The 57,671-nt window shown below is 41.9% G+C and carries 37 protein-coding genes (2 of these 37 cut by a window edge); 11 read left to right on the forward strand and 26 right to left on the reverse strand.

What is annotated here, in order from left to right; genetic code table 11:
* The 21 genes from BLS59_RS17525 to BLS59_RS17625 form a co-directional block, all read right to left on the reverse strand.
* Positions 1-1,258, reverse strand: the 5' portion of a protein-coding gene (locus tag BLS59_RS17525) for an alkaline phosphatase family protein (protein ID WP_091150989.1). 107 nt of this gene lie to the left of the window's left edge; the window shows 1,258 of its 1,365 coding nt (coding positions 1-1,258); it begins with the start codon at positions 1,256-1,258; its stop codon lies beyond the left edge, outside the window.
* Between the two features lie 145 nt (positions 1,259-1,403).
* Positions 1,404-1,853: a protein-disulfide reductase DsbD domain-containing protein gene (locus tag BLS59_RS17530; RefSeq protein ID WP_091150991.1), complete on the reverse strand. Its 450-nt coding sequence runs from the start codon at positions 1,851-1,853 to the stop codon at positions 1,404-1,406.
* Positions 1,850-3,187 carry a TlpA family protein disulfide reductase gene (locus BLS59_RS17535; protein WP_091150993.1) on the reverse strand — a complete coding sequence of 446 codons (1,338 nt, stop codon included), beginning with the start codon at positions 3,185-3,187 and terminating at the stop codon, positions 1,850-1,852. The genes BLS59_RS17530 and BLS59_RS17535 overlap by 4 nt, the downstream gene beginning before the upstream one ends.
* A 48-nt stretch (positions 3,188-3,235) precedes the next feature.
* Positions 3,236-4,663, reverse strand: a complete 1,428-nt coding sequence (locus BLS59_RS17540; RefSeq protein ID WP_091150995.1) for a RagB/SusD family nutrient uptake outer membrane protein — start codon at positions 4,661-4,663, stop codon at positions 3,236-3,238.
* Positions 4,664-4,673: 10 nt separating this feature from the next.
* Entirely contained in the window at positions 4,674-8,009 is a 3,336-nt protein-coding gene (locus BLS59_RS17545) for a SusC/RagA family TonB-linked outer membrane protein (RefSeq protein WP_091150997.1), read from the reverse strand.
* A gap of 199 nt (positions 8,010-8,208) precedes the next feature.
* The gene (locus tag BLS59_RS17550; RefSeq protein WP_091150999.1) at positions 8,209-9,354 is read right to left on the reverse strand and encodes a FecR family protein; all 1,146 of its coding nucleotides are present in this window, start codon (positions 9,352-9,354) and stop codon (positions 8,209-8,211) included.
* Between the two features lie 101 nt (positions 9,355-9,455).
* Positions 9,456-10,067 (reverse strand): RNA polymerase sigma-70 factor, encoded by a 612-nt coding sequence (locus BLS59_RS17555; protein WP_091151000.1) that lies wholly within the window; start codon positions 10,065-10,067, stop codon positions 9,456-9,458.
* A 104-nt stretch (positions 10,068-10,171) separates the two neighbouring features.
* Complete coding sequence (locus tag BLS59_RS17560; protein WP_143014156.1) at positions 10,172-10,483, reverse strand: hypothetical protein; 312 nt, start codon at positions 10,481-10,483, stop codon at positions 10,172-10,174.
* Positions 10,484-10,570: 87 nt separating this feature from the next.
* Positions 10,571-11,482 carry a response regulator transcription factor gene (locus BLS59_RS17565; RefSeq protein ID WP_162842676.1) on the reverse strand — a complete coding sequence of 304 codons (912 nt, stop codon included), beginning with the start codon at positions 11,480-11,482 and terminating at the stop codon, positions 10,571-10,573.
* A 95-nt stretch (positions 11,483-11,577) separates the two neighbouring features.
* Positions 11,578-12,051 (reverse strand): alkaline phosphatase family protein, encoded by a 474-nt coding sequence (locus BLS59_RS17570; RefSeq protein WP_091151006.1) that lies wholly within the window; start codon positions 12,049-12,051, stop codon positions 11,578-11,580.
* 7 nt (positions 12,052-12,058) lie between these two features.
* Positions 12,059-12,472 carry a protein-disulfide reductase DsbD N-terminal domain-containing protein gene (locus BLS59_RS17575; protein ID WP_240315262.1) on the reverse strand — a complete coding sequence of 138 codons (414 nt, stop codon included), beginning with the start codon at positions 12,470-12,472 and terminating at the stop codon, positions 12,059-12,061.
* Between the two features lie 89 nt (positions 12,473-12,561).
* The gene (locus BLS59_RS17580) at positions 12,562-13,863 is read right to left on the reverse strand and encodes a TlpA family protein disulfide reductase (protein WP_091151011.1); all 1,302 of its coding nucleotides are present in this window, start codon (positions 13,861-13,863) and stop codon (positions 12,562-12,564) included.
* A 123-nt stretch (positions 13,864-13,986) separates the two neighbouring features.
* Positions 13,987-15,378, reverse strand: a complete 1,392-nt coding sequence (locus BLS59_RS17585) for a RagB/SusD family nutrient uptake outer membrane protein (protein WP_091151013.1) — start codon at positions 15,376-15,378, stop codon at positions 13,987-13,989.
* Between the two features lie 9 nt (positions 15,379-15,387).
* Entirely contained in the window at positions 15,388-18,816 is a 3,429-nt protein-coding gene (locus tag BLS59_RS17590; protein WP_091151015.1) for a SusC/RagA family TonB-linked outer membrane protein, read from the reverse strand.
* Positions 18,817-18,884: 68 nt separating this feature from the next.
* Positions 18,885-20,027 (reverse strand): FecR family protein, encoded by a 1,143-nt coding sequence (locus BLS59_RS17595; protein ID WP_091151017.1) that lies wholly within the window; start codon positions 20,025-20,027, stop codon positions 18,885-18,887.
* 100 nt (positions 20,028-20,127) lie between these two features.
* The gene (locus tag BLS59_RS17600) at positions 20,128-20,733 is read right to left on the reverse strand and encodes an RNA polymerase sigma-70 factor (RefSeq protein WP_091151019.1); all 606 of its coding nucleotides are present in this window, start codon (positions 20,731-20,733) and stop codon (positions 20,128-20,130) included.
* Positions 20,734-20,837: 104 nt separating this feature from the next.
* Positions 20,838-22,793 (reverse strand): conjugal transfer protein MobC, encoded by a 1,956-nt coding sequence (gene mobC, locus BLS59_RS17605; RefSeq protein WP_091151021.1) that lies wholly within the window; start codon positions 22,791-22,793, stop codon positions 20,838-20,840.
* 11 nt (positions 22,794-22,804) lie between these two features.
* Positions 22,805-24,079 (reverse strand): relaxase/mobilization nuclease domain-containing protein, encoded by a 1,275-nt coding sequence (locus BLS59_RS17610; protein ID WP_091151023.1) that lies wholly within the window; start codon positions 24,077-24,079, stop codon positions 22,805-22,807.
* Complete coding sequence (mobC, locus tag BLS59_RS17615) at positions 24,064-24,471, reverse strand: plasmid mobilization relaxosome protein MobC (protein ID WP_091151026.1); 408 nt, start codon at positions 24,469-24,471, stop codon at positions 24,064-24,066. The genes BLS59_RS17610 and mobC (BLS59_RS17615) overlap by 16 nt, the downstream gene beginning before the upstream one ends.
* A gap of 173 nt (positions 24,472-24,644) precedes the next feature.
* A complete protein-coding gene (locus BLS59_RS17620; protein WP_091151028.1) occupies positions 24,645-24,959 on the reverse strand; it encodes a hypothetical protein in 315 nt (104 codons plus the stop codon).
* Positions 24,959-25,288 carry a helix-turn-helix domain-containing protein gene (locus BLS59_RS17625; protein WP_091151029.1) on the reverse strand — a complete coding sequence of 110 codons (330 nt, stop codon included), beginning with the start codon at positions 25,286-25,288 and terminating at the stop codon, positions 24,959-24,961. The genes BLS59_RS17620 and BLS59_RS17625 overlap by 1 nt, the downstream gene beginning before the upstream one ends.
* A 193-nt stretch (positions 25,289-25,481) precedes the next feature.
* On the opposite strand from BLS59_RS17625, the gene BLS59_RS17630 reads away from it, so the two are divergent.
* From BLS59_RS17630 to BLS59_RS17680, 11 genes are all read left to right on the forward strand, one after another.
* Positions 25,482-26,099, forward strand: a complete 618-nt coding sequence (locus BLS59_RS17630) for an RNA polymerase sigma-70 factor (RefSeq protein ID WP_091151031.1) — start codon at positions 25,482-25,484, stop codon at positions 26,097-26,099.
* A gap of 87 nt (positions 26,100-26,186) precedes the next feature.
* Positions 26,187-27,365, forward strand: a complete 1,179-nt coding sequence (locus tag BLS59_RS17635) for a FecR family protein (RefSeq protein ID WP_091151033.1) — start codon at positions 26,187-26,189, stop codon at positions 27,363-27,365.
* A 197-nt stretch (positions 27,366-27,562) separates the two neighbouring features.
* On the forward strand, positions 27,563-30,970 hold the full coding sequence (locus BLS59_RS17640; RefSeq protein ID WP_091151035.1) for a SusC/RagA family TonB-linked outer membrane protein: 3,408 nt from the start codon (positions 27,563-27,565) through the stop codon (positions 30,968-30,970).
* A 26-nt stretch (positions 30,971-30,996) separates the two neighbouring features.
* On the forward strand, positions 30,997-32,451 hold the full coding sequence (locus BLS59_RS17645) for a RagB/SusD family nutrient uptake outer membrane protein (RefSeq protein ID WP_091151037.1): 1,455 nt from the start codon (positions 30,997-30,999) through the stop codon (positions 32,449-32,451).
* A 59-nt stretch (positions 32,452-32,510) separates the two neighbouring features.
* Positions 32,511-33,311, forward strand: coding sequence for a hypothetical protein (locus BLS59_RS17650; protein ID WP_091151039.1), 801 nt, complete (start codon positions 32,511-32,513; stop codon positions 33,309-33,311).
* On the forward strand, positions 33,305-35,908 hold the full coding sequence (locus BLS59_RS17655; RefSeq protein ID WP_091151041.1) for an alpha/beta hydrolase family protein: 2,604 nt from the start codon (positions 33,305-33,307) through the stop codon (positions 35,906-35,908). The genes BLS59_RS17650 and BLS59_RS17655 overlap by 7 nt, the downstream gene beginning before the upstream one ends.
* Positions 35,909-35,930: 22 nt before the next feature.
* Positions 35,931-38,306, forward strand: coding sequence for a glycoside hydrolase family 2 protein (locus BLS59_RS17660; RefSeq protein WP_091151043.1), 2,376 nt, complete (start codon positions 35,931-35,933; stop codon positions 38,304-38,306).
* A 149-nt stretch (positions 38,307-38,455) separates the two neighbouring features.
* On the forward strand, positions 38,456-39,046 hold the full coding sequence (locus tag BLS59_RS17665) for a GNAT family N-acetyltransferase (RefSeq protein WP_091151046.1): 591 nt from the start codon (positions 38,456-38,458) through the stop codon (positions 39,044-39,046).
* Between the two features lie 39 nt (positions 39,047-39,085).
* Positions 39,086-40,039, forward strand: a complete 954-nt coding sequence (locus tag BLS59_RS17670; protein ID WP_091151048.1) for a helix-turn-helix transcriptional regulator — start codon at positions 39,086-39,088, stop codon at positions 40,037-40,039.
* Between the two features lie 523 nt (positions 40,040-40,562).
* The gene (locus BLS59_RS17675; protein ID WP_162842677.1) at positions 40,563-41,792 is read left to right on the forward strand and encodes a site-specific integrase; all 1,230 of its coding nucleotides are present in this window, start codon (positions 40,563-40,565) and stop codon (positions 41,790-41,792) included.
* A 221-nt stretch (positions 41,793-42,013) separates the two neighbouring features.
* Complete coding sequence (locus BLS59_RS17680; RefSeq protein WP_091151052.1) at positions 42,014-43,105, forward strand: acyltransferase family protein; 1,092 nt, start codon at positions 42,014-42,016, stop codon at positions 43,103-43,105.
* 424 nt (positions 43,106-43,529) lie between these two features.
* On the opposite strand, the gene BLS59_RS17685 is transcribed toward BLS59_RS17680, so the two are convergent.
* The 5 genes from BLS59_RS17685 to BLS59_RS17705 form a co-directional block, all read right to left on the reverse strand.
* On the reverse strand, positions 43,530-44,558 hold the full coding sequence (locus tag BLS59_RS17685) for an acyltransferase family protein (RefSeq protein ID WP_091151054.1): 1,029 nt from the start codon (positions 44,556-44,558) through the stop codon (positions 43,530-43,532).
* A gap of 106 nt (positions 44,559-44,664) precedes the next feature.
* Positions 44,665-47,373 (reverse strand): glycosyl hydrolase family 28-related protein, encoded by a 2,709-nt coding sequence (locus BLS59_RS17690; protein ID WP_091151056.1) that lies wholly within the window; start codon positions 47,371-47,373, stop codon positions 44,665-44,667.
* 86 nt (positions 47,374-47,459) lie between these two features.
* Positions 47,460-49,271 (reverse strand): SGNH/GDSL hydrolase family protein, encoded by a 1,812-nt coding sequence (locus tag BLS59_RS17695; RefSeq protein WP_091151058.1) that lies wholly within the window; start codon positions 49,269-49,271, stop codon positions 47,460-47,462.
* A gap of 47 nt (positions 49,272-49,318) precedes the next feature.
* The gene (locus BLS59_RS17700) at positions 49,319-54,280 is read right to left on the reverse strand and encodes a hypothetical protein (RefSeq protein WP_091151060.1); all 4,962 of its coding nucleotides are present in this window, start codon (positions 54,278-54,280) and stop codon (positions 49,319-49,321) included.
* A 38-nt stretch (positions 54,281-54,318) separates the two neighbouring features.
* Positions 54,319-57,671, reverse strand: partial view of a hypothetical protein gene (locus BLS59_RS17705; RefSeq protein ID WP_091151062.1) — the 3' portion only. The gene runs 2,929 nt beyond the window's last position; 3,353 of the gene's 6,282 nt are visible here — the last part of the coding sequence; its start codon lies off the right edge, out of view — the gene reads right to left on this strand; it ends in the stop codon at positions 54,319-54,321.

Consider the following 57,671-nt stretch of genomic DNA (forward strand, 5'->3'; position numbering starts at 1 on the left):
TTTCGTTGATCATCTTGCCTTTGTTTACTCCTGCGCCTGATGCGATAAATCCGGTGTGCATTTCTTTTATGTTCGGATCGTAGCCATGGTGTCCTCCGGTGGTTGGGAAAAAGACACCTTCCAGTGGATTATTTTGGATTAAGGTCCCTGGGCCGTGGTTGGTTACTTTGGCGGGGGCTAATGATCCGCTGAATACGGTGCCGGGTATGGCGGCGAGTGCCAGGATTGCGGAACTGTCTGCACCCATTTTATCGAGTTCTTTTCGGTCGATGATCCGGAAGAGTTTTCGTTTGTCTTTTGGAAGTTTATTTAAGGAGTCGGTTACGGCTTTTACTGTTGATGCGTCATTTGCTTTTGATGTTCCGGCACTTCTGTATAGAAAGCAGGAGCCGCCTGCGGCGATGAATTTGGCAGGCAGGGTTTTGATCAGCATGTTGGGACGGAATACGGTGTGGATGGTGCTGAAACCATGATCGCCAACGATGATGATGGTGGTGTTTTCGGCCATACCTGATCTGCGTACAGCTTCCATGATTACGCCGATGTTGTGATCAACGCCTGCAACGGCGAGTTTTACGCTGTCGGCATCTCTGCCGTGTTCGTGTTGCTGTCCGTCTGCCTGGGCAAAGTGAACCGCGAGAAAAGCGGGTTTTTTGGTTTTGAAGATGTAGGCTGCCATGCGTGCAGAATTGTCATCCATGCTGAATGCTTCTTCGTCCATGTTGAACTTGTCGAGCTTTCCGGTTGCGTTGAGTTCTATTTCTTCGATCAGGCCGGGGGTTGCATATTTCCTCGGTTCTGTAATTCGGTCCGGATAGGCATCTGACCAGATCTCGGGGATGTTATAAGTGATGTCTTTATCTACACTTACCGGCCACTCTACGGCAGAAGTGGTTAAGTTGCTTTTTTTGAGCACCTGCCAAAGGGTGGGTACTTTGATGGCAGAGGTAAACCAGTGCCAGTCGCCTTTGCTGCCCACTGGCTGGTTATAGTAGATTCCTGATCTTGCGGGGAATGCTCCGGTTACCATTGCGGTATGGGTTGGGTAGGTATAGCTGGGGAATACGCTGAGCATATGGTCTGCTGAGGTCCCGGTTTTTACCAGGGCTTGTAAGTTGACCGCGTTCCAGCTTGGGTCGTTGTAGAATTCTGGCCTGAATCCGTCGATGGATAGTAGGATGACGTGTTTGCTTTCCTGTGCCATTGTGGAAAACGAGAATAGCGTTACGAGCAAAAATTGGAGAAATGTTTTGTTCATCAGTTTGTATTTGGATTAATAAGTTAGTTTAGCTTGCCGAGATTAGTCAGCACAAGCAAAATGTTCCAAATATCCAACCATCCGGGAATTTAAGATGGTTGGATATTTAAAAAAGTGGTGGATTTCAAAAGGCAAGGTTGCATAACTATTTAATAGGAACTTCGAAATTGACAGTCTCGGGATTTAGACATTTTTTGTCTGTACAAGCCATGAACTCCACGCTGCATTTTATTACTAGATTTGACCGTTTAAATTTTATTTTTTGCAGAAAAGTTACCTCATCTTCAAAAGTGAAAACATTCATATCATAGACTTGTTCCCTTTTCGTTATTGGAGTAGGTTCAACGACATTTCCTTTCAATAAATAATTATCTGCAGGTGAAAAGTAGATTCTTGTATTGAAAGGACCTCCTTTCGCCTGTTTAGTTGAATAAATATGCCATCCTTTTTCAATAGTTCCTTTAATAAAAACAATAGCTTCCTTATCGCCTATAATTTTTGAAGCAAAAGACCATTTTACGGGTCTATCTATTTGGGCATTGATAACATTGAAAAAAAATACCAAAAGTATTGTAGTAAAGAACATCTTTTTCATAAGTTCTTGGTTAATAAAATAACTGGCAGCTCTCTTTTCTCTTTAAATACTATGATATTGTATTTTCTTAAAATAGAGTTTATGTATTTAAGATCATTCCACATGTTTGGAGGCGGAAGATCAGGTATTCCTGAAATCTCTCCTTTAAAACCTGTTTCATCAACTAGCGGGTGTACATATCGTGATGAATTTTTATTAGTAAATAGTATGCTTTTATCAGCGTTAAGATTTCGAATGAAAACTTGGAATGGTGTTTTGTTTGAATCGTTTTCTATAATTGGTAGAACCGGGCTTGAATTATTTATGCGTCTTATTACAAAACAATCGATATTCCTTTTGACAATGGAACTATTAAGATTAAAAAAACCATCCAAATCATTCTTCATATTGCTGTAGAATATGCTATATGAAGTATCTAATGATACCTTCTCATAACAGAATAGTCGTTCTTTGATATTTTGGTCTAGGTTTTCAAATTTCACAATATCATTAAGCCTATACTTTACAGTGTCACTATACTCTTCAATTAATTGAGATCTATGGAAAATTTCATTACCTAGATATTGATTCTTGACAAATAATGCTTCGTAAATTCCAGCGAGGCTTTGATTTTTAATAATAATCCTTAGTTTATTATTTTTCAGATATACCCCCTGATGATTTGGATAAGTAGATATAGAATCGAATTTTGAAAAGTAACTATATTGAATTAAGTTATTGCCCCTATTATAGTCTTCGTCAATTTTCATTAATGAAAAGTTATTAGAATTGACGAGCGGGCTCATAATTCCAGCGTATTGTTTTAGATTAATTCTACCTGTTAATAAAAACTGCTTAACATCTTCTCTATTGATTTCTTCCGAAATGGATTGTATTATACCCTCATTATCAATCCAAACTTGATATGGCTCTCCTGGAAAAAATTTAGCCATTTCATCATCCTCCGTAGTCGTTGGCAATGACACGTTTCTCACGAATTTGTTATCTTTAAAGAAGTCGCTTACCCTTTTTGTATAATCTGGATTTTTGAACTTATTAACTAATAAAATCGTCAATTGATCTTTGTTTTCTTTTTGAATTGAATCCAATAGGGGTAGTCGTTCAATACAGGATTTACAAACTGTATTCCAGAAATCGAGAATGATTGGTTTGCCTCCGAATTCAGACAGAAGCTTTGCTTGTGACTTTTTATATTTAATTATATTCTTCAAATAAATATCAGGAATCTTTTCTCCTACTCTTAATGGTGAAGTTGGAACCCTTTGTGCAAATACTGAAAGGGAGCATATTATTAGCAAAGTGAACATAAGTTTGCTTATTTTCTCAATTGTCATATTCGTATTTTTAAGACACTGGCCAGTATTACTAACCAGTGTCTGGATTTAATTATAACCGGGATTCTGCAACAATGCTGTATTTACCAAAATCTGATTGGCAGGAATTGGATATAAGCCATCAGTAGTTTCCCAAGTTGTTGGTTTAATTGATTTCATTACAACATCTATTCTGTTCGTTCTTTTCAAATCGATCCATCTAAAGCCTTGTTCAACAAAAAACTCTACAGCCCGCTCTTTCTCAATAGCATCTAATGTCTGAATGTTTGAAAGTGTAGTAGGAAGGTTTGGAAGAGCTCCTGTAATACTGCTATCACGAGATCTAGCACGGATAATATTTATGTCAGATATAGCTCCAGTTAAGTTACCCTGCTGCGCTCTTGCTTCGGCGCGAACTAAGTACTGCTCAGCCAGTCTAAAAATAATAAGATATTCAGTTAAAGAAGTAAAACTTGATCCTTGCTTATACTTGAAAGGATAAAAGTAGTCTGTATCGTTCACTTTTAAAGTTCCGATCCATTCGGCTTTTCTTTTATCGCCTAGTTCGAACTTATTCATCAGTGCGGTTGAAATCGTAAAATTGGGGATGACAGTCGATGTAACAGATGGAACAAATATTGCGCCCTCTTCAGTATTAGTGTTGTTCCTACTTGGTTTAAATTGAAAAATAGCTTCGCTACTTCCAGCAAGAAAAACATCGTTTAAATTAGCAAGGACAAGCGAGTACATAGTAGAATTAATTATGCTTGTAGATGCGGTTTCTGCAAGCAAATATTGCTTTTGATACAAATAAAATCTGGCCAAAAGAGCTGTTGCAGTCCATTTATTTGCCCTGACACGTTCATTTGTAGGGTAGTTTTCTTGCAATAGGCTTTGTGCAGCTAAAAGATCAGCGAGAATACTTTCTTCCACCTCCTTAGAATTTGTCCGCGAAAGCTTTGCATTAACCCTATAATCAGAAGTGAGTACAAGCGGTACATCACCGAAATAATTAATTAAATAGAAATAAGTGAATGCTCTCAAAAATTTACATTCTCCAAGTAATTGATTTCTTAACGATTCCTTAACTAAAGTATTGGAAGTCAACCCCTCAATCGCAGAATTTATTCTGTAGATTGACTCGTAAGATTTCTGCCAAAAACTAAATTCTACTATTGTATTATTCGAAGAAATGCTATTGCGATAAAACTGAAGATATGTTGCATCGCTTCCATTGTATGTAAGTTCATCTGTCATCAGACTGCTGTTAACAGTATTGTTAACTGTTAACATCCATTGGAATGAAGCTATTCCTGAATAGATTCCTAGAACTGCTGACGTAGCGGAAGCATCATTTGCAAAAGCATTTTCTGATGATACTTTACCTTCAGGAGCTGGAATATCAATTAACTTATTGCAAGAAGATGTAACAATTAATAAGATTAAGGAGAGAACTTTGCATCCTGTAAAATATGCTTTGTTTCTATAGTTTTTCATAATAATAATATTAAAGTTTAATTTGTAAACCTGCGGTCAATGTTCTTAATAGTGGCAGCTGATAAGCGTACTGCACTTCAGGATCAGCACCTTTATAATGGGTTATAGTTAACAGGTTTTGCCCCTGCAAATAAAATCTAAGCGAATTGATTTTCCATTTTTTCAAAAGACTTCCAGAAAAGTCATACGATAAAGAAACATTTTTTAATCGCAGGTAACTCGCATCTGAATATCCAATATTTGAATTTTGGTAGGCTATAATGGTTGGTAAAGGGTAATCAGCATTTATTCTCGGAGCTAGTGCCTGATCGCCTATTTTATGCCATCGATCTAAAAATAATGTTGATGGATTGAACATTATACCTGGATATTGACTAGATGTTGACGTCGTGAAATAGTAATTCTTTCCTATTTGCTTTTTGAATTCGGCAAATGCATATAGCGAGAAATTCTTGTAAGAAAGCGTGGTACTTATACCCCCAAAATATCTTGGATCTAAGTTCCCTAGATATTGTGCATCCTTATAATCGGCTTCTCCATCGCCGTTTATATCCTCAACCAACATTTCTCCTGTATTAGGATCAATGCCTTGATACTTTGCCTTATAAATGAGATTTGTCGATTTTCCAACCACATAAGTGGTTTTATATGGTGAAGTTTCCAGTCCCGGAAAGGCTACAAGTTCATTTTTTATAAAGCTAATATTGAACGATGTAGTCCATTGAAATTTATTATTTTTTATGATAATCGAACTCAATTCAAACTCATAACCATTATTTGCGATAATTGCATCTAAATTCTGAAGGATATTTTCAAATCCTGTCTGTTGAGGTAAAGTATAGCTTACCAATTGATTTCCGCTTCTATTATCGAAGTATGTTACATTCAAAGAAATTCTATCTTTTAAAAATCCCAACTCAAGGGATGTCTCGAATTTTTTGTTTTTTTCCCAACGATAATCCGGATTATTTAATGCTGTCGGATTGATAGAGGTCATCGACTGATAAGAAGTTACAGGTGAGTATGTACTTAAGTACCTATAATTCCCAATTTGATCACTTCCAGTTATGCCGTAACTAGCTCGTATTTTCCCAAAACTAAGGAAGGGCAATAGATCGTTCTTTATTAAATCATCTGAAAATATATATGCTCCAGCTATAGATCCAAAATTACTGAATCTTTGGTCTGGCCCAAATCGACTTGATCCGTCACGGCGACCAGACAAATTGATAATCAAACGATCATCAAAATTATAATTTAACCTAGCAAAAACTGCTGCATATTTATATTTACTGGAGACATTATCTCTGGAATTCACGTTAGGGCTGGCACCTGAATTAATAGAACCAAGCAAAGCATCATTTGTATAACCCGAAGTCCTAATGGTATTTGCAATCTGATATTGATACTGCCAAGAACCTCCGACTAAAGTGCTAATTTTATGTTTGCCAAACATTTTCTTATAGTCTAACTGGGGCTCCACGATCATACCTTTATAATTCTGATTAGAAAAACCTGCAGAACCTGTTGTAGCGCCAGAATTCGGATCTAAAGATGATATTGGATTCTGAGTTTTTTCATCAGTATAATATCCATTATACCCAAGTGATGTCTTAAAAGTGATATCTTTTGTAAAGCTATAACCTGAGTCAAAATTTATTAAGTAGTTATCTGTTTTCAACTGGTAATTCTTTAGGAATTGTGCCAATGGATTAACAAACCCAACTCCTTTGTAAGACCAATTCAAGCTGCCGTCTGAATTCTTAAGATCTGGAGTATTAGGAGGAAGTGAAATACCATCAAGTGTACCGACAAATAGTCCATTATCGTTTAATGAATAGTTGAAGGCTAAATTGGAAAAGAATTTCCCATCTGTTGAAACGTGATTCAGTCGAGAACTAAACGACGCTCGCTCATTCTTTTTCTCTGTAGGATAAACCGTTCCGTCATGGCGAAATCCTCCGGAGATTCTAAACTGTGTGTTGCCAGACCCACCGGCCAGCGTTAGTTGCAAATCTGTTGTTTTTGCTCTTCCGCCGATCAAGAGTTTTTGAAAATTAGTATATTTATCTTGGTCATAAACCACTAAATCCTGTCCGTCGGATTCACTTGGTATAAGGTTAGCATTGTTGTAAGCCTCTTTTCGAAATGCAAGATACTGCTGGGTATTAAGGTATGGTTGCATTTTATTGACTTCGCTAAATCCCGAGTTTAGATTAACATCGAAAGTAGTTTTGTCAGTTTTTCCTCGTTTAGTTGTGATAAGTATTACGCCATTTGCGCCCCTGCTTCCATATATAGCCGTTGCATCCGCATCTTTTAATACTTCAATACTTTCAATGTCTTGCGGATTAATACTACTAAATGCGCTTAAACTTCCCTTACCTTCTGTGCCCTGTGAAGCTATGTTTGTAAAACTATTGATTATACCGTTGTTTGGTCCGAATGGCATTCCGTCAATTATATACAAAGGATCTGAATTATTTGTTATGGAATTCCTTCCTCTTAACTGCAGTCTTACGGTAGCTCCAGAATTTCCACTTGTTTGATTTACAAGCAGTCCCGGAATTTTTCCCTCAAGAGCAATGAGTGGGTTATTTACTGGTTGGTTTCCGATTTCTGCTGCTGTAACTTTTGACACATTCCCTGTAGACAAACGCTTTTTCTCTGTGTAGTAACCTTTGTTTACTGTTACCTCCTGCAAATCAGTCGTATTTGAAATCAAAGTGATAGCCCCTAAATCGGCTTTTGCCTGAACTTCTTTTACCTGATAACCAACATAAGAAATCAGCAATGTCGCAGTCTCATCAACACCGATCAATCCAAATTCGCCATTAGCGTTAGTTGTCGTAGATTGATTTTTACCTTTAACTTTTACACTCGCCCCTGGCAATGCATTCCCAGCAGAATCCACTACCTTTCCTCGCACATTAATTGCCTGAAATCGGGCCATGACTTTTTCGATGAAGGTGGGTTCGGCTTTTTTGGAAACAACAACTATGTTATCTTCCAAAGCAAAACTTACCGGCTGGTCTTTAAAAATCTGTGCCAACACCTCACTCAGCTCCATGTTTTTAACCGAAATGGTTACAGGTTTTGCGCCTTTCAATGTCTCGCCAGAAACAAAAAAAGCATACCCACTTTGTGCAGTTATTTTTTTAAAGACCTTAGCAATAGGCGTATTTTTTTCGGACAGAGAAATCTTCTGCGCGAAGCTGGTTGCGCTTACCTGCATGATACTAATCAAAATAAGGAAGGTGGTCAGCTTCATCATTAACAGTATTTTAGTGGAGATGTACTTTCGTTTTCGCAGCACATCTGTTTTTTGTGTAAAATTCTTATTCATTCGTCGTATTGTTTGTGACAAATACTTAACAGGCCAACGACAGCCCCTCCGTATTGAATTCTCATCAATATTGCCTAAGTTTGTTTGTCTGGTTTAAAGTTTAAAAAGTTCAACAGCTTATATTGAACATGATCCAGTCATCGGCCAGTTGTGTTCTAGCACACCTGGCTTTTTTTATCAGAATCATGGAAAGAAATTTCTACCTAACCATAAGCCTCCTTCCCTGAACTGTAAGTTTTACTGATTTTGATAACTGCATTACCTTGACCGTTTTATTTAAATCAAACGACCTTGGTATCCGGCCTGTAAAGGTTTCCTTGCTTAGCGTTCCTTCAAACACGACATCTACATCATACCAGCGGGAAATCTGTTCCATGACCGTTTTTATATCTGCATCTGTGAAGTCAAAATAGCCATTTTTCCAGGCTACTGTTTCATCCACATCTACCGCACTTACTTTGATTTCCGAACCTGTTACATTGGCCTGCTCACCGGGTTTTATGATCTTGGTATTGTTTCCGGCAACTACACGCACAGAGCCCTGAAGCAATGTCGTGCTCACGCTGCCGTCATAAGTATTGATGTTAAAATGTGTTCCCAAAACTTCGACATACTGACCGGCACCTTTAACCCTGAAAGGCTTTGAAGGATTATGGGCGATTTCAAAATAAACTTCGCCTCGGATTTCTACCTCGCGCGTGTCTCCTTTAAATGCAGAAGGGTAGGTGATCGATGAAGCTGCATTCAGCCAAACATTTGTACCATCTGAAAGGGTAAGTTGATAAGTTCCGCCACGTGGCGTAGTCATGGTGTTTATCAAAACCGAATTATCTTCACCGGCTTTTCCGTAAACAATTTTTCCATCAGCAGACTTATTGATCACTGTGTTACCCTGTGTGGCCAGTTGCCCATTTTTGGCGCCAGTTAAGTTGATGAGCTGGCCATTGGCTAAAGTCAATGTAGCTTTATTACTTCCTGCCGGAAAATTCCCGATTTCTATTAAAGCAGTTTCAGTTACATCCGCCTTCTTCTTATTCAAGAAATACAGACCTGCTGAAATGAAGACCAGCAAGGAAGCTGCAACGATGATACGCGGCCATAGACTAACTTGGCGTTTGAGCTGTAGCGGTTTTGCAGCAGTAAGTTCTATTTCCAGCTTTGCCTCAACCTTTAAAAATTGCTGTTGCTTGATTTGCCTACGGGAATCTTCATTTAGGATGTCGGTATATCCCGGATCATTCTCGAATTTGTCATACCAACCGATCAATTCCTGTAGTTCATTTTCAGAAATTTTGCCTTTGGTGAATTTTTCCAGTAAAGTATTGATGTATTGCTGTTCGTCCATTTTTTGTGACCTTATATAAGGGTATTTCAAAAAAAGACAGGCAGGTACTAGTCTGAAAGGAAATTAATTTTTAAGCTGTTGATTATCAGGTGAATAATTTATTACAGTTTTGCGGTTAAGCTAACGAAAACGCAGAATGCGATCAGATCTACCTGATGACCCTGTACTTCGTTTTTCAGAATACTGAGCGCTTTGGTGATGTGACGTTTTACGGTGTTAACAGAAATATTAAGTTTATCTGCAATATCCTGATGGGATAATTGTTCATACCTGCTCATGATGAATACCTCCCGGCATTTCTCAGGCATTTTTTCTGCAATCAGGTAGATCTTTTCTTTAAGTTCTTTCGCTTCCAGCAGTTCATCAGGCATAAAAGGCTGGATATTTTCCCTTGTCATCAAACCCGCCAAATCTTTTTGGTGCGATTGCTGTATGTGAAAAGTTCTGAACACCTGATTTCTCAATGCGGTTTTAAGATAGGCTTCTAAGGTAGATTTCGGATTAATCTCCCGTCTTCGCATAAAAAAACTTACAAACAAGTCCTGGACCAGCTCTTCAGCGCTTTCTCTTGACTTAAGCCGCTTAAAAGCTGCGTCAATTAAGATGTCCCAATAACGGGTATACAACTCAGAAAAAGCAGCGCGGTCGTCTTCCAGCCGGATCAAATCCAGTAAAATATCATCTGTCCAGGAAGCTGCGCTGTATTTTCCCATTTTGCAATTGCAATATAGCAATTCGGCAGCAAAGTTGTGTAATTGCCAGGGAATTACACCTTTAATTACTGTTATCTAATTCTGGCATTTGCATTAAGATCATGTTAAGCAGCCTCTTTATCTATGTTGCTGTCACCGCCCAATTCTGCAATTAATATTTCCTGAATATCCTGTTTGATCTGCAAATAGTTTGCATAAATGGTTTCCTGATCCACTTCTCTAACCTGTGGCAATGACTGAAAACCTGCTTCCTCGGTTTTTATTGCGTCGTGGTCATTCACGATCTCTGCATGGAACATTTTTAAACCGATCTTTTGGTCAGGGTTATCGGCAACAATACCCACAAATTCACCCGAGGACAGCGAGGCAATCCTGCTGGCGGGAATCGCCGAATCCAGTTGAGAAGAAGTGCTCACAGAAGTGTCGGAACTATTGACACTCCTAGATTGTTTTCCTGCAAGATCCTGCCAAACATTTCCGACAACTTTTTTGCGCTCTTGCAGCTATTTTTGTGCGGTAAAAAGGATGTTTACCAGCTCGGTTCGGGTCTTAGCGCCCGTTTTCAGGTGCAGGTTCTGCAAGTTATTGCCTACTGTTTTTTCCGCAATAAAAAGCTTTTCGCCGATCTCTTTATTGGTCATTCCCAGCTTGATGTATTGCAGAATATCCCGCTCCCTTGGGGTAATGTCAAATTTCAGGCAATTTGCCTCAAAGATCTCAGCGGCCGAAAGTTTTAATAGGCTAATGGTCAGGTCTTTTTCCTCGCGCTGCTGCCGTCTTTCGCGCACCGAACGGGCGGCTAAAATGGCCGTAATGATCAAAAAACCGGTATTGGTGGTCAGTACTTCGGTTAACTGGCTTACCCTGAAATAACCAAAAGGGATCATGCAGATCCAGGGCAGTACCGCGATATAGGTCAGGTACATTTCCAGCCGTTCGGATTCCAGGTTCCCACGGTAGCGTTCACCAATGGCCTTAAAGGCATACCAGAAAAAAGCAACCCCATAAAGCGCCGAGGCGATCAGCCCCCAGCGTATCGAAAAATCAATGTCTTCTGATAAGTGGTATTCCACGACAAAAAAGATCAGGTAAGGCAAGGCTAAAAAGAAGAGCATGCCCTTAAAAGCAAAGAATTTCAACTTTTTGAGCTCAAAAGCCGCATAAAAGTAATACGGCAGGTAAGCCGCAACGGCAAAGCCGCTGCCCCAGGCCAGCATCATTTGCAGCTTGATGTGAATCCAGGTAAGCGTTGGGTCTGGAAAGAACCCGCCAAAGATGTTATAGAGGATCATCAGCACCAGCAGCCAGACATAGAGCAGACCGCGCCGTTCTTTGGGGAAATACAGCCAGCTCATGAGCTGCGCCCCAAGTAAAAACAATTCCATAGCAGCCAGTAACCCAGTTACCGGGTGCATTTCTGTTCCAAAAAGCCGCATGAGAGATCGGCGATTAGAACTGAGAAACAGAAGATGAAAATTCCTTTTTCAGGAAAAAGAGTTTATAACCCAGATCAAGGGTCGCATAGGTTTGGAAGCCGAAAGACTTTATCCGACCAAATCTCAGGCACGTTATAAGTAATGTCTTTATCCACACTCACCGGCCATTCTACCGCCGAAGTAGTTTTACCACTTTTCTTTAATACCTGCCAAAGCGTAGGAACCTTGATCGCACTCGTAAACCAATGCCAGTCGCCTTTACTACCCACCGGCTGGTTGTAATAAATCCCAGACCTTGCAGGAAAAGCACCTGTTACCATAGCCGTATGGGTAGGATAGGTATAACTTGGGAATACACTTAACATATGGTTTGCGTAAGTACCTTGATTCATCAGTGCTTTCAGGTTCGGCGTTTGCCAGCTGGTATTCTGATACATTTCGGGACGGAAACCGTCGATGCTCATTACTATAACATGACTGGTCTTTTGTGCCTTTACTATAGAAAAATAAAGTAATGCGGCTAAGACTAAAAAAGTTTTTTTAATCATATTCGATTTATTTTACCGGGATATTAAACTCAACGGTTTCAGGAGGTAAACATTGATGGTCATTACAAACCATAAATTCCAATTTACCTGCGACAGCAAATTCCTTCACATTCTTTGTCACGATCTTTTGCTGGAATATGACTGATTTATTAAAATAGCTTACATCGACTTCAAAGGTGTTATCAAATTTAGTCATAGGGGGCGGCTCAGACACTTTACCAACAAGACTATAACCAGATGTAGCCGTAAATTTGAATGATGTTTTTTTAGGTCCACCATCTTTTTGATTTACAGAATAAATATGCCAACCATCTTCAATGTCCGCTTTTAGCATTATAACATATTCCTTGACATTTATACGTTTCGCGGCATAACTCCATTTCACAGGATGAAGGATCTGCGAAAATGTTAGATTGTTCATTGCTCCTAACATTACTATTGTAAGAACACAGTAATAAATAAAATTTTTAAATCGTCTCATTTAGATTTTTCTTAGTGATTATTATAATTTCAATTATTCCTTTTATTGATAGTCAGAAAATTTTTTAAACGCTCTTCTACAACTATCTTTACATTGTATTTCAGAAGCTGCTCGTTAACTTCAGCAAGGTCATTCCAATTTGCTAAAATATTTAAATCTACTTTTGTGTTCCTCAGCAATTTTGTTTCATCAATCACTTCATATTTTGGATTAAAACTTCCACTTATAAAATTTTCAAAAATTGCCCACCACGGAATATTGACAAAATGTCGAACATTTCCTTCCATAAAGGAATCTCTATCGCTTCCTTTTGAGATTAAACTCTCACCGTTGTTTGTTGATTTAATAACATAACATTTCACCATTTTTTTGGTTATCAGGGACGTTAGATTGAAAGAGTTGTCTATATCCAACAGCATACGTCTCTTGAAATTTACTATATTTGTATCACGTGATATGAGTTCGTAACAAAAGATATCTTTCTTATTGCTCCAATCTCCAGTAAGCTTCGCGAGTATTGATTCGTCACATTGTATCTGATTGGGGTAGAATTGCTTTGAATTAATCCTGTCATAGAGAGCAGATAAATTTCCGTTCGACATAGACATCATCAAACACCCAGAAAATCCTCCTTGTTTAACAATTCCTGGAGAACCAATGACAGCTCCCAATCCTTCCATATAGCCTCCTAAAAAAGAATAAAATTCAGTCGATTTTCCAGCGTTAAATTTATTATCGATAAAAACCATTGGCTGATATCCCAATTTATCTATTTCAATTTGCCTGGTATCATCCTTTAAAGGAAGATTGAGTTCTGCACCACTTATTAAACGTTGTATATTTTCTTCTGTTATCTGCTCGCCATCGGTTATAGCCTTTACTATTCCATTCCGATCTATCCACACCTGATGTGGTGCAGTTGTATGAGGAAATATTTTTGTCAGAATTGTATCCGAGGTGAGAGACGGTAGGGTTACATTCTTTACCTTATGGGTCTTTACAAAAAACGATTCAATTTCATTTTTAGGTTCAAAAGTGGTTAGTAAAACATTTAGTTTGTCAGAATACCTAGCTCTCATCGAATCCAAATGCGGCATTTCTGCAACGCAAACCCCACAATAGGTAAACCAAAAATCAATAATCAGAGGTTTTCCTTTGAAATCTTTTAAGTCAAGTCGACCATTTTTATATCTTATCACATCTTTAAAAACGAGGTATGGAAGTTTATCGCCAATTTTTAGAGGGACAATTTTTTGGGTCAATGCTTGCGATAGAGCTACTATTCCGTATAGAAAAAGAAATACGCACGCAATAAGAAATTTTAATTTCATATTAGTTTAATTGTTAAGTGTTTGAAAAAAATCGTGTCCATCTTGAGATCATAAATAAAGTTCGAATTATTATGATCTAACTTTTTTGTTGTAAATCATCAAGATGCAATCTGTCGTCGTGGTTTATTGATATCCTGGATTTTGGCTTAACGCCTTATTTGTTCTAATTGCAGAGATTGGTAGTGGGAAAAGCGTGCTATTTATATCAAAATTTGGTTTGATAGGTTTCAAAACCTGTAACGCTTCGTTTTTTCTTTTCAAGTCAAACCAACGGTTTCCATTTTCAGCAAATAATTCGACTCGTCTTTCCCGCGCTATGGCCGTAAGTAAATCAGCCTTACTGATAGCAGGATTGGTATTGGCAATTAGCGATAAACCGGCTCGTTGACGTAAAACATCTAAATCAGCTATTGCTGATGTTAAATTTCCTTGTTGGGCTTTTGCTTCTGCGTTCATTAAATACACTTCTGCTAATCGAAAGTACACTTCACCCTCTGAATCACCCCTTCCTCTTGTCTTATACTTATACGGATATGTATATATCTGAATCGGGCTTAAGTTTTGCACGTTTGTCCAATTAATGTACCTTTTATCACCAGATTCAAAAGCGCCAATTAAATTGGATGTTAGAACGTAGGGTGGAACGACTTTTTTTGAAGATGGCAGCAGATTATAGGCCTGGGTGGTTGTATAGAACATGTTGTTTGGAGCGATTTGCCAAATCGCTTCTGCGCTGCCCGTTAAAAATACATTATTTAGATTTTGCAAAATTTGGTACTTACCAGATGAAATAATTTCGGAAGCCTGTTTTTGTGATCCTGGCCAGTCGTTCTTTAGTAGGTATACTTTTGCTAATAATGCTTGGGCTGCATACCTATTGGCCCTTCCAACGACAATGTCTGAAGTCATCAAAGAAGAGGCAGTGTTCAAGTCTGCAACAATTTGATCAAATATCTTTGTAGTCGGAGTTCTGGACATGCTTGCATTTAATTCATAAGAAGTTGTTGTCTCAAGCGGGACATCTCCAAAAAACTGGGTAAGATTGAAATATAAATATGACCTGATTAGTAGCGCTTCACCTAATAATTGATTTTTGGTAGACAGTGTAAGACTATTAGATTTATTAAACCCTTCTGCGCAAGAATTTGCCATATATATACAGAAGTATGCCTTATCCCAAAGCGTTGTCAAAATTCCGTTGCTGGATAGAATATTATTGCTTTCTACTTGAATTATTTCGTTGTCTGTATCAGTAAAATGTAATTCATCAGATGAAAGGCCATTGTATATAGTGGGCCCCGAAGAGATTACGATTGGGGAAAATATCCCAGATATATTTGCGTATAGACCGTTTAGAGCTGCCTCAGCGTTTGCATTAGAAGTAAAAACAGCATTGCCTGTTATTGTATCTTTTGGTGGATCAACGTCTACTATTTTTTTACAAGAAGTATAAAGCGCTCCTAATGTGCCTAGGTATAAAATAAGCAGCGTTTGAGATTTTATATATTTTTTCATGATCAATAATTAATATTGTAAGTGGATACCAAGAACAAGAGTCGTAAAAAGTGGAGGTACGTTATAATTATGAGTTTCTGGATCTCCACCTTTATAGGAACTGATGGTTAACAAATTTTGTCCCTCAAAATATATTTTGCAACTTTTAAAGTGAAACCTCTCCAAAATACTTGGGTTCAATGAATACGAAAAGGATACGTTTCTTAATTTAATGTAGGATGCGTCAGCGGTTAAAGCTAAATCGGACTCTTGTAAATCGTTAACATTTTGACTTGGCAATGTACTGTAACGCTGATAGGTCTTACCTACATCGCCAGGATTTTGCCACCTGTCAAACACGTAGCTCAATTGATTAGTTAGTGTACCGGGCTGGTAATTTCCTTGTATAGCCCCAATAAAACTATTCTGGATTTGCTTTTTAAAATCGAAGAGGAAGCTTAAATTAAATCTTTTATAAGTAATATTATTACTTAAACCACCGTAAAATTTGGGGTCAGTCGTTCCAAGCACCTGGTAATCATCGACACTTATTGAACCGTCCCCGTTTGCATCTTGTAATTTATAAAGTCCAGTCGTCGGGTCTATGCCTAAATTTTTATATCCCAATATTACATTCACAGGCTGACCTATTTTAAATAGGTTAGTGTAACCAGATGACTCAAAATCGGGAAAACTCTTTAGTTTGTTTTTAGGGATACTTACATTGGCTGATATTACCCACGAAAATGCTTTCGTTTTAAAAGGCACGCCACTAAGTTCAAGTTCCGTTCCTGTGTTTTCAATTGTCGCTGGGAAGTTTCGTAAAATAGTGCCGAATCCGGTTTGAGTAGGAAGATTGTAAGGAATCAGTTGGTTAGATGAGGTGTTTTGGTAATAAGTTATGGAGGATGTGAGTTTGTTGTCAAAAAAGCCTAATTCAAGAGCAACTTCCGTTTTTTTGTCGCGCTCCCAAACGAAGTCAGGGTTATATAATCCTGATGGAACTAACGAGGTAGAGTTGTTATAAGGAAAGGGATACGCCGCCCAATTCTCCAAGTAATTATAATTACCAATCTGATCGTTACCAGACACACCAAAACTGCCTCTCAATTTTCCGTAAGTAAGAAAAGCCAATTTATCCTTAAAGATATTTTCATTACTAAATATCCAGGCTGCGCCGACAGATCCAAAATTATTAAATCTGCGCTCCGGGCTGAAACGACTGCTGCCATCCCTTCTGCCAGTGAGGTTTATAATGTACTTTTCTCTGAAATTGAAATTCATTCTACCGTAAAATCCTGCATATTTATAGTCACTATAGTTAGACGTTGCGAGGCTAATATATGGTGCGGCGCTCAGTGAACCGAGAAGGGCATCACTTGTATACCCGCCTCCTTTTATATAATTTCCTTTATTAACAATATTGTTGTACGTTCCACCAACTATAACATCCACTTTACCCCAGCTAAAAGACTTACCATATTCTATTTGTGGCTCTATTATTATACTGGTATATTTGCTATTCGTCCACGTAGCTTCACCCGTTGCGGAGGGATTGGTTACTGGATTTTGCGCTGTAATAGGCGCAGCTTGAGCTTCGTCAGAGATTAAAGCATTATAACCGAAACTTGTTCGCATCTCTAATCCAGGAAGTATTTTATAACCAATTTGGAAATTGCTTATCAGATTATTAGTGGTAATCTGATATTTATTTAAAAAATTTGCCATTGGGTTATCAAAAGGAACCCCGTTTTGTTGCCACACTAATTGCCCTGAAGCATCTTCAAGTGCAGGTAAATTTGGCGGCAAGTTTAAAAAAACACCAAAAGATGGGCTAAATGAGTTATTAGCATCGATTGTATAATTCGTCGAAAGACTATAATTAAACTTGCCGTCAAGGGATCTATGAGTAATAGCCACGCTACCCCCGCCTTTTTTTTCGGCAACATCTGTAGGCAGAACTGTGTTTTGGTAATTATATATACCGCTGATCAGATATTGTGTCTGTTGATCACCACCCGTTAAACTTGCATTTACATTGGTATTTTTAGCAGTTCCTCCCAATAGCCATTTTTGCCAATTCGTATATCTATTCTGATCCCATACAGTAAGATCTGGCGCGTACCCTGGATCACCAGGGATATTACTAGGTGTTAATCCATCGTTTTTAAATGCCTCTTTTCGCATCTCCAAATATTGGCTTGTACTCATCATTGGCACAAAATGTGTTACGGAACTCATGCCTGAGTAAACATCAGCGCTAAATGTAGTTTTACCAGCCTTTCCTTTTTTGGTCGTGATAAGTACAACGCCGTTTGCACCACGACTACCGTAAATTGCAGTAGCATCAGCATCCTTTAAAATTTCTATACTTTCAATATCCTGTAAGTTGACATTATTAAAGGGGCTTATCCCTGCCCCTGAATTTACGACACCTGTCAGTGAAAACTTAGGCGACTGCCCGCCTTGAGCGGCAAATCCCCCCAACAAGCCAACTCGGTCATTACCGTTGGCAAATGGAACACCGTCAATTATAAATAATGGATCTGAGCCATTAAAAAGCGAACCTACCCCCCTCAACTGGAGTTTGACTGCAGCGCCGGGCAAACCATTAGAAGGAGTGACTATTAGTCCCGGAATCCTGCCCTGTAAAGCCAAAAGAGGATTACTAACTGGCTGTTTTTCAATATCACTAGCATTGAGTACGCCAACAGACCCGGTTGATAACTCTTTCTTTTCGGTATAATAACCTTTATTGATTACAACTTCTTTTAAATTACTAATATTGGCTTTTAGGGAAATAGTAAGATTTTTTTCAGCTTTCACTTCCTGGGTTTCGAAACCAATGTAGGATATAACTAAAATTGAACCGTCGGGAATATTAGTTAAAATGAAACTCCCATTTTTATTTGTACTAGTGGATTCGTTTGTGCCTTTTACTTGAATTGTGGCACCAATAAGGGGCTGGCTACTTTCGTCTAAAACCTTTCCATGAATATCCATCGGTAGCGTAAACACCGTTTTGATTTTGTCCAAAGTTGATGCCTCCTTTTTTGAAACAACAATCGACTTATCCTCAATCGAATATTCCAAAGGTTGCCCATCAAAAATCTTGTTTAAAACAGTTTTAAGATCAGCATCTTTAACCTGAATAGTGATCGGCTTGGCACCTTTGAGCATGTTTCCTGAAAATAAAAAGTCATACCCACTTTGCTCACTGATCTTTATAAAGACCTTTGATAACGTAGTATTTCGTTCAGACAGGGAAATCTTCTGCGCTATGGCAGTTGCGCTCACCTGCATGATACCGATCAGAATTAAGAAAGTGGTCAGCTTCATAATCAATAGTATTTTATGGACCTGCCTGTGAAGCACGCCCGTTTTATGCGTATAATTTTTATACATTTGTTTGATTGGATTAAATAGTTTAAAATTAAGTTCACTGCTTAGATTGAACATGATCCTGTTACCGGCCAGTTGTGTACCACCACATCTGGCCTTTTTTATCTGATCATGATTTAAATGCGTTACATACTCACCATGATCCTCCTTCCTTCGAAAGTTAACTGAACATCGGATGATTTAACTATTTTTAATACCTGACTTATATTTCTGAAACGGGAGATACGTCCTGTAAATGTATCTTTGGAAATCGGGCCTACAAATTCCACGTCCACATCATACCAGCGCGAAATTTGCCGCATTAAGGTTTGAATGTCCGTATCTACGAAGTGGAAATAACCGTTTTTCCAGGCAACTGCTTCTTTCACGTCAGCATCTGTAACCACGAATCGATTTTTATTGAAAACAGACTGCTCGCCAGGTTTAATTAAAATCCGTTGATCCGATGATGATAAGGCAACAGAACCCTCTAATAAAGTAGTTTTGGTACTTGCCTCATTTTCATATGCATTAATATTAAAATGGGTACCCAATACTTCCACCATTTGATCTTTAGATTTGACCCTAAACGGTTTTGCTGCATTATGAGCCACCTGAAAATACACTTCTCCGGTTATCTCCACTTCCCGATTCTTGCCCGTAAAGGCAGCCGGATAAGTAATAGATGATGCTGCATTTAACCAGACGTCAGTTCCATCAGCAAGCGTTAGATGATATTGCCCGCCTCTTGGTGTAGACATGGTGTTGATCGCGATTGAAGCTTCGCCAGCTCCTGAACCATACACCACCTTACCATCAGCTGTTTTATTGATAACCGTATTGCCCTGTTTGGCAAGCTGACCATTCTTTGCATCGGTCAAAATAATCCTTCGACCACCTGATAAGGTAAGTATTGCTTTGTTACTGCCAGGCGCAAAATCTTCTTTCATTGCAGCAACCGACTGAACTGCGGGCGACGGATTGTCAAAAGCAAAGTATAATCCGGCAGAAAGAAATACAAGTATTGAAGCAGCTACTGCAACCCGTCGCCATAGTACTATACGCGATCTGCTGGATTTGTTAAATCCAAGTTCTTGTTCGATATGCTGATAGATGGTATCTTTCAACGCGCGTTCACTGGTAGCTAAATTTTCCGGGACGTGAAAGGTTCTTTCTGCCTGACGGCTATACCAGGTATCAAAGTCAAGTCGCTCTGCTTCTGTGGCAGTGCCTTGTTTAATCTTGATTGTTAGTTCTTCGATCTGTTCCCTGGTCAATTCTTTTTTCATTAAGGTATCTTTTACCCTAATAGTCAAGAAAATTTGATCTTATACCTAGTCGATCCCCAGAAATAATTAAGAAAAATGTAAAAAAAATTTAAAGGAGGCTTTAGAATAGCCTGTGCAGGGATTCGCCTAGTATAAATAGAGCTTTAGGAGTGCTGAGGTTTGTGCTAAGATCCTTGATGGCTTTGGTCAAATGGTTATTAACTGTTTTTTCAGAGATATTCAATTCTTCAGCAATTTGCCGATGTGTTTTGTTTTCCTCACGGCTCATTCTAAAAACCAGTTGGCATTTTTCCGGCAACAGATTCACCGATCTTTCCAAAGACGCAAAAAGTTCTTTTTCTAAAAGTTCTGTTTCTGCCGACGGACTATAAATTTCTATTTCATCCAGCGCTACATTTGTTTTACGATGACGCTTGTAGTAGGCACTGTTTAAAATGTTGATTACCCGGTATTTTACCGCAACGGCTAGGTAGGTATAAAGTGAATATTTTAGTTCCAGTGTTTGCCTGCGGCTCCATAAGCTACAAAAAATATCTTGAACACATTCTTTTGCTTCTTCTGCTGAATTAAGCGCATTAGCAGCCTGTAAAAATATTTTGTCCCAGTACCGGTCGTACAACTCAGAAAAAGCAGCGCGGTCGTCTTCCAGCCGGATCAAATCCAGTAAAATATCATCTGTCCAGGAAGCTGCGCTGTATTTTCCCATTTTGCAATTGCAATATAGCAATTCGGGAACAAAGTTGTGTAATTGCCAGGGATTTACACCTTTAATTACTGTTATCTAATTCTGGCATTTGCATTAAGATCATGTTAAGCCGCCTCTTTATCTATATTGCTGTCACCGCCCAATTCTGCAATTAATATTTCCTGAATATCCTGTTTGATCTGCAAATAGTTTGCATAAATGGTTTCCTGATCCACTTCTCTGACCTGTGGCAACGACTGAAAACCTGCTTCCTCGGTTTTTATTGCGTCATGGTCATTCACGATCTCTGCATGGAACATTTTTAAACCGATCTTTTGGTCAGGGTTATCGGCAACAATACCCACAAATTCACCCGAGGATAGCGAGGCAATCCTGCTGGCGGGAATCGCCGAATCCAGTTGAGAAGAAGTGCTCACAGAAGTGTCGGAGCTATTGACACTCCTAGATTGTTTTTCCTGCAAGATCCTTCCGAACATTTCCGACAGCTTTTTTGCGCTGTCGCCGGAAACCTGGCCACTGATGATATTACCTGATACACCGGCAATAATATTCGCCTGCTCCACACCATATTCTTTTTTTAATTGTTCTATGCTTTGTATGCCAATCGTACAACTGACCAAATTACTCCGGGCTGTGGTGATAGTTGGCACGAGGTCTGCCACCAGTGTCGGGTATTCATCGAAAACCAGGCTGCATTTCAGTTTGCCTTTTTGATTGACGAGTTTTAAAATGCGGTTGATATAGAGCGAAAGTACCGCGCCATAAGTTTGCAGCTTTTGGGGGTTATTTCCCAGGCAAACGATTTTGGGAGCCAATGGATTGTTGATGTCCAAAGTGAAATCATTACCGCTAAGCACGTAGTACAGCTTTGGAGAAACCAATCTTGCCAAATTGATCTTGGTATTGCCAATCTGACCTTCGAGCTGATCCCATGCTTCATTCCTCCAGGCGGAAACAAAAGGATTGATCAATGCTTCGATCTCGGGTTCCTGCTGTAATAAGGCAAACAAATCCTGGTAGTCTGTTAAGATCAGCTCAATCGCATGCGGCAGGGTGCAGTATTTACCGTCCTTATATCTGCGCAAAAACCAGATCACCGCCGTTACAAAATTGATACTCGATTCCACAAAGAAATCACCCTGCTTTTTTAGCCACTCGCGGTTAAGCCCCAGCATAACCGTTCTGGAGGATTCTGCCGCATCGGATATTTCCTGCATGCTTTCGGGATCAAGCGGGTTACAGCGGTGCATGAGGTCATCAAAATTAATCACGTAAAATGCGGGCTTGACGGTATAATTGCCTGCGTACTGCAACAGTTTATTGTAAGCCAGCGTGGTCAGGTCGCTGTATTTAAAATCATAGACCAGCATGGCAAAGCCCTTTTTTAAATGCTGATCAATTACATGCCGGATATAGAAGTAGGTTTTACCGGCACCGGCAGAACCTGAAAGTAATGTGCTCCTGAAGGGATTGATGTTATTCAGCCAGCCGTTCCTGACCTTGCCTTTTAACTGGTAGCGGGTGGGAAGGTTGATGCTGTATTCATTTTCTAGCAGCCGTTCTTCCTGCGGAAAGGTTTCGTTGTGGTGGTTAAAGATGTCTTTATTCAGGTTCAGCCGGATCAGCCTGGTAAGCAGGCTGCCACCGGACAGGGTTAACAAATAGCCCAGTGAAGTGAAACCCATATAAGCTGAGGCGATTACCTTGCTTTCACCTTTCAGGTAAAGCAAGATCCCGCTTCCCCAAAACAACAACAAGCCACTTAACAGGTAAATGATGATGGTAGATTTTAACAGCTTGTCATCTTTACGGCCTTTTACGCCCAATAAGGAAATGCCGAGTAATAGCAGCACCGCACCTTTAGTATATAGGGATGAGTTGAACAGAGCTGTCTTACCAAATGTCATTACTACCCGGTCTATAAGCGGCTGCGTCAATTGCCACTGTTTAAAAGCCCCGTAACATAGCATATAAAAATGGATCGCTAAGATGGCTAAGCTTAACAGCCTGGTCATGTCGATGATCTTGCGTAGTCCCTGTATATCTTCTCCTGTTTGCATAATTTTTGATTTTAACTGATGCGCATTCGTTTGCGCTTTTTACTTTTTTTCTTTAAGCCAATTGGTACCTGGCTGAACTCGTTGCCTGGTTTTAATAGTGCTTCCAACAGGTTTTCTTTCGGATGGGCATTGCTTTGTGCAAGAGCAGGACTAAATTTCTGTGCAGCTTTATGTCCTGCTGGCCTAATTGGCGTAGTTTTTTGTTTCGGTGTCTCTTTGATTTGCAGACCAGTGATCTTCAATCGTTCCTGTATTCCTTTAATACTATAGGCTTTACCCAGTTCGCTGCCATTCATAACCACCCGGTGCTTGTGGTCGGTAAAGGTTACCCCGTAAACCTGACCGTCTTTGTTGGTACGGTATAACACGGAAATGCCATCGGGTTTCAATGCCTTTCCAAGCGCCTGTAAGTCGTTTGGTTTGCTATTGACCGCCTTGTCTATGCTTAATTTTAAAGCGGCTTTATAGCGCAGCTTAAGCGCTTTGTTCTGCTCAAACTTCTTTTCCAGTTTAGCAAGCGTAGGACTGCCATAGATGGCGCTCGCTTTTACCGAAGCGCCAAGATATTTTCCCTGCTGATCGATGGCCAGGTAAACCAGGCCATTCCCTTTGAACATGCGGGTGGTTTCGCCGCCCCGGCTGGCGGTAACGCCAAAATCACGCAATGCCGCATTGTATTCGGCGAGAGAGCTGAACTTATATGTTTGCATGACCGCGCTGACAATATTGGTCATTGCCCTTTTGGTTTCTGATTTACCGTAGACCAGTTGTTCCGGTTTTAAACCGATGATCTGGTTAAAGGCTTCTTTTTGTTTGCGGCTTTCTGCCTGTACCAAGCCATATTCAATTTCTATTTCCTTGCGGGCGGTTTCCGACTGGTTCCTGCCGATATTATGAATGTCAATGCGGCTGCCATCTTCCTTAATATTGGTTGTCGCGATATGGATGTGCGGGTGCGCCGCATCCTCATGCTGATAGACCAGGTAGGGCTGGTCACCGAAACCGATCTTTTGCATGTAGACGGCCGCTAATTCGTTGAGCCTTTCTTTGCTGAATTTTTCGCTGGTATCAAAGTTTAAGGAAATGTGCAGGGCATTGGTACTAACGGCGCTGTTCTTTTCCATCAGCTTTTCAAAACGATGCAGCTTATGAAAAAAATTCAGGTCTTCCGGTTCCATGCCGTAACGGCTGGCACCGATGCACAGGGCTTTGCCTTCGGCAACTTTTTGCTCATTGTACATCAGGATGCCCCGAATACTTTTACCGCTTTTTATCTTTGCAACCATTTTTTAGCGAGCTGGGAAATAAGGGATAAAAGCACGCCTATCTTTGGTTCAATCTGATTAAACAGTTCGGCCACTTTTCCGGCATGGGTATTTTTTTCGTCGTCTGTTTTAGTGGCGTTGAGGTAGCGGGTGACCTGGTTGATATTGATGCCGATCCTACGGATTTCTTCCTTGATAGTTACCAGGTTTTCCATTGGTGCATCCATCGATGCGTCCTTATGAAAGTAGATCACTTCCTGACGGGAAAGGATGCGGCGCACGACTTCTCCGACCGTTCGGCAGTCGCTGTTCGCCCTGATTTTGTCCAGCTTTTTCCAGGCGTCTTCGGTGACCCTGAAAATGACCGGGTGCGTCAATATTTCTTCCTGCTGCGCTGCTTTTTTTCTGCCCATGTCGTTGTTATTATTTTCTGATCAGGTGCAAGTTTCGCAGCACCTGAATGCTAACCATAATGTATCGGAATGGAGGTGCAGGCGGCGTTTTCGTATACGAAAATACATCTAGCTATTTCCAAGAAACGGGAAATGCGTCTCCGAAGGTCGCCGCGCTGAACTCCTTTAATGCGTCAAATAATTGAATGATATTTTGATAATCTTGCCTGTCGTTTCAGGTGCTGCCGGTGGTCAAAAATCCAGTCGGCGGCCAGCACTTTCCAGTTGCGGATGTCGGCACCTGTGACGGTTTTCCATCGCTCGTTTTGGTAGTGCCGGTAAAATCTGTCAGCCTGTTCTGAGCAGCCTTGCTGGTCGAAATAAATAGCGACAAATTCCGGCTCAGGTGGCATAGAATATCCAAATCCAAATTGTTCCGCCTGGGATTTTACCTGCTTTGTTTTGGCGGATGTAGTCAACCGTTCCAGCCTTCGTTTTGCCCGTCTCATTACGCCACTCTCAGGTGTGTTTTATGCTGGCCGGATTCCATGAGCTGCATGATCTCCTGGTAGTCGTAATAGGTGATACCCCCGAGTTTTGTAAAAGGTATCGTGCCATTGTCCCGGAGGTATTGCAGCTTCCCCGCGGAGATGTCAAGCATCTTACGAACCTCGTGAGATTTGAGCCATTTCTTTGCGGGTTCTATGACACGCTGCTGCATCAGGATGGCGATGTCTTTTAGTAATGCCTCCTTAAATTCGATCAGATCGCCTTGGGTAAGTAGCTGATCGCGCTGGATGGTAGGTCTTTGTTGCTGGTTGTCTTTGAATGCTGTCATAATGGTATTTGTTTATGACAGCAAAGGTGGTGCGTCGTGCAAAGGAATGTACCCAAGTATAACCGAGTAGGATTTGACAAATGCGTTTTATACCACATTTAGCTATGAAAGATGGGATTGTATCGAATAATATTTACATTCGGCAGGATAATTCGTAAATTTATTTGGGAACTATATTAGAAAACAAGTATTCATGCATCCAGATGGTCTTATTCTAAAATTTGATAAAAATGCCTCTTCAGACCAGGCCGGGAAAGATATGGATGTGGTTGCCGGTGAAAAGGCCGTCATGAGCTTAAAGGAGTTCGAGCAGCTTTTTCACAAAAACCAGCAGTTTCTTTGCATGATTGCAGAAAAGATTGTTCGCGATGACGTAGTTGCCGAAGATTTGGTACAAGATTTTTTCATTAAGTTTTGGGAGTCTAAAGATCGTTTGCGGTACAAATTTTTTGAGGGCTTTGCCTACCGAAGTGTCAAAAATGCCAGCATTGATTATTTGAGAAGACAGCAGACCGCTGAGAAGCAATTGGCTTCAATGGCTGAACTGGAAAATTTAGCACTGGCGGACGAGGAAATCCCGGCACAGGATGCACGGATCAAAAGGATCTTAGAACTGCTAGATGCGCTTCCGGCTGAACGCAGGAGAATTTTTGAGTTGCACGTGCTGGATAACCGTTCCTATAAGGAGATTGCTGATGAACTCGGTATTTCCGTTAATACCGTTAAGACGCAGCTCAGGCGTGCTTACCTCACTTTACGTGAAAAGGCAATATTGGTATTGATTTTAAGCAGCTTGACAAAATTTTTGTAGCTGATATACAGACCATTACAAAATACTTCATCTTAAGCTAACAATTCTGTCACCCTAATTTAACACGTTTTGCGTCTTGGGGGTGATATGAATGAAAAGAATAAATCTATTGACTGGGACAAGCTGCTGGAAAGTTTACAGCAAGCCCAGCAGGAGGAAAAAAACTTAACGACCGCAGAACTGGAACTGTTGGACAAATTGAAGGCTATTAAGTCCGAATCTTTCGACCTGCTCAGTGGCTATAAAGATTATCACAGGCAGCAGCGCTGGCTGGAGTTAAAAGCCCATATTGCTGACGCTGAAAAACATGCTGACGAAAATACTCATACGGCAAGACCCCGCAGATTATGGATACGCATTGCTGCCGCTGCTTCTATCATACTTGTATCAGGCATAGGCTTTTATTTCTATCAGGGTTCTAAAACTCTAACAATTGATCAGGTGCAGCAACTGGCCAGTGATGTTGCTCCTGGTAAACAGGGTGCTACACTGACACTTGCAAACGGTAAGAAAATAAGATTAACTGAAGCCGCCAACGGTAAACTTGCCAGTCAATCTGGTGTAACCATCACAAAATCTGCCAACGGTCAATTGATCTACCAAATTGAAAACAGCAATGCAAACGAAAATCAGGTTAATACCCTTTCTACTACAAGTGGGGAAACTTATCAGGTACGTTTACCTGACGGTTCAGACGTTTGGTTAAATTCTGCATCCAGCCTAACCTATAAGGCTAGTCTTAATGAACAGGGAAAACGAATCGTAAACCTTACCGGTGAAGCCTATTTTCAGGTAGCTAAGGATAAAGCACATCCATTTATTGTTAAGACAAATAAGCAAGAGATTGAAGTTTTGGGAACACACTTCAATGTTAACAGCTACAACGATGAACCTGCGGTAGCTACAACTTTAGTAGAAGGATCAGTAAAAGTAACTTCAGGTAATAGCAAACAGACCATTAAACCCGGAGAACAGGCTAAAAGTAATGGCGGCGACATTAAAGTCAATGAAGTAGATATTGAAAATGTAACGGACTGGAAAGAGGGTGACTTTTACCTTAATCACGTCAATTTTAAAACAGCGATGCGCAAAATAGCCCGCTGGTATAATGTGGAAATAATCTATGACGCGTCAGTGCCTGCTGATATTGAATCAGGAGGATGGATTTCAAGAAATAACAAACTATCAGCCGTATTGGAATCAATTGAAACATCAGGTCTGGTACATTTCAAAGTTGAAGGCAATAAAATTTACGTATCAAAATAAACAAATCATCTCCTATGCATACCTCAATTAACAAAAGTATTCACCTAAAAACCATCAGGAAGATGATAAGATATTTACGACGATAAAGGATTGATAAAAAACAAACCAGAAGTGCTATCAACACCCCTGGTTGTCGTTTGGAACTCAATTAATCAAAAAATCAACTGTTTACCGCAGTATGCCGAACCGTGGAAAGTATGGGCAGACTGCTTAACCAAACCAAGAAACTAATGTACAGAAATTATACAAAGAAATTCGGTATACCCGACAGGCTATGCCATAAAATACTGCTGATTATGCGCCTAACCACCGTAATACTTATAGCATCACTTCTACAGGTAAGCGCAGCAACGTTCGGCCAGCGCATTACTATAAGCCAAAGAAACGTTCCCTTGGAATCCGTTCTTAAAGAAATCAGGAAACAAAGTGGTTATGACTTTTTTTACAATGGTAAGAACATTTCAAAAAAACAGGAAGTCAGCATCAACGTAACTAATGCAGAACTGGAAGATGCGCTCAACATCGCCTTTACCGGATTACAACTCGAGTACACAATAAAAGGCAAGATCATTACTATAAAAACGAAAGAAGAACCAACTTTTATGGATAATATCATAGCCCGATTTCAGGCGATTAATGTTCGGGGAAAAGTAGTTGACGAAAAGGGACAACCTCTTGTCGGCGCTTCTGTTTCGATAAAGGGTGGTAAGGGAACCACGACGGACAAAGATGGAGGTTTTGTTTTAACAAAAGTAGATGAAAAAGCTATATTAGTAATTTCTTTTATCGGTTATTTAACAAAAGAGGTTAATGCAAATGCTGATTTAAGTGGCATTCCTTTGGAGGTGAGCAATTCAAAATTAGATGAAGTGCAGGTGATTGCATACGGGACCACGTCAAAAAGGTTAAGTACCGGAAATACGACCACGATAAAAGCCGAAGATATTGAAAAACAACCGGTTGGCAATCCTTTGCTGGCCCTTCAGGGGCGAGTATCCGGTTTGTTCATCACCCAGGCGACGGGTTATGCCGGCTCAGGAGTTACTGTCCGTATCCAGGGACAAAATAGTATTGGTAACGGCAACGATCCACTGTACGTGATCGACGGGGTGCCTTTCAGTTCACAATTGCTGACGACCATGAATAATGTTGTCGGAAATTCAGGCCAGGGCAATGACCAGAATTTCCGGCCGCTGAACGGCAACCCGATGAATTATATTAATCCGAATGATATTGAATCGATCGATGTCCTGAAAGATGCAGACGCTACAGCCATCTACGGTTCAAGAGCAGCAAATGGAGCAATTCTAATTACCACTAAGAAAGGAAAAGCGGGCAAGCTTTCTCTAAATTTCAGTTTGGAAAGCGGACTGGGGGAAGTAGCTAGGAAAAACACCCTGCTGAACACCCAGCAATACACTGAAATGCGGCGGGAGGCTTTAAAAAACGACGGGCTTGAGCCGGATACGACCAGGGATTATGATTTGTTCGATAAATATGGCTGGAGTACGTCACGTAACACGGATTGGCAGGAAGAACTTATAGGGAATACAGCCAAATACAATAATTTTCAGACTACGATAAGCGGCGGCAGCAGTACGGTGCAGTACTTATTTGGCGGCACCTACCGCCGGGAGACTTCGGTCCTTCCGGTTGAATTTGCGAATCAGACCGGCGCCGTACATTTCAATGTGACGGCAAACTCCCTGAACAATAAGTTCAAGATGTCTATGACCGGTAATTATGTTGCCGGAAAGAATCAGCTGCCCAGCATTGATCTGTCGCAGTATACTTTGATGAGTCCCAATGCGCCTGCCTTGCGTAATCCGGACGGATCATTGAATTGGGCCCTGGATGCGGGCGGAGGTACGACCTGGGGTTATCTCGGTAACCCTCTTAGGAACCTTGAAAACAGGTACACCAATACGACCAGTAACCTAATCACCAATATGGTCTTAAGTTATAACCTGTTGGAGGGTCTGGACGTGAAAGCGAGCTTAGGCTACAATAAATTACAGAGTGATGAAGTTCAGCTCTATCCGATTTCCGGGCTACTTTACAGCGAGCAGCAGGATGGCAGAGGCGGGAATACGCTGGGCACCAATAAGAGCGATTACCTGATCATAGAGCCGCAGCTGACCTACCGGAGAAATTTTGGGCCGCTTAAAGTTGACCTGCTGCTGGGTTCAACAGTCCAGGAACAAAATACAAGTTCGCTCAGTATCGGGGGAAGCGGGTATACCAGCGACAGCAACTTGGATGATCTGAGTTCTGCTGCGACCATTAACTTTTTCTTTTCCGATAAGGCTGAATACCGTTACAATGCCATTTTCTCGCGCTTGAACCTAAACTATAATGATGAACTGATATTAAACCTGAATGCAAGACGGGACGGCAGTTCAAGGTTTGGCCCATCCAACCTGTATCATACCTTTGGAAGTATCGCGGGTGCCTGGTTATTCTCCAGCCGGGATTTCATCAAAGAGTCTTTGCCGTTTTTAAGTTTCGGAAAATTAAGCATGAGTTACGGGACTACGGGCAGCGACCAGATCCCGGGGTATTTGTACCTGGACCTGTTTTCCCCTACCTATAGAAATCCCTATAACGGGATCGCCGGTGTGCACAGTACAAGGCTGTACAACCCGGCTTTGCAATGGGAAGAAACCAAGAAACTTCGCTTTGGCATGGATTTAGGTTTTCTAGCAGACCGGGTGCTGCTGGCCCTTAATTATAGTATTAACAAATCATCCAATCAATTACTGAACTACAACCTTCCTGTCATTACCGGCTTTGGTTCGGTTTCCTCCAATTTTCCCGCGACGGTGAGAAATCGCAACATCGAGCTTTCCTTGACCAGTACGAACTTTAAAAATAATTCATTCACTTGGACCACAAACCTGAACCTCACGGTTCCAAAAAACAGGCTGGTGAAGTTTCCTGATATTGAAACTTCTTCCTACGCCCAGTTCCTGGTCATCGGTGAGCCCCTGAATGTCTTTAAAGCCTACAAATATGAAGGGGTTGATCCGGCTACCGGTGCCTACCAGTTCCGGGGGGCAGATGGGCAGCTGACTTCAAGTCCGAATGAGCGGACAGACCGGACTGAACTTATCCGCAGCGATCCCAAGATTTACGGTGGATTCGGAAACACATTCAGTTATAAATCTTGGTCACTAGATATCTTTTTCCAATTTGTAAAGCAGACTTCCAGAAATTTCAATTTCGGTTCCTATCCGGGTGCTTTTCCGCCGGGAAGCGGAAATCAACCGCTGGCGGTCCTGAACCGCTGGAAACAGGCAGGAGATGTTGCTGACATCCAAAGATATAACGCTGATTTCAGCTATGCTACAGGCAATTTCCTGGCACCTAATAGCGATAAAGGTTTTTCTGACGGTTCGTATGCCCGGTTAAAAAACGCCTCCTTAACTTGGACGGCCCCGCAGACCTGGCTGAATACCTTACGCCTGGCTAACCTGAAAATATTTGTACAGGGCCAGAACCTGCTGACGATTACGGGTTATTCCGGGCTTGACCCTGAAACCGCGAACCAGCTAAGCCTGCCGCCACTTAGGATGCTAACCGCCGGAATTAATGCTGCTTTTTAATTGCTAATTGACTAAAATTTAAAGTTATGACTAGTAAAAATATTATACTGAACCTAATTGCCCTTGCCCTGATCAATACGCAGGTGGCCTGCAAAAAGCAGTTGGAAGTGAATGTGCCAAGTTTTGCGAGCACGACGGAAAAATCCTTCGAGACTGATTCCAAAGCGGCAGCTGTCATGGCCGGAATCTATTCGGATCTGAGTAACAGTTCGGCTTTTGCGGTATCAATCGCTGCCGGACTATCCGCTGATGAGCTGATGCCATTTAAAACTCCAGGGGTCGCCACCATTAACCTTTATAGAAACAACTTGAATGGGCTGAATAGTGAAACGGTTGGGATCGATTTCTGGGCCCCTTTTTATCAGGTAATCTACTCCTGTAACACAGCGATCAGCGGGCTTGGTAAATCAATAACACTGAGCCCGGAGATCAGGAAAAGATTCCTCGCCGAAGCCAAATTTACAAGGGCTTTTGCTTATTTCTACCTGGTGAACCTGTACGGCGATGTGCCGCTGATCACAGAAACGGATTACGAGAAAAATCGCCTGATGACCAGGACTCCCCGGGAATCCGTTTACCAGCTCATCATATCAGACCTAAATGAAGCTGAGGCCGGCCTGGGCGAAGCCTACATGGATGGAACCCTCAAACAGCCGTCAAATGAGCGGACACGCCCGGTCAAATGGGCGGCTGCGGCGCTGCTCTCCAGGGTATATTTGTACCGTGCGAACTATGCTGAAGCTGAAGTTGAAGCGGGAAAAGTGATTGAACGTACTGGGCTTTATAGTTTCGCTGGTATGGCTGATGCGTTTTTGAAAAACAATTCCGAAGCCATTCTCCAATTGCAGCCTGTTGGCTTCGGGCAGAACACCAAAGACGCACAATGGCTGGTCATCCCTCCGGGCGGAGATGTTCAACCCTTTACCCTCGGCACGAGTCTAAACGAAGGCCTGATCAAAGAGTTTGAACCCGGAGACCTCAGGCGTACTAGCTGGATCGACTCGATCACGCTGGGAAGTGTTAAATCTTTTTATTCATTTAAGTATAAGGTTTACCAGGGCTATTCACCGGAGCTGACGGAGTACACAACTTTGATCCGCTTACCGGAGATGTATCTGATCCGCGCTGAGGCAAGGATCCAGCTGGGCAGGATCGGTGAGGGTATCGCAGACCTGAATCTAATCCGCCAGCGCGCGCGCGGGCCGCAAACCGCGCAGGTTTTAGACCCTTTGCCAGCTTTATCCGCAGATCTCTCGAAAGATGCTGCCCTGGCCGCCTGCATGCACGAGCGGAGGGTGGAACTGTTTACAGAATGGGGACACCGCTGGCTGGACTTGAAACGGACGGGCAAAGTTGACCAGGTAATGGGTATCGAAACACCGAAAAAAGGCGGTGTCTGGAAATCAACTGCGCAATATTATCCTTTAATAAACTCGGAGCTCAACCTTTCCCCGAATGTTAAACAAACCCCGGGGTATTAACTAGCTATATAAATCCAGATGCAGCCTGCTTGCCGGGCCGTACCTATTAAATAAAAATCATGAAAACGTTAAAAGCAATTAAAATATTGATGGGATTGTTTTGCCTGCTGCTGACGCAGCGGTCATTTGCACAGCAATCCGTATCTGCTGCAGATTCCCTGGACAGGTATTTCTTAAAACTCAGTGAGACAGAAAGATTCAAAAAGGAGAATCTAAAGGAAATTTCAATGCGGCTCGCTTCGCTGGAAGGCCCGGCTTTTCAATTTGTATTGGAAAACCAGGCGGAAATTGAGCAAGTTCTTGGCAAAAACACAGTTAAAAACAAGATCTCGGGTTTGATTCTGAAAGAAAAGATCCAGCCTCAGATCTGGAAAGATACCGCCCGCAAAATTCCTGTCAACGCAGTTCCGGCCTGGGAAACGATGCGTAAACAGCTTCAAAAGAAATATGGCCGGTCAAACGCTGACATGGCTGTCCTTTCTGCGAAATTTGAATTTTTTGATAAACAGAAGGACAGTAAAAACCTCGCGCTTGCGTTTATGGAAAACATTGACAGGAACGGTCTGGATACTTCCGGATTAAACAAGGTGTTTTTCAACAATCTGATGTTCCAGGTGATGCTGCCGAACCTGGAGAGTCCTGCACTGTTGCTTAAATGCGCAAACTGGATGCGTTTGGTCATCGACAGCAACCCTGTGATGTCCCCTGACCAGATTGACACTTATGCAAACCTGCTTTATAAGGCGAAACATGTTAAGGATGCGATGATCTGGGAAAAAAAGGCGATGGACCTGGCTCCGGATGTTGCGGCGTTTAGGGAAACGTACGAAAAAATGGCTAAAGGAATTCGGACATGGTGACAAGAAGTTTTGGTATCGGTTTGCTGCTTATTGGTTTGCTGACCCTGATAACAACGGCAAATGCTCAAAAACCGGTCATCGATACCAGTATAATCAAACATTATTCTGCCCTGGAGTGGAATGACATGACTGAAAATGGACGGTTTTTTGCCTACATAGTATCTAATCAGCCGGCAGGCAAGACGAGTTTAATCATATCCTCCACCGACCAGCGCTGGAAAAAAACGCTTGTCTTTCCAGAGCCGCCGCAGGTCAGCTTTAGCAGGAACAGCCGTTTTTTACTGATCCAGAATGCGGATACTCTTACACTACTGAAGACAGGAGGCGGTTCTAACCAGCAAATTAAGGGAATTTCCAGTTTCAGACTGACATTTCATAAGGGAGTGCAGTGGCTGGTTTACACGACAAAAGCTAATCGGGAACGCTTAATCTGCAGAAATCTGAACACACAGCAGTCCGTACAACTGGATGAGGTTAAAGATTTTGAGCTTAGTCCTTATTCCGATCATTTAATTGCCCATGTCGGTAAAGCAGAGAAAACAGTCTGCTACCAGATGAGTACGGAAAGCTCGCGGATGATCTCTCCGGGAAGAAATGCCGGAAATTACACTTGGCAAAAGTCTGGAAATGCGGTTATTTTTACGGAAAATACAGAGCGCAACTGCAAGTCTTTAACGCGGCTGATGCAATTTGACTGCCAAAATTCCCGCACATCTGTACTCATTCCAGATTTGAGCAAGCTATCCGCCATTCCATTTGAAGGCGTACGCGGACTCAGTGAAGAAGGTGACCTAGTACTGCTGAAGTACGAACAAAAGCCGACTCAGGTTGAGGAGGAAAACACGGATCATCCACAAATATTCAGTACTGGGGATTGGGATCTGACTGGGAAGCAGCCTGACCCTAGTGTTCGTAACGAGACTTACAGTTTTCATCTGCATCAAAAAAAAACGGTGCTAGTACAGCGTGGCCGGGAGGAGATCATCAGTTACGAATTTGGCCCTTTTATACTGATCAAGCGGGACCTTCCGCAATCTATGGCAGAGCGTGTTACTTATAGGAAAAGGGATTCCAGGTATTACCAGGTCTCCACGGCTACAGGGATGCAGAAAGAACTCAGTTTTTCCGGTGACATTTGGCCCGCTACGTCCCCCGGGGGCCGATACCTGAAAGGTTATCGAGACGACTGGCACTTGGTTTTGTATCATCTTTTCAATGGTAAAAAAATTGACCTGGACAGTATGATAAACGGCAGATCTGGAACGGTTCCTGTTAGTGGAAGTGTACTAAGGTTTCTGGCCTGGATGCCTGGTGACGAAGGGGTCCTGGTCGGTGATCAGCATGACCTTTGGAAGATAAACCTGGAAAAAAACAAGGCGACTAACCTGACCAGGGGCTTCGGAAAAAAGAAGAACACGGAATTCACTGTGCTGGAATCCCAGATTTGGGACGGGATTCTCCATTGCGAGGCAAACCGGCTCTTACTGAAAAGTAAAAACAATTTAACCGGGGACGAAGGATTCTATGCGATTGATTTCAGTTCCGGCTCGGTTCCTGAAAAGCTCTTCAGCGGAAGGTACCATTTCGCTGATCTCAGCATGATATTATCCCGACGCATCCAGAATTGGAAGGCAGGAAAAAAACAAAGTTTATATCCTATTGTCCGTGAATCTGCAGCAGATGCCCCCAATATGTTCCTGACCCGGGACTTTAAAACCTTTGAGGCTGTAAGCGATATCGCCCCCCATAAAAACTACAACTGGATGAGCAGCGAATTAATACATTGCAGGTCTGAAAAAGAAGGTGATATCAGCGCGGTCTTGTATAAACCGGAAGATTTTGACAGCACAAAAATATATCCTGTGATTATCTATTATTATGAACAGATGACCCAGGACCTGAATAATTTTCACCGGCCTGAGCTTTGTAACGGGGCCATCGATATTCCCTGGTTTGTCAGCCGGGGGTATGTGGTGTGTACACCGGATATCCTGAATACCAGGCACACACCAGGACAAACTGCCCTTAACAGTGTCATGGCTGCTTACCACCGATTGAAGAGGATGCCCGGAATTGATAGCAGCAGGATCGCTATCAGCGGCCATTCCTTCGGCGGATTTGAGACCAACTTCATCGTAACACATACCGGGGTATTTGCCGCAGCTTACTCCGGAGCCGGGCTGGATAACCTGATCAGTCATTACGGGACAGTTGAAGATGGGATACCCCGAGGTCAGAGTGATGAGTTAGCACAGGTTAACCTAGGAACAAATCCCTGGGCCAACCGCTCCGCTTATATTGAAAACTCCCCGATTTTCCATATCGGAGAGGTCAGCACCCCGATCCTGCTGATGCACAACAAAGGCGATTCCCGTGTTCCGCATGCCCAGTCGCTGGAGTTTTTTGTAGGCCTCCGGAGGTTACAAAAGAAAGCCTGGCTGCTGGATTATAAGGATGAGGGGCATACCATTGACCGCTACCAGAACCAGTTAGACTTTACCGGGAAGCTTACGCAATTTTTTGACCATTACCTCAAAGACAAGCCTGCCCCGGGTTGGATGACGGCCGGAGAAAGTAAACTTAAACCCACTCCATAAAATTAAATAACACACATTACAAATGAAAGCAAAAAATTCCCTACTTATAGCCACTGCTTTGGTATTTTCAATCCATAGCTTGGCCCAGCAGCCCACTTACAAGATCCAATCTGTCGCGATTCAAACACGTTGGGCGAAGGAGGTTTCACCTGCAAATGCATTGAAGGAATATCCTCGACCACAATTGGTAAGGTCTAATTGGACTAACCTGAATGGTCTATGGAATTACGCGATCACTTCAAAAGATGCTGGTAAACCTGCATCTTTTAAAGGACAAATTTTGGTGCCGTATCCTTTGGAATCCGCTTTGAGTGGCGTGAAGAAAGTATTGCTGCCAACACAAAATTTGTGGTATAAAAGGACGTTCGTTAAACCGGTTGCCACCACTGGTGAAAAGGTGGTCGTGAATTTTGGAGCGGTAGATTACCTAGCAACCGTGTATGTTAATGGCAAGGAAGTCGGCAGTCATGAAGGCGGTTACACCGAGTTTTCTTTTGACATTACCTCAGCGCTTAGAGATGGAGAAAATGAAATCGTGGTTAAAGTATTGGACCCATCGGATCAGGGCGTTGGTCCGCATGGTAAGCAAGTGCTAAACCCCGCTAATATTTATTATACACCAAGTTCAGGCATCTGGCAGACGATATGGATGGAGGTCGTTCCTGGCGATGCTATTTCATCATTGACGATTACTCCTGATATTGATAAGGGTGTAGTAAACGTGACTGTGAATTCGGCAGCCTCATCTCCGGTTTCCCTTTTCGTGGAGGGTAAAACCATTACCGGCAAGTCTAACTCGCCCATTGCAGTGCCTCTTGCTGATGCCAAGTTGTGGAGCCCTGGAAATCCTTACTTGTATCAATTCACTGCGACACTCGGATCAGATAAGGTATCTTCATATTTCGGGATGCGTAAGATCTCTGTCGCTAAAGATGCTGCCGGAGTAGACAGGATCATGCTAAATAACAAGCCCTATTACAATCTGGGTACACTCGACCAGGGATTCTGGCCGGATGGTTTGTATACTGCGCCAACTGATGAGGCTTTGGCTTTTGATATCAAGGCGATCAAAGCGATGGGTTTCAACACCATCAGAAAACACATCAAAGTAGAGCCCGCACGCTGGTATTATCATGCAGACAGACTGGGTATGCTGGTTTGGCAGGATATGGTGAATCCTAACCAGGGTTTGCCTGAAGGCAGTAAAGCTGCTTTTGAGAAAGGAAGTGCAGAAATATTGAAGCAACTGCACAACTACCCATCGATCACCACCTGGGTATTATTCAATGAAAAATGGGGACAGTACGATCAGGAACGTTTAACCAAATGGATCAAGACCACTGACACTTCAAGAATTGTCAACGGGCACTCCGGTGAATATTTATATGTGAACGAGCAACTTCGCTCACCTTCACCTGATGCATATATCAATGCAGATATAACGGATGTACATTCATATCCTGATCCAATGAATTCTATAAGAATGGATGGTAAAGCTCGAATTTGTGGAGAGTTTGGTGGTATCGGGGTGTTTATTCCGAATCACCAATGGCTCACTGGCTCTGCATGGGGTTATATTCAGGAGAAGCCCGCGGCGTTAATAGCAAAATACAGCATTATGAACCAACACCTGCAACTTTTTAAGAAAGAGGGTTTGTCTGGGTCAATTTATACCCAGCCGTTTGACGTGGAAGGGGAGCAAAATGGGTTGATGACTTACGACAGGGAAGTAATTAAAGTACCATTTGCTGACTTGAGAAAGATACATAGCACATTGAATCCTGACTTAGCTTCTCCAAACTGGCTTTCTATGGTCAAAGACGTGACCGCTATGGATGCGGACTTAACGGAGCCAGCACAACTGTACAGCAATCTGTTCCAGCAATATATTGCTGGTAAAAAAGATGCCCAATTTTTAAAGCAGCTGGCTATGATGGCCACCCAGGCTGGCGACAAAACAGGGGAAGCAAGAATCGGCAGGGAATACATCGCTACCATGAAAACACCGCTTAGTGATGATGATGTGAACTCTGTAGTACAGTTTACCAAAAGTTCTAAAGATGCTGGCTTTGCCTTGATGGTGAAGCAAGCCGATCAGTTTAAAAAAGTGCTTGGCGATCGCAAATACACTGTTGCTATGATGAATATGATCTACAAAGGTGATATGGAATCGATGATACAGCAAAAGAAAAGTTGGGACGAGATTGGTGCAATAGTAAAAACCTACGGTGCGCCCGGTGAAGAAATGCTGCTTCGTGCAAAAACCATTGATTTCTACAATACGCAAAATTGGGAGGGCTATGTAACTGTAGCTAAAAGCTACCTGGAGAAGTACGGTGCAAATTTAAATGAGAATGAAAAATCGATGTTTCAAAAGGCAATCGATGATCATCAATAGCAAATTAACAAGGGAAATTAATGCAAATAAATTTTGGTCAATTTAGTTAATAGTAGAATCGCAGTGCGCATGGATATGCGCCTGCGTTTTTTTTGTAAAGTGCCTATGAGATAAAAAATTACAAATAATCATTTACCTATTATACATCTATGTTAAGAAAAGCAATTGCAGCTGATAAACCTATCGTCAGCGAGATTTTAGTGAAGTCCTTTAGAGAGAATTTGAGTGTGAATTATATTACTGGTGGTTCGGCAAATCAGAAGCGCATTCGTTCGTTGATGAATTATGCCTTTGAGGTGTGTTTTTTATTTGGGGAGGTGCTAGTTTCTGAAGATGCGCAGGCCTGCGCATTACTGGTTAATCCCAAGCGTAAGAAAACAACTTTTAAATCGCTATTGCTTGACTTGGGTTTGGTCTGGAACTGTATTGGATTTTCCAAAGCTCTAGCGGTCATGAAGCGTGAAAAGCGAATACACCAATTACAGGTTTCCGGTCGTGTTGCTTACTTATGGTTTATTGGTGTGGAACCGGGTGCCCAGCATCAGGGCATTGGCTCCCGCTTATTGGACGAAGTAATCGCTTGTTGTGAAAAGCAAAACAGGATGGTAATCCTGGAAACTTCGACATTGAAGAATATTCCATGGTACGAGAAGTTTGGGTTTCGGGTTTATGGCCAGCTGGATTTTGGTTACCGGCTGTTTTTTATGAAGCGGGATTTGTTCTTAGATTTTCGCTCCTGATATTCTTAACCTTATCTATCATCTACTCCCTATCTACTTATGTTAGTGTTTAATTCTGAAATGCATCTGCTGACTTTTGTGTTTGTAGTGCTTGAAATGGGTATGCTGTTTTTTTACCAGCTGCCGCATTATTTATCTAAACCTGATGATACTTCACGCTTGTGGTATTTGATTCTTTTGGCTTTACTGGTCTTATATAATGTGACCGGCGGGTTATTTCCTGATCCGGAAATTCCAATCCCGATCATTGTGCAAAACATTATCGCTTATGGTTCGGGCTTTTTAATGGCATCTTACTTTCCTTATTTCTTTTATCGTGGTTTGGGTCTGGAAAAGCTCCGTTTCCATGCGCTTTTTGGCGTACCGATATTTTTGATATTACCTTATTTGTTCTTTTTTGGACTAGTGTATGCCATTAACGGCGATCTGGAATTTGCCATACACTGGGGAATGGTGATCCCTTTTATTTATTCGGTGGTGATTGTGGTCGCAATTTTAAATGCGATCCGGGCTAATTTTAATGAGCAGGAAGAAGATGGTTATTCCGTTACCAAAACAGAAGCTATTGCCTTGTACTGTGCGGTTGCTCCCTGGGTATGTATGACTCTATTTGCTTATTTCCATGTTTGTCAATGGATCGAGGTGTTGTGCACTAATCTTGGTTTTGTACTGATTACGATCATTTTTATCTCGCATTCGGTGAAACGCGATAAAATCAGAGAAAGGCTACTCAGAGTAAATGCAGAAATGTTTGATGTCCTTACCGTGGAAACTGAGGAGCTTTTCCTATTTAATTGCAGACTGTTTAAAATATCGGATAGGGAGGTGGAAATAATAAGACTGGTACAGGAAGGATTGACCAACAAAGAAATAGCAGACCGGATATTCAGATCGGAAAAAACTGTTGGAAATCATCTGATGAGAATTTATTCCAAAACCGGTGCAAAGACGCGTACCGCACTCATTAATATTCTGTTAAAAAAACAGGTATAATTCATTCATTTGGTCCTGGATTTGTTATCTTTGTATAGATAAGTTCTTTAAACAAATTTAAGTAAGTACAAAGTAAACAGGTCGCTTTTTCGGTCGCCTATTGCCTAAGTATATTCTTAACATATTGATATTTAAAAGGTTGTCTGCTGGTGTTCGAATCCCAGCGGGATCACTGAAAATCACCATAACGCCCTGTAGGTCAAACACTTACAGGGCTTTTTTTTGCCTTGGTAAAACATAGGTAAAACATTGTTTTACCAGTTTTTTAGCTATAAAATTAGCCTAAGGTTCCGATCCCCCGGGGACTCTGTGATGTTAGCTCGATTCATATCAAGTTATATCAAACTATTTACCCCTCCCAAAATCTTAATATTGGTCATTTCTGATTCATTCAAATCATATCAATTTGTATCATATTGTTCAGGCTAGTCAATATGCCACCCCTTTTGAACGTTATTTAAATTACCATTGCATTTATTCACTTAACTCAACTGTTATGACTTCGATAAAAATTTTCCCCAAAATGAATAAGATCAATAAGTATGGGCATGCGCCAATCTATTTGCGCTTAATAAAGAATCGCCGCATAAAATATCTGGCATTAGATATTCATATTGATCCCAAGGATTGGAATGAAGAAATTTGCAAATTAAATCCTGACGCCAACAACGCAGAACAGATCAATAGCTATCTGGAAATCAAAGAAGCCGAGGCGCAGAATACAGCGCTGGAAATGGAAATTAAATCGAACTTAGTAAGCTTATATAATATCAAAACAAAAATTAAAGGCGTAAAGCCTGTAGATTTTTTTGCTTTTTTCGAAAAAAGAATTCAGGAGCGTGACGAGGAACTTTCGATAGGATCTCTAAGGCGTTACAAAAGCGTTTTAAAAAAATTAAGGAACTTCAGTGGTAACGAGCAACTTTATTTTGACGAACTCAATGTACTATTCATCCGAAGGTTTCAAAATCACCTGACAGATGATTTGCATAACCATATCAATACCATTCAATCTAACCTAAAAGTTATCAGAGCTGTAATTACAGATGCTATCGCGGAGGAATTGATGCCCATTGAAAAAAATCCATTCAATAGGATAAAGATCAAATACCAGAAAACGTCGCGCGAGTTTTTACTAGACGATGAATTAGAAAGATTCGAAAAGTTAAAACTTGAAGAAGACACAAGTATATTTCACCACCGAAATATTTATGTATTTAGTGCTTACTCGGCTGGTATCAGAATTTCGGATCTGCTGACGCTGCGTTGGAAAAATTTTGATGGCAAACATCTTTTCTTTAATATAAGAAAAAACCAGGAAGATATAAGCATCAAACTTCCTAATAAGTCATTAGAAATCTTAAATTACTATAAATGTTTAGCTGAATCAAAAAATTGCGAGGCATTTATTGAACCTGAGAGTTTTATCTTTCCTTTATTGAAAATCGCACCTAATGAAACCGATAGGCTTACTATCCATAATGGGATTTCATCTGCAACAGCATATACCAATAAGAGCTTAAGACTTTTAGCCAAAAAAGCGAAAATCTGTAAGAATATATCTTTTCATACAGCAAGACATAGCTGGGCAGTACGGGCGTTACAAAAAGGGATGAGAATCGAATATGTCTCAAAATTAATGGGACATTCTTCCGTAACACATACGGAGGTTTATGCCAAAATTTTGAACCAAGAACTGGATAAAGCTATGGATGTGTTTAATGCTTCAATTGAAAAATTATGCTCACACTAACACACATTTTTATTTTTTGATGTATGCTATTAGCCAAAATATTTAACACCGTTGTTTTCCGCTAGTATTCTCAAATATCGCATAACTAATTTGTAATCGTTTTATTTCGGCGACTTACATCATACGAAATTTTACTACCACTTAAGTACTAAACGCCTAAAAAAAATAAATAATTACGTTTTCAATAGTCTTTCAAAACACCACTTTCATATATTTGATAAATGAAAGTGCATTTATTAGCAACCCCTAAACCAATATTCCAATCATATATCCCAACATTAAATGGCATACGGGCTATAGCAATCATAATGGTTGTCATGTCGCATCTTAGATTATCGGAGGACGGTTTTTACTATCGAATATTCAGCGGCGATTTAGGGGTTAATATTTTTTTTGTACTTAGTGGTTTCTTGATAACAACATTGTGCCTTAAAGAGAAAATAGCGACTGGTGATTTGTCGCTAAAAAAGTTTTATATGAGGAGGATATTAAGAATATTACCATTAGCATATTTCTTTTTAATAGTTGTTATCCTTTTAAATTTCATTTTTAATTTACAGATACCGGCTTTTCAATTTTTAGGGGCGGCTTTTTTCATACTAAACTTAAGCTACTTTAGGAGCCATGACTTAAAACCTGCTATAGGCCATTTTTGGTCGTTGGCCACTGAAGAACAATTTTATTTGATACTCCCGCCGCTTTTAAAGATTTCTCTTAAATGGTTCTGTATTGCTATTTTGTTCATCGTTTTTTTACTGCCAATTCTTTGTCTGTTACAGGAGCAATTTAGCCAAATTAACAAAGGTGTTTTATATGCTTTTACGCACATTTTAATCAAATTTCAGGGGATAGCTGTTGGATGCCTGTTTTCAATTACTATTTTCAGGTATAACAACATTATTGATATAACGAGAACATTTAAGTTAGTTTTTAACTGTTTAGCCATCATATTGATTTTCGCCTTACAATTTAACTTCTTTTACTCAATCAACGCTGTATTTGTTAATTTGTCCGTCTCCATACTTATCGCATATATAATTGTGAGTAACATCATGCCCGCAAAAGATTTCATTTTTTTATCATTAAATAATAAAGTTGTTTCTTATGTCGGCATTCTATCTTATAGTATTTATATATGGCAGCAATTATTTACAATGCATCAGCCGTGGGAGCATAGTTTTTCTTTGGGTGGGAGCAAATTGATAAACGTAATAGTTTTGGCCATTGTGGCTTACTGCTCTTATAATTTTCTTGAATTGAAATTTTTACTACTAAAAAAGAAATATTATACGACTCAAACAAATGTAAAATAGCAAAATCAAAAAAATCCAGAAGTAGGGAAAATTAAAACCATTTGTATTTATTTTTAAATTAATATCGATAAACCTGTTAAAACGAGCGATCAGACCATTCTTTTTAACCACAAATTTGACTCTGGGAGTAGGTCTCCATAAGTATATGGCGTCCCATTCACATTGAATGCAGAATACCCAAGATCGAGCATATAGCTCAAACATTCTTTTGCTGTATATTTAGTTCTATCTAAAATCGAAAAATCCACAAGTATGGAAAATTAAAACCACTTGTATGGTTTTTTGACTTTTTTTTAGACGCTGAATTTTAAATAAATCCCTTTTCAATCGCCTTTTTAAAATTAGATATCTAATGCCATTTTGGTCGCAAATAAGGCGTTATTATTTTTTGGCCATAGTTAAACACCTCGGCTTTTTGACCCACTTAAACAGCCTTCTTGAAGTACCGCTTACCCAAATTAATTGATGGTAATTCAATTAAATGCCACGATATAATGCTAATGGCCAAAACGATAGGCAGCGTTATAAAAATACTATAAATCGGATGCAAATTCGGAAAGTAAAACGCTATAATCTGCTGAATTAAAAAACCATAAATATAAACTCCATAAGAATAATCACCGGGTAACTTTACCTTTCTAAACCACTTCGTCGCACCTAAATAAATGACCCCATACATTATTACAGCGTATAATAACCAAGAGGTATGGAAACAACCCCATAAGGCTATAAACACTAATAGCAGCTTAACATCAATTAAAAGATATTTTCCAATAAAATAGCTTAAGCTGCCTACTATAAAAAATGGTAAGGGAGCGGGCATATAATCAGCCACATGGAAGATATTAAAGCCATACAGCAACAACATTGTCAAGTATGCTACAGTTATCAGTATCGGCCTTTTTAAAGCCGTCAACAGCCCTAAAATCAAAATTGATAAATAGCAAAACATTTCAATAGGCAGTGTCCACAAAGAGCCATTTACTGCGGATGGATAATAATTATCTTTAAAAACGCCCGGCAATTCAAATCGTAAGTGGTATAACAATACGCCATGTAATAAATAATCCCATGTAGATTTTTCCAAAAAGTACTGTCGTGGCGTATAGCCGGAAACGATAGGCCCAACAAAGAAAACAGTAAACAACAGGCAAACGATTAATGCGGGCCAAATCCTTAAAAGCCGCATTACAATAAACTTGAACGCATTTGAATTTATAAAGCTGGCAGTTATAAAAACCCCACTTAGATAGAAAAATATATATACAGCTAAGCTACCCGAAGCCTGTCTGAATTGCTGAAGCGGGCCTGTATCACTTTGGTCGGATTTGAAAAGATAATATGCGTGAAACACAATTACAGACAAAGAACAAATAAGCCTAATGAGATCAAAGTTATTGTTCTCTCTTTTTAGTACATGACTTAGATTTACTTTACTGATTTTAAAAAGCATAAAACAAACCTAATATAATTTTAATATGCTAAAGCAATAAATTGAAAAGCCTAATTAAGCAGTTAGCTCAATTAGGCTTTAAAGACACTTTAAACACTTTTTAAATCTAAGCCTGAACGGGCGATGCCGTGGCCAACCATACTCCGGCTGCATATTTTGTATATATAACAGCGCCTGCGGTAACAGCTCCGCAAATAACTCTAAAACCCAAAATTGCTGTTGGATAAGTACTCTCTAATGTCGCGGAACTCAATGCCGTTGTTGTGGCGTTAATTGCAAACGTAGAAACCACACTACCGTCACCCATTATTGACTGTACAGCACTACCGGGGCCGGTGGTAGTTAACTTCTTAGCTGCGTCAGTAAACAAAGGCTTAGATGCGGCCATTAAAGGTGCTTGAATATAGGTACCGGTAGCAATTAACGAAGCTCCCGTATAGTCGCCCGTGGCTCCACTAATGTCACCCCCCAATGCTACAGAACCTCCATTTGAAAAATCATTTTTAAATGAAATAGCTTGAGAGAAGGCGCCCGAACCACTGCCAATGCCAAACATCAAAACCTGCCCATTGACGAACTGAATAGCGGAGGCATAGCCATCTGCCATTCGTCTAAAGCCACTATTATAGTAGGCATTTTGAGTAAATAACCCATTGTTTAAGCTATACGGTTGACATAACAAACTGCCGCTTCTAAATGTAAAGTTACTTACGCTGAAATCGCTTCCTAAATCTAAACGACAAGCTGGTGTTGCAGTGCCTATACCTAAACGTGCATTTGCTTCATCATATGCAGCTGATATGCCTAAATTTATCATACCTTTTGCTCCACTCGCAGTAGAACTTAAGGTTAAATTGCCACCTGAATTTTTATCGCCCAATAAAGTCTGACCTCCGGCCTTACCAGTTAAGGCATCATTGGTTATAACATCAGAAGCATCTGTAAAACCCGTAGTAAAGGTCTTAGTACTAAAGCCTATCCAAACCGTTCCATTATAATAAAAAAATCCACCTACTTGCCTATCATAACAGGTACTTCCAGTGTTTATACCTGTTAAAGCCAATCTCTCAGCCGTTAAAAATGTGCCTAAATGAATAGAATTTTCTATTGTAAGTACTGTCTTGTTAATTACAGCATCATAATAACCTGTAATAACAGTCACCCCGTTAGGCAGCAAATTAACGCTCCGTGTACCTGTAAAGATAATTGGTGTGTTAGAGTTGTCCCAACCTATGGTGTGGCCTCCGGTGGCGTCCTGAACTAAATACAATCTAAACGAAGATGGATATACTTTAGCAAAAGCAATTGTAGCAGCTACAGTAACATTAAAAACTTGATTGATGCCTTGCGCCGGATCAAAAGTCATACCGTTGCCTGCGGGATTAACATATAATGTTTTTTGCCGATCTATATTTAAGTGATCGGTATTGAATATGGCAATGTTCTCATTTGCTTCATGGCCATACGTTTTATATTGATTACCAGAACCGATAGTGGTATAAGCACTGCCTATAAACATATTATAACCGCTATAAACACCTGCTAATAACGTACCCATAATTAAATTATAAAATACGTTGTTATCAATAACTACGTTGGTAGGAAACGTCACTTTATCGCCCATTTGGATGATATTCCATAATCCCAATCCCGTCCAATTCCCACCGGGTGTAAACTGATTACCATTGATTATAACCTCCGAAAAGTTTACCCCTGTATTTGGAATAATACCTATACCATATCCGTTAAAGTTTTCAAATGATGAATTAACGCACAAAAAGTCCACCGTGTTATCAGTAAGAAGGGCGCTGATACAATGTCGCGGGTTTGTGGCCAGGTTTGTAGTGTTAAATTTAATATTATTAACTTTCAACCCACCGCCAGAAGTCCATAGTATATGGTCAGTATTTGCATACTTACCAGCAAAAAACCATGAATTGCTGATATTTGCATCACCACCATCCGGCAACGCAACATCGCGTATTATTAAGTTCGTCGCTACAGCATCGTTAAACACGCAGGCATCAACATTCCATAGATACCCGTTTACTATTTCCTGGTTAATGTAGAAATTAGAAATAGTTACGTCCTGCTGTCTGAAGCTTACTGATTTGTTTAGCAAAAGACCACGGCCTGCAGTTGGCGTAGTTACACTTGTGTTCCAAAGCCCAATGTTTTTTATTTGGCACTGATTAGAGTTAATAACAAATAAATCTGATGTACCCGATGTCATCAAGATACAACTGGATGGTTTTGTCACTATTGTGCCAACCTCACCACCACCAAGGCCGCCGCAGCCAATTATGACAGTTGGTTTATCTATCGTTAAACTCCCAGACACCAAATATTGTCCGATTGGAAAATAGAGTACACCACCAGCCGCTGGAATATCAGCTATAGCAGCAAGTATTGCTGCTGTATCGTTTGTTAATCCATCGCCGATGGCGCCGTACCGTTTCACGTCAAACCATCCCAGATCAGTACCGCTACCTGTAGCACTTATGGTACCGTCAATTGCAATAGTTAAACCGGTTCCTTGTTTAACGCCACCTAATATAGCCGGGGTTGCAACTGGCAAAATATAGCCCGAACCGCTTGCACCTGGTGGGCCTTGCGGACCTGTATCTCCCTTTGGTCCTTGTGGCCCGGCAGGACCTACAGTGCCTGCGTGATCAACAATTTCCTGCTGCAAGCCATCACGCAGCAGTTTTACAAGTTCCCTGAGTTTTACGCCCTGAGTTTTATCTAAAGCAGAGTTGAAAGGTCCTGCCGATTTGATGACATCATCAATATAGGAATCATCTATTATTGCCATATTTTTATGAATTTATACCGTTTAGTTTTTATATCACTGGGGCCGGTAATTAACGAAGGATTGGGAATAATAATACCCTTCTTTATCTACCAGGCGGCTTGCCAGGTGGTGCCATCATAACAGAACAATTTGTGCACATCGGTATCCCAAACTGATAGGGCTTCAACTGGTGAGGTTATTGCCGTACGCTGTGCTGTTGTCATACGCGGCCAGGGAATAGAGCCCTGCGTGATGCTGTTTACCGAGTGCATTGAGGATGTTTCATGCGTGAATGGACCATCCTTTTGAAATACCCTATCGCCGTTGTTGTAGATTATTTGCGTTAAAATACCGCCTAAACGTTCCTTGATACCGCCAGCATCATTATTGATTTGTATCCAAAACGAACCTAGATAAGAAGTTCCTAAGGAAAGCGATAAGTCACTGGCATTATCCTGACTTTTGCTTCGGATGGTGTTTGCTACGGTGTCAATTACTATCCTTTCACCGTTAAAATAAGCCTTACCCGTAGATATCTCAACAAAAAAGTGCTCATACTTGTTAGTACCGTCCGAATGGTTTGATATAAAGCTCCACCCTCCGGCTGAGTTTTCAATCATAAATTTCATTTTCCCATCCGCAATGTCATTTACCTTGATATAATTACAGCTGTTTCTATCCGGCGCAGACAATATTCGGGAATCGGCATAAAGCACAACATCTTTAATCGGATCATAAACAGCAGGTGAATAGGTTGTTTCGCCTGCTGGCTTGTGTGCCCCTGTCTGTACCAAAGCACCATCCATTGATAATCGTTTGGTACGCTGCATATCCTGCAGAATAGTGGCAACCAGAACATTTCCTTCAGCATCAACAACCAGTAATTTATTACCGTCATCCACTGATACATTTGTACGCCTTATCTTTAAGGACTGTACCTCAGCCAGTTTGTCAATGATTAAACCCTGCCCATCTGATTTAAAAAGTGGGTTTATTACAGCGGCTATGGCTTTAGCAATCATGTAGTGCCCGGCATCATTGGGGTGGTGATAGTCTGCGTTAAACGACCCTACCGGCTTGAAATAAGCCGTCCTAAGCGGTGTCCATATATCAATATAAGTTGCACCAACCGAAGTGGCTGTATTTGACATTACGGTATTAAACTGAATAGCCAAAGGAGAAGGTGGGGAATCTAAACCTGAATTATATACGCCGGGTATACTTAACAGATACATTGCCGAATAGGGCCACCCTTTGCCATGTATATCTGTTATTAATTGCTGATAGGCGGGTGTAAAAGTTGCAACAGTGTCGTAACCGCCAGGTCCTGTACCCTCGCTGTCATTTGTGCCAAACTCTATAGTGATATATTGATGTATTACTGCATTGTAAGTTGGAATCAATGAGCGATCGAAACCGCCTGCGGTTCCACCGCTTCCCCCCAGGTTAACAGGATTAAGGCCCAACATGCCGGCTAATAAGCTAAAAAAACACTTATCTATACTTGATGCGGCATATTGTTGGGTAATACTGTCACCTATCCCTACTATTGACTTTTCAGCCGAAAGTAGAGCCGCGTTCGTCAAAGTTTTTGTTGCCGCATCGTATTGTAAACTGTCATTTTGTTCAATTGTTCCGTCTGATCGCCCGAAAGCTATCTGCTTAGGATTTAAGCCGCTCACACCGCCGCCTGAACCCGCCGGCCCCGGTGGGCCTTGCGGACCAGTATCGCCTTTTGGCCCCTGCGGCCCAGTCGGCCCCACTGCACCTGCATGTTCATCAATCTCCTGCTGAAGCCCATCGCGCAGTAGTTTTACAAGTTCACGGAGCTTTACGCCCTGAGTCTTATTTAAAGCAGCGTTAAAAGGCCCTGTAGACTTGATCACATCATCAATGTAGAAATCATCTATTATCGCCATATTGTTATCGTTTATGATTATTAACTATTTACTATCCCAGTGAAAGCTTAAATCGTGAATTCTTTATCGCTTAAACTGAACAGACCGGAAGCATTTTGCGCTTTTACTTTAAAACGGCTATAGACCGGGTTTCCGTCTTCATCAGGGCCAGGAAGCACTATTGGGAAATTCATTACGATATTATCCGGGTTTTCCTGCTGGTAGACAAGCTGCCAGTTCCCCTTGCTATTTTGCTGATAAAGAAAATATTTGCCCTTGTTGGCCGTTGCTTGCCATTGCAATTGGTGCAAGGCTGTATTGTAACTCAAGTCAGGCGCGTCTGGGTTAAATATATCGATAAGGTTTACCGCAATGACCTCCGATCCCTGGGACAGGATATTCTCCTCCTGTTCGAGTTCGTTGATGATCTGGCGGATAAAGACCAGCCTGTAATATACGGTTTCACCAAGTGGCACCACAGCCGAATCGGAAAAATCATCGGTCACGGTTAAGCCGCCTGTTAGCGGATCACTCAGCAGGGAAACATCCAGGAAATTATCCATGTTGCTCAGCAGTTCTGTTTTAACAGGATCTATCGTTCGGTATATCCTTACACCGGTAATCGTATCATAAGCGGGAAACGGCGAAAGTTTGAAAGTGACTGTTACCTTGCTATCACTCGCTCCCTCATTTAACCCGGTTACAAATGAACGGATGACGGGCGCTTCTCCCGGAAGAGTATTTAATACTGTAACCGGGCCTGCGAAATTACTCAACGCTCCGATCTCCAACCGGTTTGTAACTTCGGCAGCGGCATAGAAATAAAGAAAACGCGCGGAGCCCCTCAGATTATAGTCCGTAAACCTGATATAATAATTACTGGGCTTATTTACGGGATATTGCCTGATCATCGGAAACGGATCAAAGTCCGGAGCGCCCGGATCAAGTAAAATCCCGTTGAGGTCACGGATAACCGGCAGCTTATTCGCTGTTTGTTTACCCGTTTTTATATAGGCCAGCACTGGCACCTGCTCGGTTAAAGGGAGCAGCGTTGTATGGATGGCTTGTTCATAGTTGGCAACCAATCCTGAAGAACCGGGCGGAAGGTCAATACCGTTTTTATCTTTTTTCAGTTCAGGGATATCTGGAACCGGAAAACCATACAGGCCTCCTGAGTCATCACTGTTTGTTACCGGATATTGTTTAAAACTACCGGAACCGGGAGGATCGAATTGTAAATTCAGAAGGCCAAGATACCGATCGGCGAAAAAAGGATCTGTTTTAAACCCGGCCAACGCCTCCAAGATAGTTGTTACAGTAGCTGGCAGATAAAGGCTGAGTAAAACTAACTCATTATGGGTCCGGTAAAAGCTCCAGCCAAAAGGCTCGCGTCTCAACTGATCCACCCCTGCAGGTACCGGGATATCAAAGGTAAATGCAGCTTTACCAGTAGCATCCGGCCTTACCTTTAAACCCGCCGCCACCGGCGATTCAGGGGGCAAGGGCTGGAAAATATTAAGCGCCAGCAAGATGGCCGGCAACGAAACTGCTGATTGGTACGATGTTCCTTGCTCATCTTGTGCAAGGATTTGCAGGGCCAGCAGCGATTTTTTATCATTTATGCCTGGCGCCGGTAACAGTTTGTTACGATTAAGATAACCAGGTGAAGGTTCCGTCAGCAAATACCCACGGTATCCCGGGTGATAGTTCACCGTCATGATCCTTTGGGAGGTTTCCATTGAAAGAACCTGTCCTTCCACGTCAAGATAACCAGGGTCGTAGGCGAAGAGTATTAACGGCGAACTGCTCTTGATGGCAACTACACTTACTAATTTTTTTTCTGAAGGATCAGTCAACAGTGGCAGGAACACTTTACCGTTATACCATTCAACATAAGCCTCATGCGATCCGGCCGGTGAATTTAGCGAAGGATTTGCAGCATCATATGGCGGTACATGCTGGGGATGCGGCTGTAAAATAGTACCAGGATCGCAAAGTATCTGGTAGTATCCCGGCATGATAACATTATTAGCGTCTTTAGCAATGGTTACAGTGGCCTGTGCGTGTATCCCTCCTACCCAAAATTTGGATGGGTTGCCCTGTTCATCATAAACCGTTTCGATAACGGGTGCAACAGGGTTACTATGATCAATAAGTCCGATCCTGCGTTGTACAGGTAACCAGTTATCTGTATTGCCCAGGTTTTCCATTACAGTAAACCGGCTATCCTTTGATGGCGATACATAATAAGACCTGGTGCTGATGTTAGATGAGGTTGCAGGGTCACCATCAACTCGTTCTGTTACCCTTGTTTTTTCGACTGTTATCGCCAACACTGGTGGGCTACCCGGTCCGCTGGGCATGTTTAACGCGCCGGTAACCGTGTATTGCCCGTCAGCAGTCAGCAAAAGGCTTCCAGAAAACTTGGCCAGGTCCTCGTCCGCTATCAGCGGCTGCTGAACAATTCCGTTGACGAGGCTATAAGCGCCGGCCAACAACCGAACCGTAGACTCATCCACTTCTATTACAGCACGTATGATCCCTGATACCTGCAACGGCTCATCAGGTTTGAAAAACGCACCAACCTGGTTGCCCTTTATCACAGCATTCAGATAATCAGGGCTGCTTTCATCAAGACCGGTAACATCTGTAATATCTGTCCAATTAAACGTAACACGAGTGAAAGCTGTATCCATCCCCGGAAAGGCGGCTATTCTCCCGCTTAACCATTGTTGTTCCCGTTCTGACGTAAACACAAGGGTGCTTTCTTGCTGAACATATTGTACAGTAATATCAGTCGGCGGTTTGAGCTGGTTGTCTGGTGGGAATACGGTTGCATCGGTGGCAACGCTATCACTCAAAGCAGAAGCCCTGGCAAAAAGGTCAATACCATAAATAGCATAATAGTGAACGCCTGGATTTTTTTCCAAATGGATAAACAAACTGGCATCATTATCCATCAGGGGGACAGTTTCCGGAATAGCTGCACCATGCGCCGCCTGATACGCGCTGTTGTAGGCATAATACATTTTACCTGCCAGCTCACTATCTGTAATATAAGGCAGCACGTAATCTGTTTGCGTCGCGCTGCGGTATTCGATGCCGAAAAGTATAGGCGTAGTATGTAAACCGTGATCAAAAAGCGCGTTGCCTACATTTCCATTGAAAAACTCATTGTCGGTAATTTCCGCCTCCAACGGAGCTCTTCCGATATTGACCAGCCGTAAGTGGTTTAGCAGGCTGTAGCCCTGTTCATCGAACAGGCCTGGGCTTCCATTTGTTGTATCAGCTATCTGGTAACTTACAGGACGCATGAGCGGTTTCGCCGGCCGGCGAAGGTCAGCCTTACCGACTGGTATGCCCAGGTAATTCAGTTGGCTGACAGCCGAGCTGGCCGAAGACCTGTTGCGGTAGGTCATCCGGTAAACAAACTTCATTTCCGGATCAGCCATATCCGGGGTATCTATATAACCGAGGCCGAGCATGCGTGCAAAATGGTAATCTGTAGCTTGTATATTAAGCAGGTCGAGGTAACGAAAAGAAGTACCAGGATCATCCTCGCGTCCAGATAGGTTAACTGTCACCGTGGCTTCTTCCCCATCTTGGCTTTGGGTTAGGTAAGCTTGTACGGTATTCTTTACAGAGGGCTCTGTTTCCGTTGAGCTGAGCCATTTGTCATGATAATTGGCAACCTTTAAAGTCGTGCCATCACGGTATTGCGGCCAGCGCTGATCGATATCGACCCGACCCGGTTCCTCCAACTGGCGAAAGACAACTGTATCATCAAGTGAAAGCGCAAAACCGCCCCCGACATCGGTCCAGGCCTGTTCCGGTCTGCTTTTTAAAAAGTCGTCATAAGTTTCAAAACTAAAAGACTGAAGGTAACTATGACCATCCATCAATAGTCTTATACGCCGAATATTTTCATTGACATAGCTTTTCACGGAGTCGGTTCCGGCGATAGTTATCTCGTCACGAAGACAAGGGATTTCCCCTGTCGTTTCATCATCCGGTCTCGCCAAAGCCTCAAGCTTCAGCGTTGCCGAGCCGTTTGTATTGTTTTTAACTGCAAAGCTGAAGCCGAAAGCTGTTTTGTCCTGGATCAGGATCTCCAGCTCGCCGGTATAACCTTTCATAAAATCCAGTGGGTTTACCATTGGATCAATCAGTTTAAGTTGTTGCAGGTAAGCGACTGGGTTTTTAAAATAAACACTAACGATACTACTATACTTCCGATCGTCACGTACGATATTTAGTATATAGGTCCATTTTGCTGCTAATGCATTAATTGCTGGTTTATAGTTACCGAAATCAAGAAAAAAGACAATGGGTGCTGTGTAAGGTGTTCTGGAAATATACACGTAATCATCCGGCTGGTTAAAACCCGCCGCGGTATTCTGATTGTTGGTATAGCTGCCTTGCGGCAAATGGTTGTCACCCAGCTCCCCGTTTAGCAACCAGCGCAGCAGGATACCTTCTCCTATGCCGTTACTCCCATCAGCGCCGGCTGCCTGCAGGCGAATCTCAGGAGCGTTGTTGAAAAACGCCGGCGGTTTATCATTGCAGGGATAGAACCCGGCGGCGGCCAAGGATTCTTCCAGGGCGTAGAAAGCATCCATCACAGGAACAAATGCGGCGGCCAGGCTATCGATAACATCCTGCGGCAATTCTTCCTCCCTGTTGCAGAACACATCGAATATATTGAGGATAGTTTGAAACTGCGAGCCGAAACCATCACCCGAACCATCCAGATAGCCGGTCAGGAAATCCATTTTTGAAAAATCGAGATCGTCAAAATCCCCCGGAACCAGTAAGGCTGGATCATTGGCACCTTCGATTGTAGTTAATACACGGATCACCCTATTGTATAACTTTTTTAGCAGATCATGCTCAAACGTATTGAGCGTATCCAGCAGATCCTGTTCCCCGTTATAAAGCCCCGCTGCTTTTTCTGCATATATGGCAGAAAGACAAGAGGCCATAGCGCTATAATCGGCACAAAAAACATAGTTATTACTTGTTTCCGGCATATATGATTGATTTAAGGTAGATTTTCATTAGTACTTAGTTAACTATTTAAATACGTTGCCAGGTTAATTGCGCCTGTTTCCACGGCCGAAGTATCATAGGTTTCTCCATTGAACACTTTAGCTGTGAACGTAAAATCGGCGCTGCCTGCCGGAATATCCATCGCGGTGTTGGTAATAAACACAGCTGAAGTGTCCCTTGACTGAAAATAAATAAAATCAGTAGCCGGCAAACTGGAACTATCAGCTTTCGTCAGCACCAAGCCAACGGTACCCACCCTATCCTCGTCGGTCAGTTTCGGATCGTTCAAGGGTTCAGGCCCGGAAATAAGTATACCCAGCATCCGCCGGTGCGCGGGATCCCCCGGATCTGTATTCATCACGGGAATTACTGTGATCCTTTCCACCGGTTCCAGGTTCTTCAAAGCAAGTCCACCGAAAACGATGCGCTCAAAAAGCACCGCATACCGAAGTGTGTCGCCGGGATCGTTATCCGGGTCATTATCTATAAGCTTTTTCAATCGCTGGTCAATATCCATTCCGGTAAAAGCGACGTTCAGCGCCGATATCGCGTAACGTACAGGTGTGGCAGCGGCATCTATGATAACGCTCCTGACCTGTTCTTCAAAATCCTTGAATCTCGAGGTCTGGAAGCTGAAGCGATGCACTTCAAAACGCTGTTCTCCGTGTTCAGCCGTTGTATATACCGAAGTGAAAATAGCTGTGTAAAACTTGGCCGGGATCAGGTCAGTAAAAACGTAGACCGCCTGGCGGAGCTTTTTGTACAACGAAGCTGCCATATGGTTACAATCGTTACCTGCGGCTGCCTGATTGAAAAGAAAGATCAGCTGCTGGCTAAGCGGGAGCGTTTGGTAATTGTCCCACGTGATCTCCGTTTCCGTTTCCTGCCATTCCAATGATTCATGCAGCACGTGCTGGTAGGGGTCGATCAGGGTAGTTTCCAGCGCTGCGCCAACCGGGTTGAGACCCAAATAGGCATCCCAAGCTGCAAACATGGCATTCATGGATGACTCGGTGAAGAATAGCCTTATCCGTGCGCTGTTCCAGAACACCGGTTTACTCAGATCGTACCTGCCCAGCGCATCGGGGTATGAACGGTTATAATCGATATATAGTTTGATGCTGGCAAGTTTGAATTCTCCGGCACGGTCATCCAGTTCCAATTGGCGGTAAGCCTGGTTATGCTGTTGAAAATGTCCGGGGGGGCCCGCTGTTTTAAAACCAAAAGTATGAATGGTTTGATGCCCCTGCGCGTTATAACCGGGATAAGATACCGTATCGCTTGTTGTGATCCGGACAGCAAATATGGAATTCGGGCGCCAAACCGGTTGAATCGTCTGATTCAGCGTATTGCTCAGGATCTGCACTTCCTCGATAAACTGATTTTGAGGGGGCATAATATCTGTTCTTGCTTTTAATCCTGGGGTCAGGTAACTGAGGCTGTCCAGGAAGGTAGTACGGGTTTGTGTTTCAAATACACCTAGTTCCGCCGGAATATCTGTTTCTGCTTTTAACTGGCGGTCAAGATAAATCCTTATTTTTCCAGCTGTACGGTCTACAGTGACCGCGATATGTTTGTATTGCCTGCTTTTGACTATACCCGAGCCGCATGCTGTGGTATAACTATCTTTTACCTCTATCCCCCAGCTTGCGTTACCATTATAACAAGTTAGCCAAATGCTGTACCCCGGGATAGCTGCCGCGTTAGCATATGTCGCGTCGGGATTTGCCGGAGCCTGCTGACTCAGATGCAGCACAAAACCTTTACGGAGCTGTTCATCGTCGTCAGCGCTGATCTTGGATAAAAGTGTACATATACCTGTACTAAAAGGATCAAAAATAACGGTGCCAGCTATGGTAAAACTACCATTCTCCACTTTAAGCCCGGGTTGGAAAGGGATAACAACGGCATCCCCGGATGAAGTGTAATTGTAAATATTCAGGAGAGACAACTCGTTTTCAACACCTGAAACCCAGGCGCCGGGAAGCAGATCGGGACTGCCTGTCGTCCAGCCATTATAAAGGTCCCCTGTATCCTCCGCCGAGTCCAGTCGCCAGTTGCCTATGCGTCCATCGGAGATAATTTCGGATAATACTTCCTGTCCGGTCAGGCTGCGATTATATAACGAAATATTCATCAGTGAGCGTTCCTGTTCAATATCCCTGTTCTGCCCGTTCAGCCAATCATTATGATAAGCCTCGGGGAGGCGAAAATGCCCGCCGATCACCAGGTCTCCCACATAATCAGAAGGGCTGCGGCCATCCAGGGTGATCAGTATCCGGTCTACTTGTATTTCAGCATCGCCGAAGGATGCAAGAGCGGTTGCTTCACCGCTCGCGATGGTCTGTTTTTTCCGGCTGACGTAAATGCTGTTAAAACGGTTAAAAAACAAGGGGAGGTATATCGTCGACTGAAAGTCAATGGTCAGGTCGTGCCCGGTTTCCAGGAAGTTAAGGTCTACATCGCTTAATGCCTGCGGTAATGTGATGAGCAGGCTACCCCGCTGTCCCTTTAGAGAAAGACCGTTAGCCTGACTTCCCGCCGGTTTACTGATTGTGGCTGTTATAGTTGAGAAGAGCAGGCGCAATCCGTCATAAAATATAGATTGTCCTGCCGGATAGCCGCTATTTTCTTCCCCCGCCTTCCAGTCTATATTTGTTCTGTTCATGATGTGCTCATAACAGAACAGATCTTTTTGTTCAAAACCAAGCGAATCTATATCCGGCAAGGTGTTTTGGACCTTGCCGAGATAGCTGAACATGTCCTGCGACATCAGCCTGATCCTGTTGTATTTGTTTTTATCCGTGAACTGCCAGTATCCCGGCTTTAAGCTTCCCAATGCTATACCACCCGTTTCCTGATATGATGCGACGATCCCCGGTATGGCCTCATAGATATTATAAGGCTCCCATTGGCCGCCGCCGCCGGCTTTCCAGATAAATATTTCCGCATTATCAAGGGAAAATACGTGACTTACCTGTGGATTAACACCCTTCTGAGGTGGCAGTAATTCCGTATAACCGTCGGGCAGTTGGTTGGCATAGCCCCCAATTGTATTCCCCGGGCTAACAGGTTTCAAAAACTCTATATCAATATAACTATCCAGTGGTATGGTAACCGGATTCAATCCCTGGTTATCGTCCTCGAAACTATATTTCCAAGCGGTACTCCCGGGCACCGGCAACTGGCTGCCGCTTCCTGTAACATAATTGACAGTGAATGTCTCGCCGGTAAGCATGTGCACTGCCGCGGCCGGCGAGTAGCCCGTTGCCGGATCGGGTAACCCCAATACCCCAATAGGCTCAAGCAGCGGCCCCATGTTGTCGTTATGCGGCCCCAGGCGAAGCTCTATCCTCGCTCTGATCCGTTTGA

Origin of the sequence: Mucilaginibacter pineti (assembly GCF_900101875.1) — a bacterium.
Lineage (GTDB): Bacteria > Bacteroidota > Bacteroidia > Sphingobacteriales > Sphingobacteriaceae > Mucilaginibacter > Mucilaginibacter pineti.

Bases quoted from the DNA above. Each gene is read 5' to 3' on its own strand.
- BLS59_RS17585 (WP_091151013.1), bottom strand. From the start codon at position 15,378: ATGAAAAAATATATAAAATCTCAAACGCTGCTTATTTTATACCTAGGC.
- BLS59_RS17645 (WP_091151037.1), top strand. From the start codon at position 30,997: ATGACTAGTAAAAATATTATACTGAACCTAATTGCCCTTGCCCTGATC.
- BLS59_RS17650 (WP_091151039.1), top strand. From the start codon at position 32,511: ATGAAAACGTTAAAAGCAATTAAAATATTGATGGGATTGTTTTGCCTG.
- BLS59_RS17540 (WP_091150995.1), bottom strand. From the start codon at position 4,663: ATGAAAAACTATAGAAACAAAGCATATTTTACAGGATGCAAAGTTCTC.
- BLS59_RS17555 (WP_091151000.1), bottom strand. From the start codon at position 10,067: ATGGGAAAATACAGCGCAGCTTCCTGGACAGATGATATTTTACTGGAT.
- BLS59_RS17575 (WP_240315262.1), bottom strand. From the start codon at position 12,472: ATGAACAATCTAACATTTTCGCAGATCCTTCATCCTGTGAAATGGAGT.
- BLS59_RS17635 (WP_091151033.1), top strand. From the start codon at position 26,187: ATGAATGAAAAGAATAAATCTATTGACTGGGACAAGCTGCTGGAAAGT.
- BLS59_RS17660 (WP_091151043.1), top strand. From the start codon at position 35,931: ATGAAAGCAAAAAATTCCCTACTTATAGCCACTGCTTTGGTATTTTCA.
- BLS59_RS17550 (WP_091150999.1), bottom strand. From the start codon at position 9,354: ATGGACGAACAGCAATACATCAATACTTTACTGGAAAAATTCACCAAA.
- BLS59_RS17595 (WP_091151017.1), bottom strand. From the start codon at position 20,027: ATGAAAAAAGAATTGACCAGGGAACAGATCGAAGAACTAACAATCAAG.
- BLS59_RS17685 (WP_091151054.1), bottom strand. From the start codon at position 44,558: ATGCTTTTTAAAATCAGTAAAGTAAATCTAAGTCATGTACTAAAAAGA.
- BLS59_RS17630 (WP_091151031.1), top strand. From the start codon at position 25,482: ATGCATCCAGATGGTCTTATTCTAAAATTTGATAAAAATGCCTCTTCA.
- BLS59_RS17700 (WP_091151060.1), bottom strand. From the start codon at position 54,280: ATGCCGGAAACAAGTAATAACTATGTTTTTTGTGCCGATTATAGCGCT.
- BLS59_RS17580 (WP_091151011.1), bottom strand. From the start codon at position 13,863: ATGAAATTAAAATTTCTTATTGCGTGCGTATTTCTTTTTCTATACGGA.
- mobC (WP_091151026.1), bottom strand. From the start codon at position 24,471: ATGGGCAGAAAAAAAGCAGCGCAGCAGGAAGAAATATTGACGCACCCG.
- BLS59_RS17590 (WP_091151015.1), bottom strand. From the start codon at position 18,816: ATGTTCAATCTAAGCAGTGAACTTAATTTTAAACTATTTAATCCAATC.
- BLS59_RS17670 (WP_091151048.1), top strand. From the start codon at position 39,086: ATGTTAGTGTTTAATTCTGAAATGCATCTGCTGACTTTTGTGTTTGTA.
- BLS59_RS17675 (WP_162842677.1), top strand. From the start codon at position 40,563: ATGAATAAGATCAATAAGTATGGGCATGCGCCAATCTATTTGCGCTTA.
- BLS59_RS17690 (WP_091151056.1), bottom strand. From the start codon at position 47,373: ATGGCAATAATAGATGATTCCTATATTGATGATGTCATCAAATCGGCA.
- BLS59_RS17600 (WP_091151019.1), bottom strand. From the start codon at position 20,733: ATGGGAAAATACAGCGCAGCTTCCTGGACAGATGATATTTTACTGGAT.
- BLS59_RS17640 (WP_091151035.1), top strand. From the start codon at position 27,563: ATGGGCAGACTGCTTAACCAAACCAAGAAACTAATGTACAGAAATTAT.
- BLS59_RS17625 (WP_091151029.1), bottom strand. From the start codon at position 25,288: ATGACAGCATTCAAAGACAACCAGCAACAAAGACCTACCATCCAGCGC.
- BLS59_RS17695 (WP_091151058.1), bottom strand. From the start codon at position 49,271: ATGGCGATAATAGATGATTTCTACATTGATGATGTGATCAAGTCTACA.
- BLS59_RS17655 (WP_091151041.1), top strand. From the start codon at position 33,305: ATGGTGACAAGAAGTTTTGGTATCGGTTTGCTGCTTATTGGTTTGCTG.
- BLS59_RS17665 (WP_091151046.1), top strand. From the start codon at position 38,456: ATGTTAAGAAAAGCAATTGCAGCTGATAAACCTATCGTCAGCGAGATT.
- BLS59_RS17530 (WP_091150991.1), bottom strand. From the start codon at position 1,853: ATGAAAAAGATGTTCTTTACTACAATACTTTTGGTATTTTTTTTCAAT.
- BLS59_RS17570 (WP_091151006.1), bottom strand. From the start codon at position 12,051: ATGATTAAAAAAACTTTTTTAGTCTTAGCCGCATTACTTTATTTTTCT.
- BLS59_RS17620 (WP_091151028.1), bottom strand. From the start codon at position 24,959: ATGAGACGGGCAAAACGAAGGCTGGAACGGTTGACTACATCCGCCAAA.
- BLS59_RS17545 (WP_091150997.1), bottom strand. From the start codon at position 8,009: ATGAATAAGAATTTTACACAAAAAACAGATGTGCTGCGAAAACGAAAG.
- BLS59_RS17565 (WP_162842676.1), bottom strand. From the start codon at position 11,482: ATGCACCCGGTAACTGGGTTACTGGCTGCTATGGAATTGTTTTTACTT.
- BLS59_RS17610 (WP_091151023.1), bottom strand. From the start codon at position 24,079: ATGGTTGCAAAGATAAAAAGCGGTAAAAGTATTCGGGGCATCCTGATG.
- mobC (WP_091151021.1), bottom strand. From the start codon at position 22,793: ATGCAAACAGGAGAAGATATACAGGGACTACGCAAGATCATCGACATG.
- BLS59_RS17535 (WP_091150993.1), bottom strand. From the start codon at position 3,187: ATGACAATTGAGAAAATAAGCAAACTTATGTTCACTTTGCTAATAATA.
- BLS59_RS17680 (WP_091151052.1), top strand. From the start codon at position 42,014: ATGAAAGTGCATTTATTAGCAACCCCTAAACCAATATTCCAATCATAT.